57 protein-coding genes and 2 pseudogenes (1 of these 59 running past the window's edge) are annotated in these 51,871 nt (G+C 58.1%); 26 read left to right on the top strand and 33 right to left on the bottom strand.

The window, feature by feature from the left end; all coding sequences use genetic code 11:
* From ACFWW2_RS21950 to ACFWW2_RS21940, 3 genes and pseudogenes are all read right to left on the bottom strand, one after another.
* A pseudogene (locus ACFWW2_RS21950) lies at positions 1-202 on the bottom strand (flagellar motor protein MotB); the annotation flags it as partial.
* Positions 203-434: 232 nt separating this feature from the next.
* Positions 435-1,547, bottom strand: coding sequence for a LysR family transcriptional regulator (locus ACFWW2_RS21945; protein WP_393931862.1), 1,113 nt, complete (start codon positions 1,545-1,547; stop codon positions 435-437).
* A gap of 42 nt (positions 1,548-1,589) precedes the next feature.
* Entirely contained in the window at positions 1,590-1,916 is a 327-nt protein-coding gene (locus ACFWW2_RS21940; protein WP_393931860.1) for an alcohol dehydrogenase catalytic domain-containing protein, read from the bottom strand.
* A 104-nt stretch (positions 1,917-2,020) separates the two neighbouring features.
* Between ACFWW2_RS21940 and ACFWW2_RS21935 the strand changes: the two genes are divergently transcribed.
* The 5 genes from ACFWW2_RS21935 (at position 2,021) to ACFWW2_RS21915 (ending at position 5,724) form a co-directional block, all read left to right on the top strand.
* On the top strand, positions 2,021-2,887 hold the full coding sequence (locus ACFWW2_RS21935) for a LysR family transcriptional regulator (RefSeq protein ID WP_393931857.1): 867 nt from the start codon (positions 2,021-2,023) through the stop codon (positions 2,885-2,887).
* Positions 2,888-2,994: 107 nt separating this feature from the next.
* Entirely contained in the window at positions 2,995-3,939 is a 945-nt protein-coding gene (locus ACFWW2_RS21930; protein WP_393931855.1) for an alpha/beta fold hydrolase, read from the top strand.
* A gap of 31 nt (positions 3,940-3,970) precedes the next feature.
* The gene (locus ACFWW2_RS21925) at positions 3,971-4,972 is read left to right on the top strand and encodes a haloalkane dehalogenase (RefSeq protein ID WP_393931853.1); all 1,002 of its coding nucleotides are present in this window, start codon (positions 3,971-3,973) and stop codon (positions 4,970-4,972) included.
* An 11-nt stretch (positions 4,973-4,983) separates the two neighbouring features.
* The gene (locus ACFWW2_RS21920; protein ID WP_393931851.1) at positions 4,984-5,298 is read left to right on the top strand and encodes a DUF1330 domain-containing protein; all 315 of its coding nucleotides are present in this window, start codon (positions 4,984-4,986) and stop codon (positions 5,296-5,298) included.
* Positions 5,299-5,367: 69 nt separating this feature from the next.
* On the top strand, positions 5,368-5,724 hold the full coding sequence (locus ACFWW2_RS21915; protein WP_393931849.1) for an MAPEG family protein: 357 nt from the start codon (positions 5,368-5,370) through the stop codon (positions 5,722-5,724).
* Positions 5,725-5,908: 184 nt separating this feature from the next.
* Here the strand turns inward: ACFWW2_RS21915 and ACFWW2_RS21910 are convergent, their stop codons facing one another.
* Positions 5,909-6,802 carry a LysR family transcriptional regulator gene (locus ACFWW2_RS21910; protein WP_393931847.1) on the bottom strand — a complete coding sequence of 298 codons (894 nt, stop codon included), beginning with the start codon at positions 6,800-6,802 and terminating at the stop codon, positions 5,909-5,911.
* 78 nt (positions 6,803-6,880) lie between these two features.
* On the opposite strand from ACFWW2_RS21910, the gene ACFWW2_RS21905 reads away from it, so the two are divergent.
* From ACFWW2_RS21905 to ACFWW2_RS21885, 5 genes are read left to right on the top strand one after another with little or no spacing between them, the layout of a single operon-like run.
* A complete protein-coding gene (locus tag ACFWW2_RS21905; protein WP_393931845.1) occupies positions 6,881-7,078 on the top strand; it encodes a tautomerase family protein in 198 nt (65 codons plus the stop codon).
* A 3-nt stretch (positions 7,079-7,081) separates the two neighbouring features.
* On the top strand, positions 7,082-7,603 hold the full coding sequence (locus tag ACFWW2_RS21900) for an SRPBCC family protein (RefSeq protein WP_393931843.1): 522 nt from the start codon (positions 7,082-7,084) through the stop codon (positions 7,601-7,603).
* 56 nt (positions 7,604-7,659) lie between these two features.
* On the top strand, positions 7,660-8,307 hold the full coding sequence (locus ACFWW2_RS21895; RefSeq protein WP_393931841.1) for a hypothetical protein: 648 nt from the start codon (positions 7,660-7,662) through the stop codon (positions 8,305-8,307).
* 60 nt (positions 8,308-8,367) lie between these two features.
* Positions 8,368-8,880, top strand: coding sequence for a YceI family protein (locus ACFWW2_RS21890; RefSeq protein ID WP_393931839.1), 513 nt, complete (start codon positions 8,368-8,370; stop codon positions 8,878-8,880).
* A gap of 23 nt (positions 8,881-8,903) precedes the next feature.
* Positions 8,904-9,290, top strand: a complete 387-nt coding sequence (locus ACFWW2_RS21885) for a GFA family protein (protein ID WP_393931837.1) — start codon at positions 8,904-8,906, stop codon at positions 9,288-9,290.
* A gap of 141 nt (positions 9,291-9,431) precedes the next feature.
* On the opposite strand, the gene ACFWW2_RS21880 is transcribed toward ACFWW2_RS21885, so the two are convergent.
* Positions 9,432-9,800 carry a hypothetical protein gene (locus tag ACFWW2_RS21880; RefSeq protein ID WP_393931835.1) on the bottom strand — a complete coding sequence of 123 codons (369 nt, stop codon included), beginning with the start codon at positions 9,798-9,800 and terminating at the stop codon, positions 9,432-9,434.
* A gap of 429 nt (positions 9,801-10,229) precedes the next feature.
* Between ACFWW2_RS21880 and ACFWW2_RS21875 the strand changes: the two genes are divergently transcribed.
* Positions 10,230-11,387, top strand: a complete 1,158-nt coding sequence (locus ACFWW2_RS21875) for a hypothetical protein (protein ID WP_393931833.1) — start codon at positions 10,230-10,232, stop codon at positions 11,385-11,387.
* Between the two features lie 14 nt (positions 11,388-11,401).
* Here the strand turns inward: ACFWW2_RS21875 and ACFWW2_RS21870 are convergent, their stop codons facing one another.
* A complete protein-coding gene (locus tag ACFWW2_RS21870; protein ID WP_393931831.1) occupies positions 11,402-11,740 on the bottom strand; it encodes a hypothetical protein in 339 nt (112 codons plus the stop codon).
* Positions 11,737-12,435 carry a DUF599 domain-containing protein gene (locus ACFWW2_RS21865; RefSeq protein WP_393931829.1) on the bottom strand — a complete coding sequence of 233 codons (699 nt, stop codon included), beginning with the start codon at positions 12,433-12,435 and terminating at the stop codon, positions 11,737-11,739. Before ACFWW2_RS21865 ends, ACFWW2_RS21870 begins: the two co-directional genes overlap by 4 nt.
* Before the next feature lie 91 nt (positions 12,436-12,526).
* Here ACFWW2_RS21865 and ACFWW2_RS21860 point away from each other — a divergent pair, with 91 nt between their 5' ends.
* The 6 genes from ACFWW2_RS21860 (at position 12,527) to ACFWW2_RS21835 (ending at position 18,364) form a co-directional block, all read left to right on the top strand.
* Positions 12,527-13,960 carry an FAD-linked oxidase C-terminal domain-containing protein gene (locus ACFWW2_RS21860; RefSeq protein ID WP_393931827.1) on the top strand — a complete coding sequence of 478 codons (1,434 nt, stop codon included), beginning with the start codon at positions 12,527-12,529 and terminating at the stop codon, positions 13,958-13,960.
* A 9-nt stretch (positions 13,961-13,969) separates the two neighbouring features.
* Positions 13,970-15,115 carry an FAD-binding protein gene (locus ACFWW2_RS21855; RefSeq protein ID WP_393931824.1) on the top strand — a complete coding sequence of 382 codons (1,146 nt, stop codon included), beginning with the start codon at positions 13,970-13,972 and terminating at the stop codon, positions 15,113-15,115.
* A 2-nt stretch (positions 15,116-15,117) separates the two neighbouring features.
* The gene (locus tag ACFWW2_RS21850; protein WP_393931821.1) at positions 15,118-15,468 is read left to right on the top strand and encodes a hypothetical protein; all 351 of its coding nucleotides are present in this window, start codon (positions 15,118-15,120) and stop codon (positions 15,466-15,468) included.
* Between the two features lie 10 nt (positions 15,469-15,478).
* Entirely contained in the window at positions 15,479-16,879 is a 1,401-nt protein-coding gene (gene glcF / locus ACFWW2_RS21845) for a glycolate oxidase subunit GlcF (RefSeq protein WP_393931818.1), read from the top strand.
* A 57-nt stretch (positions 16,880-16,936) separates the two neighbouring features.
* A complete protein-coding gene (locus ACFWW2_RS21840) occupies positions 16,937-17,749 on the top strand; it encodes a trypsin-like serine peptidase (protein WP_393931816.1) in 813 nt (270 codons plus the stop codon).
* A 147-nt stretch (positions 17,750-17,896) separates the two neighbouring features.
* Entirely contained in the window at positions 17,897-18,364 is a 468-nt protein-coding gene (locus tag ACFWW2_RS21835) for an Hsp20 family protein (protein ID WP_393931814.1), read from the top strand.
* A 50-nt stretch (positions 18,365-18,414) separates the two neighbouring features.
* On the opposite strand, the gene ACFWW2_RS21830 is transcribed toward ACFWW2_RS21835, so the two are convergent.
* Together ACFWW2_RS21830 and polA are read right to left on the bottom strand one after the other, a co-directional pair.
* Entirely contained in the window at positions 18,415-18,774 is a 360-nt protein-coding gene (locus tag ACFWW2_RS21830; RefSeq protein WP_393931812.1) for a hypothetical protein, read from the bottom strand.
* An 11-nt stretch (positions 18,775-18,785) separates the two neighbouring features.
* Positions 18,786-21,602 carry a DNA polymerase I gene (polA, locus tag ACFWW2_RS21825; protein WP_393931809.1) on the bottom strand — a complete coding sequence of 939 codons (2,817 nt, stop codon included), beginning with the start codon at positions 21,600-21,602 and terminating at the stop codon, positions 18,786-18,788.
* Positions 21,603-21,638: 36 nt separating this feature from the next.
* Between polA and ACFWW2_RS21820 the strand changes: the two genes are divergently transcribed.
* On the top strand, positions 21,639-22,100 hold the full coding sequence (locus tag ACFWW2_RS21820; RefSeq protein ID WP_393931807.1) for a hypothetical protein: 462 nt from the start codon (positions 21,639-21,641) through the stop codon (positions 22,098-22,100).
* A 15-nt stretch (positions 22,101-22,115) separates the two neighbouring features.
* On the opposite strand, the gene ACFWW2_RS21815 is transcribed toward ACFWW2_RS21820, so the two are convergent.
* Positions 22,116-22,295, bottom strand: coding sequence for a zinc-finger domain-containing protein (locus tag ACFWW2_RS21815; RefSeq protein ID WP_393931805.1), 180 nt, complete (start codon positions 22,293-22,295; stop codon positions 22,116-22,118).
* An 87-nt stretch (positions 22,296-22,382) separates the two neighbouring features.
* Here ACFWW2_RS21815 and ACFWW2_RS21810 point away from each other — a divergent pair, with 87 nt between their 5' ends.
* Positions 22,383-23,315 carry an ABC transporter ATP-binding protein gene (locus ACFWW2_RS21810; protein ID WP_393931803.1) on the top strand — a complete coding sequence of 311 codons (933 nt, stop codon included), beginning with the start codon at positions 22,383-22,385 and terminating at the stop codon, positions 23,313-23,315.
* Between the two features lie 58 nt (positions 23,316-23,373).
* Here ACFWW2_RS21810 and ACFWW2_RS21805 read toward each other — a convergent pair whose 3' ends face one another.
* Both ACFWW2_RS21805 and ACFWW2_RS21800 read right to left on the bottom strand, forming a co-directional pair.
* Positions 23,374-23,736: an HIT domain-containing protein gene (locus tag ACFWW2_RS21805; RefSeq protein ID WP_393931801.1), complete on the bottom strand. Its 363-nt coding sequence runs from the start codon at positions 23,734-23,736 to the stop codon at positions 23,374-23,376.
* 8 nt (positions 23,737-23,744) lie between these two features.
* Entirely contained in the window at positions 23,745-25,322 is a 1,578-nt protein-coding gene (locus ACFWW2_RS21800) for a DUF5928 domain-containing protein (protein ID WP_393931799.1), read from the bottom strand.
* Between the two features lie 121 nt (positions 25,323-25,443).
* On the opposite strand from ACFWW2_RS21800, the gene ACFWW2_RS21795 reads away from it, so the two are divergent.
* Together ACFWW2_RS21795 and ACFWW2_RS21790 are read left to right on the top strand one after the other, a co-directional pair.
* Positions 25,444-26,262, top strand: coding sequence for a sulfotransferase family protein (locus ACFWW2_RS21795; protein WP_393931797.1), 819 nt, complete (start codon positions 25,444-25,446; stop codon positions 26,260-26,262).
* Between the two features lie 325 nt (positions 26,263-26,587).
* Positions 26,588-27,307, top strand: a complete 720-nt coding sequence (locus ACFWW2_RS21790) for a hypothetical protein (protein ID WP_393931795.1) — start codon at positions 26,588-26,590, stop codon at positions 27,305-27,307.
* Here the strand turns inward: ACFWW2_RS21790 and ACFWW2_RS21785 are convergent.
* A complete protein-coding gene (locus tag ACFWW2_RS21785) occupies positions 27,273-28,262 on the bottom strand; it encodes an adenosine kinase (RefSeq protein ID WP_393931793.1) in 990 nt (329 codons plus the stop codon). The genes ACFWW2_RS21790 and ACFWW2_RS21785 overlap by 35 nt on opposite strands.
* Positions 28,259-28,903, bottom strand: coding sequence for an endonuclease III (gene nth / locus ACFWW2_RS21780; protein ID WP_393931791.1), 645 nt, complete (start codon positions 28,901-28,903; stop codon positions 28,259-28,261). The genes ACFWW2_RS21785 and nth overlap by 4 nt, the downstream gene beginning before the upstream one ends.
* Positions 28,904-28,998: 95 nt before the next feature.
* On the opposite strand from nth, the gene ACFWW2_RS21775 reads away from it, so the two are divergent.
* The 3 genes from ACFWW2_RS21775 to ACFWW2_RS21765 all read left to right on the top strand — a co-directional run bounded on the left by ACFWW2_RS21775 (position 28,999) and on the right by ACFWW2_RS21765 (position 31,491).
* Positions 28,999-29,841 (top strand): methylated-DNA--[protein]-cysteine S-methyltransferase, encoded by an 843-nt coding sequence (locus tag ACFWW2_RS21775; RefSeq protein WP_393931789.1) that lies wholly within the window; start codon positions 28,999-29,001, stop codon positions 29,839-29,841.
* A 121-nt stretch (positions 29,842-29,962) separates the two neighbouring features.
* On the top strand, positions 29,963-30,619 hold the full coding sequence (locus ACFWW2_RS21770) for an OmpA family protein (protein ID WP_393931787.1): 657 nt from the start codon (positions 29,963-29,965) through the stop codon (positions 30,617-30,619).
* A gap of 104 nt (positions 30,620-30,723) precedes the next feature.
* Positions 30,724-31,491 (top strand): FadR/GntR family transcriptional regulator, encoded by a 768-nt coding sequence (locus tag ACFWW2_RS21765; RefSeq protein WP_393931784.1) that lies wholly within the window; start codon positions 30,724-30,726, stop codon positions 31,489-31,491.
* Here ACFWW2_RS21765 and ACFWW2_RS21760 read toward each other — a convergent pair.
* From ACFWW2_RS21760 to ACFWW2_RS21735, 6 genes are all read right to left on the bottom strand, one after another.
* Positions 31,488-32,219 (bottom strand): CPBP family intramembrane glutamic endopeptidase, encoded by a 732-nt coding sequence (locus tag ACFWW2_RS21760; protein ID WP_393931782.1) that lies wholly within the window; start codon positions 32,217-32,219, stop codon positions 31,488-31,490. The two genes, ACFWW2_RS21765 and ACFWW2_RS21760, sit on opposite strands and share 4 nt — an antisense overlap.
* Positions 32,220-32,349: 130 nt before the next feature.
* Positions 32,350-32,907 carry a F0F1 ATP synthase subunit B gene (locus tag ACFWW2_RS21755; protein ID WP_393931780.1) on the bottom strand — a complete coding sequence of 186 codons (558 nt, stop codon included), beginning with the start codon at positions 32,905-32,907 and terminating at the stop codon, positions 32,350-32,352.
* A gap of 3 nt (positions 32,908-32,910) precedes the next feature.
* Positions 32,911-33,456 (bottom strand): F0F1 ATP synthase subunit B', encoded by a 546-nt coding sequence (locus ACFWW2_RS21750; RefSeq protein WP_393931778.1) that lies wholly within the window; start codon positions 33,454-33,456, stop codon positions 32,911-32,913.
* 78 nt (positions 33,457-33,534) lie between these two features.
* Positions 33,535-33,759, bottom strand: a complete 225-nt coding sequence (locus ACFWW2_RS21745) for a F0F1 ATP synthase subunit C (protein ID WP_008233394.1) — start codon at positions 33,757-33,759, stop codon at positions 33,535-33,537.
* 58 nt (positions 33,760-33,817) lie between these two features.
* A complete protein-coding gene (locus tag ACFWW2_RS21740) occupies positions 33,818-34,570 on the bottom strand; it encodes a F0F1 ATP synthase subunit A (protein ID WP_393931775.1) in 753 nt (250 codons plus the stop codon).
* Entirely contained in the window at positions 34,560-34,895 is a 336-nt protein-coding gene (locus tag ACFWW2_RS21735) for an AtpZ/AtpI family protein (RefSeq protein ID WP_393931773.1), read from the bottom strand. Before ACFWW2_RS21735 ends, ACFWW2_RS21740 begins: the two co-directional genes overlap by 11 nt.
* Before the next feature lie 197 nt (positions 34,896-35,092).
* Here ACFWW2_RS21735 and ACFWW2_RS21730 point away from each other — a divergent pair, with 197 nt between their 5' ends.
* A complete protein-coding gene (locus ACFWW2_RS21730; protein WP_393931875.1) occupies positions 35,093-35,413 on the top strand; it encodes an ArsR/SmtB family transcription factor in 321 nt (106 codons plus the stop codon).
* Positions 35,367-35,639 (top strand): hypothetical protein, encoded by a 273-nt coding sequence (locus ACFWW2_RS21725; RefSeq protein ID WP_393931771.1) that lies wholly within the window; start codon positions 35,367-35,369, stop codon positions 35,637-35,639. The genes ACFWW2_RS21730 and ACFWW2_RS21725 overlap by 47 nt, the downstream gene beginning before the upstream one ends.
* Before the next feature lie 134 nt (positions 35,640-35,773).
* Here ACFWW2_RS21725 and ACFWW2_RS21720 read toward each other — a convergent pair whose 3' ends face one another.
* The 13 genes and pseudogenes from ACFWW2_RS21720 to ACFWW2_RS21660 all read right to left on the bottom strand — a co-directional run.
* Positions 35,774-36,580 (bottom strand): sterol desaturase family protein, encoded by an 807-nt coding sequence (locus ACFWW2_RS21720; RefSeq protein ID WP_393931769.1) that lies wholly within the window; start codon positions 36,578-36,580, stop codon positions 35,774-35,776.
* Positions 36,581-36,888: 308 nt separating this feature from the next.
* Positions 36,889-37,968 (bottom strand): annotated as a pseudogene (gene cysG, locus ACFWW2_RS21715) (siroheme synthase CysG); the annotation flags it as partial.
* Positions 37,965-38,900, bottom strand: a complete 936-nt coding sequence (locus ACFWW2_RS21710) for a glycosyl transferase family protein (RefSeq protein ID WP_393931767.1) — start codon at positions 38,898-38,900, stop codon at positions 37,965-37,967. The gene ACFWW2_RS21710 and the pseudogene cysG, both read right to left, overlap by 4 nt.
* Positions 38,897-41,473: a molybdopterin-dependent oxidoreductase gene (locus tag ACFWW2_RS21705; protein ID WP_393931765.1), complete on the bottom strand. Its 2,577-nt coding sequence runs from the start codon at positions 41,471-41,473 to the stop codon at positions 38,897-38,899. Before ACFWW2_RS21705 ends, ACFWW2_RS21710 begins: the two co-directional genes overlap by 4 nt.
* Positions 41,470-41,805: a nitrite reductase small subunit NirD gene (nirD, locus tag ACFWW2_RS21700; protein ID WP_393931763.1), complete on the bottom strand. Its 336-nt coding sequence runs from the start codon at positions 41,803-41,805 to the stop codon at positions 41,470-41,472. The genes ACFWW2_RS21705 and nirD overlap by 4 nt, the downstream gene beginning before the upstream one ends.
* Entirely contained in the window at positions 41,802-44,231 is a 2,430-nt protein-coding gene (nirB, locus tag ACFWW2_RS21695) for a nitrite reductase large subunit NirB (protein WP_393931761.1), read from the bottom strand. Before nirB ends, nirD begins: the two co-directional genes overlap by 4 nt.
* A 3-nt stretch (positions 44,232-44,234) precedes the next feature.
* Positions 44,235-45,938: an ABC transporter ATP-binding protein gene (locus ACFWW2_RS21690; protein WP_393931759.1), complete on the bottom strand. Its 1,704-nt coding sequence runs from the start codon at positions 45,936-45,938 to the stop codon at positions 44,235-44,237.
* Positions 45,939-45,943: 5 nt separating this feature from the next.
* Complete coding sequence (locus tag ACFWW2_RS21685) at positions 45,944-47,014, bottom strand: ABC transporter permease (RefSeq protein ID WP_393931757.1); 1,071 nt, start codon at positions 47,012-47,014, stop codon at positions 45,944-45,946.
* A gap of 75 nt (positions 47,015-47,089) precedes the next feature.
* On the bottom strand, positions 47,090-48,457 hold the full coding sequence (locus ACFWW2_RS21680; RefSeq protein ID WP_393931755.1) for a CmpA/NrtA family ABC transporter substrate-binding protein: 1,368 nt from the start codon (positions 48,455-48,457) through the stop codon (positions 47,090-47,092).
* A 261-nt stretch (positions 48,458-48,718) separates the two neighbouring features.
* On the bottom strand, positions 48,719-49,855 hold the full coding sequence (locus ACFWW2_RS21675) for a CmpA/NrtA family ABC transporter substrate-binding protein (RefSeq protein WP_393931753.1): 1,137 nt from the start codon (positions 49,853-49,855) through the stop codon (positions 48,719-48,721).
* A complete protein-coding gene (locus ACFWW2_RS21670; protein ID WP_393931751.1) occupies positions 49,852-50,436 on the bottom strand; it encodes an ANTAR domain-containing response regulator in 585 nt (194 codons plus the stop codon). The genes ACFWW2_RS21675 and ACFWW2_RS21670 overlap by 4 nt, the downstream gene beginning before the upstream one ends.
* A gap of 235 nt (positions 50,437-50,671) precedes the next feature.
* On the bottom strand, positions 50,672-51,547 hold the full coding sequence (locus ACFWW2_RS21665; protein WP_393931749.1) for a DMT family transporter: 876 nt from the start codon (positions 51,545-51,547) through the stop codon (positions 50,672-50,674).
* Positions 51,547-51,871, bottom strand: partial view of a LysR family transcriptional regulator gene (locus tag ACFWW2_RS21660; RefSeq protein ID WP_393931872.1) — the end only. The gene runs 554 nt beyond the window's last position; 325 of the gene's 879 nt are visible here — the last part of the coding sequence; its start codon lies beyond the right edge, outside the window; its stop codon occupies positions 51,547-51,549. Before ACFWW2_RS21660 ends, ACFWW2_RS21665 begins: the two co-directional genes overlap by 1 nt.

The following is a 51,871-nucleotide window of genomic DNA, read 5'->3' as shown; positions in this document are numbered from 1 at the left end:
ACCGCACCATGCTCGCATTCAACGTCAACTCACCCAGAACCGTGTTGATCCTATAGGTCTCACCATCAAACCCCAACAACTCACCCTCAATCGACATCTCAGCATTCAACGCCGTCAACGTCACAGTCTGTGCGAAGGCCGATGTTGCCAGAAGCGACATAGCCGTTCCCACGAAGAGGTTTTTCCTACTCGTCCAATACATTCTGCTGGCTCCTTACCAATTTCGGTTCGAGAATTGCGGCCGTATTCAGACCACAGGTTCAGCACTTCATTTTTCGGGAGATTTGGCTTTAATTGTGTCAGAAAGATTTAATATTCGGACATTACCTTGCAAAAAACGCAAGAGTTAATTCGGTTTTCTGAAGTCCGCTAAGCAGATCAAGAATCAATTGACTGTCGCAAAGACGGCTTGCGGAGTCTGAAAACCTCAAAGGTCATGTCGTATCTGCATCAACGATTTTCAGAGCAGAAAAAGCGTCCTTCATGCAATCGATAAAAGCCTCTGTCGCAGGTGATATCGCCGCGCCGAGCGGTGTGAGGATACCATAATCCAGCGTCAATCGGTCGACTAAGGGCCGCACCACGACAGGCCCGTTTGCGCACATCGCGGTAAACTCGTCAGTAATCGTGTATCCAAATCCCTGTGCCACCAGGTTGACCGCGATCAACGATGACGAGGTGTGCATGCCAATGCGCGGTTTCACGTTAGCGACCATAAAGGCTGCGGCGATCTGTTGTTGCAACAACGTATCAGGTGTCAGCGCCAACAAGTTTTCATCAATAAGATCGCTGATCAATACTTTCTTGCGTGCGCCAAGAAAGTGGTCCTTGGGCAGAACAACAACCGCCTGGGTACTGCCAAGTGGGCGGATATCAAGTTTAACATTTTCAATGGGCAATGGCCCAAACCCAACATCAAACTGGCGCCCCGTCAGCCACCGTTCCATTTCGCGACGGTGATGCGTTTCCAGGGTCAACGCGATGTCTGGATTGGCCTCACGAAACCGAATTGCTGCGCGCGGCAGCACGCTATTTGCCAGCCGGGACATCGCAACAACCCGCACCTGCTGACCAGTGCCCTTCCGAATGTCGCTGGCGATATCGGATAGCTGCTCAATACCGGCAAGAATGCGTTCCGCTTCCTGAAAAAAGCGCCGCGCCTCGTCTGTGGGTCTTAACGCCCGCCTGTCGCGGTGAAACAGGGTGAAGCCAAGTTCATGTTCAAGATTGGTGATCATGCGCGAAACGGCAGGCTGGCTAAGGTTCATATCGGTCGCAGCCCCGACCAATGAACCGCGACGCATGATCAGACAGAATGCATGAAGTGCCTTTGGAACCATCTCGCCATTTAGCGCGAACCAACGTCGGATCGCAAAAACAATTTGTTCGATGAATGTCGAGCGCTGCCTTTGCCTTGGAAGCCATCCATACGCTCCATTGCAGCAATCAGCCCGGATCGCTCCTCGGGTCGAAGACAAAGCCCTCATCTGCCGATCATAGGTATTGGATGTTAACGTTGCCTCCTTCAACTTGCGATGAATACCCACGCAGACAGTCCTTCCGAAGCCGAGGAATATACAAAGCGGCCATTAAAATAAAAGTGTTGAATGGCAGGAGCGTCCCGCACAACGGCCCTTCATCATCGGCAGAACACAAACCCTGTCGCCGATTGAGTAATCTGATACATCCTCCCCAATGGCGACAATTTCGCCCGCTCCTTCCGCGCCCAAAGGCGCCTCGGGAATAGGAGGCTGCACCAAGTAATGTCCGGCAATGTAGAGCAGTTCGGCGCGATTGAGGCCCGCCGCACGCATGCGTATCTGGACTTCACCCGCTGCTGGCGGCGTGACCTCCGTGTCGATCAGCTTGACGTTTTCCGGGCCCCCGAGCGTGTCGAATTGAGCGGTGATTGGCATCGCACTATCCTTCCCAAAAATTGATTTTGGACAGACTACTTGTGTTTTTTCGCACCAACACGTATCATATTGGCATAAAATCGGTGCAAAAATGCGAGGCTGATTTGGATTGGGAAGAGATCAAAACATTACGGGCCGTGGTCCAATACAAGACCGTTCGTGGCGCGGGAGACGCTCTCGGCGTGCACCACACCACTGTGGGTCGCAGGATCGAATCCCTTGAGGCCAGCCTTGGGACAAACCTCTTCAACCGCACACCGGACGGACTGTTGCTGACCGCGGCTGGAGAACGGCTTTTCGCAGTCGCCCAGACTTTTGATGAAGCCCTGATCGATGCAGAGCGCAGCATCGCGGGTCTGGATGATGAACTGTCCGGGCCTTTGACCGTCACGATGCCCGAACCTCTTCTGACCTCGCTTTTCATGCCGGAACTGCCGGCCTTCGTGGAGCAAAACCCATCCGTGGAATTGCGGTTTGACACATCGCTATCAATCCGGGACGTCGCGCGGCGCGAGGCGGATTTTGCGGTGAGGCTGGACAACAACCCACCGGAGACTTTGGTGGGAAAGCGGCTCTATGCATATACCGAAACGGCCTATGCGACGCCCGAGTATCTGTCGCGTAGCCCGAAAACCCATCGGTGGCTTGGTTGGGGGCAATCTATGCAAGGGGCACCGGAATGGGTGCAGTCGTCCGAGTTTCCAAACTGTCCGGTTTGGGGGGTCTTCCCGACCATCCCGGCGCAGCAGGCGGCGACCCGCGAGGGGCTGGGCCTTGCGATCCTGCCATGCCTGTTCGGAGACGCCGATCCGAGACTGCAGCGCGCAGGCAAAAAGCCGCCCGTTAAAAGTCGGGACATCTGGTTGCTGACACATAACGATCTTCGCAGAACCGCGCGCGTCCAGGCGTTCATGAGCTTTGCAGAAGATGTCCTGCGCAGGAACAAGCAGGCGCTGCTGGGCGAGACCTGACGCACACTTGCGAAATCGCACCAATGTGCTGCAAACACACTACGTGATGTTGCAAATTTGCGATGCTAAGTCTGAGCCGACGCAACACGGCTGGTTCGGAAATTCACATGCTCGACAGATCAAAGGACGTGCACCCGCGCATCGAAGAACTCGGGCTTGAGGGTGAATACCCGTTTGCGTCGTACTTCATTCAGACACCGATGGGGCAGATGCACTATCTTGATGAGGGACCGAAAAATGATCTGTCCCCTGTACTTGTGGTACATGGCAACCCATCGTGGTCCTTCCTGTATCGCTCCCTCGTAAAGGGGCTGTCTTCTGATCGCCGCGTCGTTGCGCCGGACCACATCGGTTTTGGCCTCTCGGACAAACCCGACGATGAAGCTGCATACACCCTGAATGCGCATATCGACCATCTTGAGGCTTTGATTCTCAAGCTCGATCTGACCAATATCACGCTCGTCATGCAGGACTGGGGTGGCCCGATTGGTCTGGGCGTTGCGGCCCGCCATCCCGACCGGATCAAGGCGCTTGTCGTGATGAACACGTTTGGTTTCTACCCTCCCGTCGATGGAATGAACCCCGAAAGGCTGAAGCTGCCGCCACCACTGTTGATGATGCGATCCCGAGGCCTGGGGGATTTCATGGTGCGCCGCCTCGGCTTTTTCGAACGGCAGATCATGTCCATGGCCACGGCGACCGAGCGCAAGGGTGCAGTTAAGCGGGCTTATCGCGATATCTTTCGCGGTCCCGAAGAGCGTGCAGGCGTCATGGCCTTCCCACGCATGATCCCAACCAACACGGCCCACCCCGCAGCTCAGATCCTTCTCGATGAGACAGGGCCGTTTGTCGAGCAATTCGAAGGACCCGCCCATATTTTCTGGGGCCTCAAAGATCCTCTCATCCCAATCGGCGCATTGGCAGCCTGGAAGAAGCGGCTGCCGCAGGCCGTTGTTACCGAATTCAAGAAGGCGCGGCACTATTTGCAGGACGATGAGCCTGAGGCGCTGGTGCGCGAGCTTCATGCATTTCTGACGACCAAGGTCGATTGATCCACCACTCACGAATAATAAGGAGACGACGATGACCCAGAAGATGTCCCGCCGCATATTGCTACAGGGTACCGCCGCGACCATTGCCGTTGCTGCCATGCTTCCCGCGCACGCAGAAGGCTTCACACCCTCCACCGATATGCCGTTTGAGAAAAAGTACGTCGACGTGAATGGCTCGAGGATGGCCTATGTTGACGAAGGCACCGGCCCTGTCGTGCTGTTCCTGCACGGAAACCCGACATCATCCTACCTGTGGCGAAACATCATTCCTTTCGTTCTGGACAACATCCCTGCGGTGACAACGCAGTACCGCGCCATTGCACCCGATCTGATTGGTATGGGTGACAGCGACAAACCAGATATCGACTACACATTCGCGGATCATGCGGCGTATCTGGATCGTTTCATCGAAACCCTCGGGCTCCAAAACATCACGCTAGTCATCCACGACTGGGGTTCGGTTCTGGGCATGCGTTATGCTCGTCTGAACGAGGACAACGTGAAAGCCGTCGCGTTTATGGAGGCCGGTATTCCACCTGCACTTCCTGCCCCCAGCCTAGAGGCGATGGGCGAGCCAAGCGCGCAGCTCTTTGGTATGCTACGCTCTCCCGCCGGGGAGGAAGCCGTTCTGCAGGGCAACTTCTTTGTCGAAGAAGTCCTGGGGAAAATGGCCGTGGCGACCCCGCTATCACAAGAAGTGCTGGATAACTACCGTGCGCCTTTCCCGACCCCGGACAGCCGGAAACCTACATTGGTCTGGCCACGTCAGGTGCCCATTGCCGGTGAGCCTGCGGATACGGCAGCCGTGATTACTGCGAACGGCGAATGGCTCTATTCGACAGACCTGCCAAAGCTGATGTTGCATGTCGCTCCTGGTGCGCTGATGCCGCCGCCGGTTGTCGAATACGTAAAGGCAAATGCGTCAAACCTCGAGGACGTCTTCCTCGGCGCAGGCGTGCATTTTGTCCAGGAAGATCACCCAGAAGCCATCGGTCGCGCCTTGCGCGATTGGATTGACCGACTGCCGGGTTAAGGAGAGCATAGATGACCGCACATTCATCAGTGCTTCTCCTTGCATCACTGCGCGTAGAAGACATGGCCAGCTTTCAGGCTGGCTATGCCGCGCCGCTGAAGGCCATCAACGAGCGGCATGGTGTAGAGACCATCGTCGCTACCCCGAAAATAAAGGCACTCGAAGGCCAACCATCGGCCAACGTGATAGCCGTCCTGCGCTTTCCATCGCAGGCCGCTTTGGATGCCTGGTACGCCGACCCGGATTATCAGCCACTCATCAAGGCGCGCCAGGAGGCAACGGACCCCGATGCCTCCCATCTCATTGCGCTGACACCGATGACGTAGACCAAACCGCAACAGAAAGATCACAGAAAAGACTTTTGAAACTGACTCTTGGGGTTCGCGCTTGTCACTATGACTGCGCTGACAATCGAAATTGCGTACGCCTATCTGAGCCAGGGGTTTGGCTATAGATTTTCATCCAACCGGCCAATGATCGAACGTGGCGCGCTTGGCCTCCGGATTCAGCGGGCCTACCAAAACCAGGTCGAATCAGCGGCCTACATCGTGCCGGTTCTGGTCGGTGTATCGCTTCTTGGCGTGACCGGCGAAGGGCCGGCTGTTGCCGCGGCCATCGTCGTCTTTGGACGCGCAGCATTTGTCCTTCTCTATTACACTGGTATCCCGTTCATCCGTATTCTCGGGTTCACCTGCGGTTCCCTCGGCTCCCTCTATCTCGCGGTCCAGTGCATCGCTCTGATTGTTGCATGAACGACCCCATTTTACCGCTGTCCAATTCTCCAGATGTGAGTTGAGGAAAGTCGTGAGGGCGCCAACGTAAGCGTCAGGCGCTTGCGCCCGCAGGAAATACCCGGCGTCGGTGATACCTGTGATCGCATCGTCCGGTGCGTCGAGTTTCGCGGCCAGATCGGTCAGGGTCATGACGGTTGCCGCGTTACGGAGCCGTTTTGTCGCCTGCGAACTTGTTCGCGATCGCGGTCATGACTTCGCGGATCCGAGGCACATGTCGCAGTTCTTCATGTGTGACGACCCAGGCCGGATATGACGGCCCATCCGCAATACGACGAAGTGCCGAATACTCGGGATGCGCGGTAACGTAGGTATCTGGCAAGATTGCGCATCCCATGCCGCGCGTGCTCAGGCGGGCCTGTGCCATCATGCTATCGACACGCGCCACGATACGGGCTTTCGGGTCGTGCTGCAGGATCAGTTCATCGATCTCGCTGACGCCGCGCGGCAAGGTCCAGGACAGCCAGGGCCTCCCATTTTCCTTGTCGATCAAGCCCGGAGGCGCGTAGACGCCAAGCGGTATCGGCGCCAAACGGCGACCGACAAGCCCGTCATGGGGGCTTTCGGCCTGTCGAATGGCCACATCGGTCTCGCGCCGGTCCAGGCTAAGATATGCGTTGGTCGGTTTCAGGTCGAGAACGAGCCCCGGAAACCGACGCTGAAGTTCGACAAAAACATCGGCGAGCAGGTCCAGCATAAAATCTGTCCCTGACAGCTTCACGGTGCCTGTCACCGGCGGGGCTTCTAGTGGGGCGGCCAGCGCATCGTCTACGCCGGTTTCAACGGCGCGGGCCACACGCACGAGATCATCAGCGGCCTGGGTCAGCACCACGCCACCCTTGATCCGCTCGATCAGCTTGAGATCGAGGCGCCGTTCCAATCGGCGGATACGACGCGGAATGGTGGTTGGATCAACACGCAATTTCTCGGCAGCGCGGTTTACATAGCCCGCTTCGGCGAGGGCAAGGATGAGTTTCAGATCATCCCAATCGAGGCGTTCACTTGGTCGCATATCCATACCCTGCATCTGTGCAGGCATACCTGCACAATCCTGCATTGAGACACTACCGATACAGGCGCACCCTGTCGACATCCGAAATCAACAAAGGAAAACGACATGCCAACCATTCGCGTCACCGTCCCCCAGTCCGCTTGGTCCAAGGACGAAAAGGCTCAAATCGTCGCTAGGCTGACTGACGGGCTCAACGATGTGGCCGCCACGTCCGGTAAGGGCGACATCAAGCAGTTCATCAACGTTCATATCGAAGAAACCGCCGAAGGCGGTTATGCGATGGGCGGTCAGGTGGTGGGCTGAACCATGGAACTGACCATCTCGAAACAAATCGATGCACCGCTCGAAAAGGTCTGGGACATCGTCGGCCCGAACTACACCTCCGCGGGCGACTGGGCCAGTTCGGTCTATGTCTCCGGGGCACGGCCCGGCACACCGAAGGTCGCGCAGGCACCGGCCGCAGGCCGCATCTGCGAAACCTCTCTTGGCCCTTTCACCGAAACGATCGAGGCCTATGACGAAGCCCGCCATGTGGTGTCCTACTCAGCCACCGGCGCAAAAATGCCGGGCTTCATGAAAGGTCTGCGCAACACTTGGACACTGACACCCAGCGGCACCGGCACCAAGGCCAGCATGACGCTGCGTGCCGACATCGCCTTTCCCATGAACATCCTCATGGGCTGGATGATGAAGATGCAGTTCAAAAAGGCACTGACCGAAACCATCGACGATCTGAAGGTCTACGCAGAAACAGGCCGCCCGTCACCCCGCAAGATAAAGGCCGACGCGTCCCAAAAGGCGATCACGGCACGCCAGGCAATGGCCTGATCGGTGCGGCCCGATGGGCCGCGCTTCCTCACCCTCAAACCCGAACGGAGAAGACCATGAAACATGTACTCACTCTCGCCTTGGCACTGACTGTCGCCACAGCGGCAAATGCACAGCAAATGCCCAAAATCGAAGCCGAACGGACCGCGACCTACGGCACGATGCCATCGGTCACGTCGACCGATGAACTCACCGACTACACCTACGACAGCGGTTACCTTGGCGCATATATCAACGCGCCGCTACAATCGGTTCAGATGCTCCTGCTGCCCATGACACCCGAAGAAGCGTTCCCGCTGGTCCACTCGGGCAATGCGGACTGGTCGCTTCAGATCGAAGAGCTGACCTGGGACCATTCGGCATCCGAGACACCGGGCGAGCTCGGCACGGGTTCGGTGCGCCGTTGCGATTTCGTCGGCGGTGCGGGCACTGCTTACGAACGCATCTTCGCGGTCGAGCAGAACCGCATGATCGCCTACGATCTCGACATGGAGCGCAGCACGGTGCCCCTGCCGATCAAGGACTTCTTCGTCATCTGGACGCTCGAGGACAAGGGTGCCGACGGTACCCTGATCACAACGCGTATCTACTACGACGAAGCGCAGGATATGGGCGGCAAGGCTGCGGCCGCCGTGGGTGAGGCGTTGGCCGTCGACTTCCGGAACTTTGCCAATATTCACGGCGGCACCTACGTCGAGATGTAAACCGCACGCACGAGGGCCTGTGTTCCGGCCCTCGTGCACGTCATCGAAAGGAGGAGTGTTTTGCGCCTTGTCGTTATGCTTCTTGCCTGCTGTCTCGCCGCTCCGGGTCTCGCCCTCGAAATCATTCAGGAACAAAGCACATTGGGTTTCAAGGTTCTGATTGGTTCGCGTAGCGTCTCAGGATCGTTCAAAAGTTGGTCCGTGGACGTCGATCTCGATGCGCGAACCGTTGCGGTCGCAGTGGAAACGGCATCAGCCACGACAGGCGACGCGCTGCTGGATGCGATCATGCACGGCGCGGCTTGGCTTGACAGCAGCACCTATCCGCAGGCGACATTCCAGTCCGATGACATCGTCACCGTCTCCGGTGGCATCCACCGTGCCACCGGAACCTTGAACCTGAAAGGCGTCGACGTGCCGCTGGTCGTCATGATCCGGGAGCCGGATCCATTCGTGCCGCTCGTCTACGCTGTGGATGCGGCAGTTGACCGACATGTCGTCGGGATGGACGGTTTTGCAGATAGCGTCGCGCCGACTGTCTTCATCAGCGGCGACATCGCCGTCCGCCCCTGATCAACCTTGCGAGGATACAGAGAATGACAATGCTATCGGGGCGCTGCCTCTGCGGCACCATCCGCTTCACCGTGCCCACTCCGTCACGTTTCGAGGTCTGTCACTGCGACGACTGCCGTCGCTGGCACGGGGCGTCGGCCATCGGCATCGACCTTACAATCGTCACCCTCACATCGGGTGAAACGGCCTTGCGCTGGTTCAACAGCTCGCCCCCTGTCGAGCGCGGCTTCTGCGGAACCTGTGGAAGCAGCCTCTTTTACCTCGCCAAGCGTGACCCCAGAAGATGGTCGGTGTTTCACGGCGCCCTGAAGGACGTTCCGAAAAGCATACCCTTGGGCCCGCAGCATTTCATCGGCCGACGACCAAGCCTCTATCGGATCGAAGGGTGGTCAGACCAAAGAGCCGTCTGAATCTTTGGGCGCACGCCATTGCTGCGATGACAAGCCGGTCAGGTGACTGCGCTGTGCTGCCAAGCAAGCGACGCCATGAATGCTGCACGGGCAAATGTCGGCTTTGTTCGCAAACCAGACCTGCAATCAAAAACCTAATACTCAGCAGATCGGGTTCCATTTGCAGTACCAGCGCGTCTCCGCTTCTGGCTCCACAGTTGGCGCGGGCTCCGTCGCCGCCTCCGCGCCCCACGGCCACCAGCTGCGCTTCTCTTCCACGACGACAACCTTTTCGCCTCGGTTGAACGGCCAGAAATCAAACCAGCTACTGAACCAGCCGGTGATACTGTCGATGATATAGGTCGCCACGATCAGCGCGATGATCCCGAGGATGACGTAGAAAACAACACGCCCGAATGACTTGCAGCCTTCACGCGCGGCATTGAAGGTAAACAGCTTCAACGACCGGCTCAGCACCTCGCTCCAGGGTTTTTTGGACACGCAATCTTCGTTCTGTTCTGTGCTGGCCATTATCTGCACCTTAACCTGATCCCTGCGCGCATGTTGCGGATGAATACGGCAACAATATGGGCAAGAATGGGTGATTGGCGCGCTGTCGGATCAAGGGCCAAACCTTAACGCGACGGTAAGATTTAGCCCGTCCGCCGCGTTAACCATGGAAATCTGCGCGAAAGGGTCCGACGCTTTGCCGACGCAAATCCGACGCGATGCCGACAGGACGAAATCGCCGGAACCCCTGTATTAACTGGCTATTCCGCGAATCACGCGCCCCCACCGAACGCCCCGCGTTGCAGCCCCCACCGCGCGTTGCGCGATCCATTTGTTCACGCGCGCCCCAAGCCGCCGGGGTCAGGATTGCCTGACATGGCTTTTTCGCCGTCTCTGGCCTAAGATCGGCGCATATTACATGACGGCCCTCAATTTTTACCGAGGCAGCAGATGGCATTGAATACCGGCGGACAGGGGTTTCTGTCCCAATTCGCACCGCTTAGCCCCCGGGCCAACCGGATCATCGTGGGCCTGACATGGCTCGCCATTCTTGTCGTCGCGATTTCGGAATTCATTGCCAACAACCCCACCTGCTATCTGCCTTCGCCTGACCCGGCCTGCAATCGCATCGATGCGGAAAACACCTATGATCCCGGATACTTAAGCAGGCCTGAAAACCTCTGGCACTGGGACTGGATGCTATTGTCGGGGCTGATGGTGTTTGCCCTGTCCATCGCCTTTGTGGATAGCATAAAACCCAAACTTCACCGCTGCATCGCCCGCCTGTTTGACCGGGGCGTGCTGCAGCCCGGTGCGATGTCGGAAGACGGGTTTCAGGCCAGTTTTGCGGCGGACGCCAAACGCTGGGCCTTGCGCGGCGCGCTTCTGACAGCAGCCGCCATGGCGCTTGCCTGGGCGTTTGTGCTGTGGACAAACCGGCAGCCCATGCAAGTGCCGCTGGCGCTTGTTCAGATCATTCTTGGTTTCATCGCAGGGGGTTACATCGGTGAAATGGCCTGTTTCGGTCGCCTGGGCCGCCGGATCCAGACTGGCGATGTGGCCTTGCATCTTGATCCGTGGCACGCCGACGGCACTGCAGGCCTCAGGCCGGTCGGCAGCTTCTTTTTCTATCAGGCGACCTTTGCCACGATACCCGCTGCGTTTCTGGCTATCTGGATCTGGATATTGCCACTTTGGGACAATTACGCCCATTGGTACCTGCCCTATCTGGCGCTTTTGATCATTGCGATCATCGTCCAGACGCTGGCCGTCTTTCTGCCGCTTGGCAGCTTTCATATTGAAATGATGCGACAAAAACGCGAATGGCGGCGCAAACTGGATGAGGAGTTTCGCCAGAACTCCGCCCAGCGTGCGGCCTTTCTGGACAGCGCCAATATCGACAAACAGAACGAGATCGAGGCGGTTCTCGACCTGCTGACCAAGCGCCATCAAGAGGTAGAGGCGATGCCGACATGGCCCATCGATCGCAACCTCTGGCGCAAGTTCACATTTCGCAACGCATTTCTGTTGGCGCCAATTCTGGTCGATTTCACACTGGGCGCGACGAACTGGAAATCGGTCCTGTCAGCCTTCATGGGTTTGAGCTGAAAGGAAAAACCAGCCTATTCCGTCAGCTTGACCTCATAAAGGTCATCCGACCACCCATCGACATTGCAGCGGGCACGGACAAAGACTGATGTGGCCCCATCAGGGATCTGAACGCCACCCAGCGACCGGGTAAAGGGCTGTTCTTCAACGTGCGGGTGAAAAAGCTCGCGAAACCCAAGGCTGTTGCCATCGGCATCCAGAACCTCCCAGCCATCGGCGTAATGGTCCCATCCAGTATCCGGATGCGACAAGGTCACATTGACCCGATCACCACTAATGGTCACGTCTTCGATCACGGGTCCATCAGCAAAGGCGGGGCCAGCGAACAGACCAAGAATAACAGCGTATTTCATACGTCTTCCTCTATCAGAATGCGGCGTGGGATCGATGCAAATTCGCGTGACCAGACGATCCAGACCACAATGGCGGTCGCAGCGATCAACGCCCAGCCCCCCATCAGCCAGGCCAGCGCACCAAGCGCGAAATACATGCTCCGCAATCCGCGATTGAAATTGATGGCGGCCCGGATGTTCAGCTCTGCCGCCTGTGCCGCACGCGGATAAGCCTTTGGATCGCCTGGATCATTCGGGACAGAGGCCATGATCACCGCACAATAGCCAAAGACCCGGTTCGCCCAGACAAATTTCAGGAATGCATTGGTCAGGAACAGCGCCACCAGCCCCAGTTTCAACTGCCAGATCAACACCGGAACCGGCATTTCCGATACCTCGGCCGCAACCCCCTGCAGCGGGGCCGTGTTACCCACCAGCGCCAGAACACCGCCGATGGCCAACAGGCAGGTCGACGCAAAAAAAGATGTCCCCTGTCGCAGGCTGGCCAGGATCTGACTGTCGAAAATGCGGGGGTCACGGGTGACAAAGACGCGCATCCATTCACGCCTGCGTTCCCCCATGAGTACGGTCACGGAGGGGTGCTTGGCCCCCGGATGCTCGATCCACCAACCAATTGTAAACCAAGACAGAATAATCAGGCCCGCAGCACACCAGTCCAGCGCCGTCAGCAGGGCCATATGATCCACCAATCGCATAAGCCATTGTGTAGCCTTTAGAGTTCAGACTTGCCATATCCTGAAATTGGTAATATATTTTTACCAATCATACGGATCAGGGAGTCGACCGATGGAAATGCCAGCCCCCAGCGCCAGCGTCCTGTCGCGCAAGGACAATATCGTCGAACGGCTGCGCGGCGTACTGCCACGCGACGCTGTGATTTCCGACATCTCGGAAACCCGCGCCTATGAATGCGACGCCCTGACCGCCTATAAATGCCCGCCCCTCTGCGCCGTGCTGCCAGCCAATACCGAAGAAGTCGCTGCGGTTCTGAAAATCTGCCACGAGATGGGCGTGCCTGTTGTTCCCCGCGGGTCCGGCACCTCGCTCGCCGGTGGGGCGCTGCCCACGGCAGACTCGGTCATTCTTGGCGTCGCCAAAATGAACGCCGTGATCGAAACCAATTACAACGACCGCTATATCCGCGTACAGACCGGGCGCACCAACCTGTCAGTGACCGGGGCCGTCGAACAGAACGGGTTTTTCTACGCCCCTGACCCGTCCAGCCAGTTGGCCTGCGCAATCGCTGGCAATATCGCGATGAATTCCGGCGGCGCGCATTGCCTGAAATACGGGGTGACGACCAACAACCTGATGGGCGTCACTATGGTGATGATGGACGGCACCGTTGTCGAAATCGGCGGTGCGCATCTGGACGCGGGCGGGCTGGACCTGCTGGGCCTGATCTGCGGGTCCGAAGGGCAGTTGGGCGTCGTGACCGAAGCGACGCTGCGCATCCTGCACAAACCCGAAGGCGCGCGGCCGGTTTTGATGGGCTATGACAGTTCCGAAGTGGCCGGTCAGGTCGTGACCGACATCATCAAGGCTGGCGTTCTGCCTGTCGCCATCGAATTCATGGATCGCCCTTGCATTGAGGCGACAGAAGCCTTCGCCAAGGCAGGATACCCGATGTGCGAGGCGCTGCTGATCGTTGAGGTCGAAGGGTCCGACGACGAAATCGACTACCAGCTTGACCTGATCATGAAAATCGCCGCCAGCCACAATCCGGTGGAACTGCGGCAGGCCAAGGACGCGGACGAGGCCGGTCGCATCTGGCTTGGCCGCAAATCCGCCTTTGGCGCGATGGGCCAGATCAACGATTACATGTGTCTGGACGGCACGATCCCGGTGTCCTCCCTGCCCTTCGTGCTGAAACGGATCGGCGAGATGTCCAAGGAATTCGGGTTGGATGTGGGCAACGTGTTCCACGCAGGCGACGGCAACATGCATCCGCTGATCCTGTTTGACGCCAACAAGCCCGGTGATCTGGAACTCTGCGAAGAATTCGGCGCCGAAATCCTGAAACTCTGTGTTGAGGTCGGCGGCTGCCTGACCGGCGAACATGGTGTCGGCATCGAAAAGCGCGACCTGATGAATGTGCAGTTCGATCCGCAGGATCTGGAGGCGCAGATGGCCATCAAGGACGTGTTTGATCCGGCATGGCTGCTGAACGCCGCCAAGGTGTTTCCGCTCGCAACCTCGCAATCGCGCCGCGCCGCGTAAGGAACTGACATGACACCACAATCCGAAGCCGAGCTTGCGGAGATCATCGCAGGCACGAACGGCCCCTTGCACATTACCGGCGGCGGCACGCGGCCTATCGGGCAGACCGAAGGCACGGGGCTCAGCACCTCAAAGATGTCGGGCATCACACTTTATGAACCCGGCGCGCTGACCATCGTGGCCAAGGCAGGCACACCTGTGGCAGAAATCGAAGCGGAACTGGCCAAAGAAAATCAACGCCTCGCATTTGAACCCATGGATCATCGCGGTCTGCTGGGTACGAAGGGCGAACCAACCATTGGTGGCGTCGTTGCGGCCAACGTGTCTGGCCCACGCCGCATTGCCGTGGGGGCCTGTCGCGACTTCGCGCTTGGGGTGCGGTTCGTGGACGGAGCTGGCACGATCATCAAGAATGGCGGGCGCGTGATGAAGAACGTCACCGGCTACGATCTGGTCAAGCTGATGTGCGGCTCCTACGGCACGCTGGGAGTGCTGACAGAGGTTTCGCTGAAGGTGTTGCCGGATGTGGAAACAACAGGCTGCGTTCTGTTGCATGGGCTGGACGATGCTACTGCGATAAGGGCAATGTCCGCCGCCCTCGGCTCACCATTCGAGGCGACAGGGGTGGCTCATTTCCCCAAAAGCATGCATGGCGACCCGGTGACCATGATCCGCATCGAAGGTTTCGAAAAATCAGTGACTTATCGGGCTGACAAGCTGCGCGATCTGTTGAGTTCTTTTGGTGAAACCAGCATTCAGATCGGTGACACCGACGATGGATATGGTAGCAAAAAGGGCTGGGCGTGGGTCCGCGATGTCACCGCCTTTGCCGATCAGCCGGGCGATGTCTGGCGCATCTCTGCCAAACCATCTGCGGCTGCTGCATTGACCGCCGGGCTGGGCGCAAATGCCGTGCAATATGACTGGGGCGGCGGGTTAATCTGGGCGCTGATGCCCGAAGGCACCGATTTGCGCGCCAAGCTAGGGCCTTTCGACGGTCACGCAACACTGATCCGAGGCAAGGTCAACGCGCCGACCTTCCATCCCGAACCCGCACCCTTGGCCGCCATCACTGCAGGCCTGCGGGCAAAATTCGATCCGCGCGGCGTCCTTAACCCGGGCCTGATGCAGGCAAAGCCTGCTGTTGTCGCCTGATGATGTATCTGCTGCTCATCGCCGGCTGTCTGCTGCTCTTGTTTCGCGGCCCGAAGCTGCGCAAACAGGCACGGCTAGTTCTGGGCCTTCTTTTTGTCGGGCTCTTGTTCCTTTGGGGATCCTATTTCGCATGGAGTAATCCCAGCGGCGACCCGCAAGGCGGCATGTTCCGCGGCATTGACCTGATGGCGCTTCTGATCATCACAGCGCTTTTTGGGCTGACCTGCCTGACCCAAATCCGCCGCAGCGGTGGGTCTGCCCACACTGCGCAATCCCGCCCCATCCTGCCGCTTGCCGCCATCGTTATCCTTGGCGCGGCATGTTTCTACTTCACCCTGGCCTATTTCCTTTAGGACGTTACCGATGCAAACCACTTTCACACCTGAACAACTCAAGGACCCCGGCATCGCCCGCTCGAACGAGATTCTGCGGTCCTGCGTGCATTGCGGGTTTTGCACCGCCACCTGCCCAACCTATCAGGTGCTGGGCGACGAATTGGACAGCCCGCGTGGCCGCATCTACCTGATCAAGGACATGCTGGAAAACGAGCGTAAGCCGGATGAGAAAACGGTCAAACATATCGACCGCTGCCTGTCCTGCCTTGCCTGTATGACGACCTGCCCGTCGGGCGTGCATTACATGCATCTTGTCGATCACGCCCGCGCCTATATCGAGAAAAACTACGACCGCCCGTGGTCCGATCGCGCCCTGCGCTGGCTGTTGGCGCGTATTCTGCCCTATCCAATGCGGTTTCGTGTGGCCCTGCTGGGCGCCAAGATCGGGCGGCCCTTTGCGCGACTGATGCCTGATGCGCGCCTACGTGCAATGCTGGAAATGGCCCCCAAGACGATCCCACCGGTCAGCCGCAATGACGATCCGCAAACCTTCCCGGCTAAAGACAAGAAGATGCGTGTCGCACTAATGACCGGCTGCGCGCAAAAGGCGCTGAACACGGACATCAACGATGCGACGATCCGGCTTCTGACCCGTCTGGGGGCCGAAGTGGTCGTCGCCGAAGGTGCCGGGTGCTGTGGCGCACTGACCCACCACATGGGCAAGGAAGATGAAAGCCACGCGACGGCAGCCAGGAATATCAAGGCATGGGCGCGCGAGATGGATGGTGAGGGGCTTGATGCCATTGTCATCAACACTTCCGGCTGCGGCACAACGGTCAAGGACTACGGACATATGTTCCGCAATGACCCGCTTGCCGATGATGCGGCGCGGATATCGGCCATCGCAAAAGATGTCAGCGAAGTATTGATTGATCTTCTGCCGGACGACGCACCGCAGTTACAGCCCAATGTCGCAAAGACCGCTATCGCTGGCACCGATGCTGACACCTCACCATCGCAACCGACGCAGACAGGCGATGGAACACTCAAGGTCGCCTATCACGCCGCCTGTTCGCTACAGCATGGGCAACAGATCAAGACCTATCCAAAGGATTTGCTGAAAAAGGCCGGGTTCACCGTGCTCGAACCCGCCGACAGCCATTTGTGCTGCGGTTCCGCCGGCACATATAACCTGATGCAGCCCGAGATTTCCAAGCAGCTCAAGGATCGCAAGGTGCAGACATTAGAGGCTTTGACACCGGATATCATCGCGGCCGGCAATATCGGCTGCATGATGCAGATCGGCGGCGGTACGGATGTGCCGATTGTCCATACGGTCGAATTACTCGACTGGGCCACAGGCGGTCCGCAGCCGCCTGCGCTGACTGCTGAAGGCAAACAGCATCCACAGGTGCCAATGCTAAAATGACGCCATAATCCTGCCGTAACTCTCTCTCATGCTCGTATCAACCAACGGGATGAAACGATGCGGCACCTCTTCTTTTCGGTTGTTCTTTTACTGGCCTCTGCCGGTGGACTTCAGGCGCAAGACGCAGAGCTTGTCACCCTGCAGACCCGTCAGGACAGCCAGGGCTGGGAAGGCGTCGGCCGGCTGGATATCCGCAACAAGGGGTTTTGCACCGCCGCCCTGATCCGTGATCGGCTGATTCTGACCGCAGCCCATTGCCTCTATGATACTGACGGGTCCCTGATTTCACCTGAAAGGTTCGAATTCCGGGCAGGCTTGCGCGATGGGCGGGCTGCCGCGACCCGGCGCATTTCACGCGCCTTTGCCCATCCCGACTATAATCACGACGGTGACCAAGGCGCTGACCCGGCAGAGGTGGCCCTTGATATCGCCGTGCTGGAACTGGCCCAACCGATCCGGTCAACACGCATCCGGCCCTATCTGATTGCGCCCCGCCCCCTGACGGGGGATCAGGTCGGCGTGGTGTCCTATGGGCGCGGACGTGAGGGGGCCGCCAGCCTGCAAGAGGTCTGCAGCGTGCTGGGCCGGCAAACCGGCGTGATCGTCATGACATGCGATGTGGAATATGGCTCCAGCGGCTCACCCGTTTTCATCATGCAGAATGGGGAAACGCGGATCGCCTCGGTCATTTCGGCCATGGCGCAGGTGGATGGCGAAAAGGTGTCACTTGGCACCTCCTTGAACGGCCCGTTGTCAGAACTGCTTGCGCATTTTGCGGCGTTTGGTCCCGCCAGACCGGGTGGCACCCAGCGACTGATGGGTTTCGGCGAACGCAATGATACTGGCGCAAAATTCGTACGCTCAAACTGAACGAGGCTCTTTGAAGGGTCTTGAAACCCTTGTTTCCCTTTCCCAAATATATGCTGTCGGATCGCCAATGATGGGGTCCGACGCAAACTGCCTGTCCCGTGACGGGAAGGCCAAACCACTGTTATCGCTTCATAAAGGATGACCACTATGCGTAGTTTTGATCTCACCCCACTGTACCGTGCCACCGTTGGTTTTGACCAGATTGCCGATCTGATGGATCGCGCGCTTGCCAGCGATGTCGGCCAGAACAGCTATCCTCCTTACAACATCGAAAAAACTTCAGATGACGCCTGGCGCATTTCGATTGCCGTCGCCGGCTTTTCCGAAGATGACCTTGCCATTGAGGTGAAGGACCGCTCACTGCATGTGACCGCGCGCAAAGCCGAAGACAATGCCGAACGGACATATTTGCACCGGGGCATCGCCACGCGGGCCTTTGAGCGCCGGTTCCATCTGGCAGATCATGTGCGCGTCACCGGCGCGAGCCACGAAAACGGCATGCTGCATATTGATCTGGTGCGCGAAGTGCCAGAAGCACTCAAGCCACGCCGCATCGAAATCGCGTCATCCGGCAAGACCGATGCCAACTTGGTCGAAGCCAAATCCGTAAACTAAGAGACGCTACATCGTAAGATGGGTTTAAACCCATCTTACCGGCGGCAACGTCACATCCGGCAGCGATCGCCGGATGTGATATCCATGTCCTGACCCGGAAACGCAAGCCGAACAGGGCCAAATTCCACCAGCACCCCATCCTCCGTCGCGTTCCATGTGCCATCCCCGAATTGGCGGGTGAATGCGTCACAGGACCGTCCCAGATACAACACCTCGCCCGGCCGAAATCGCGGGGTAGCGCCAGCACCTGCAAAGACGGATTGCGACTGCGGTTCAACAGATGTCAGCACAGCACCATGGCGGTTTCTTTCGAACTCAAACTCGCTACCGTCTGCTGACAGGAAAGTACCACCCTGCGCCGCACCGGGTCCTGCCAAGGCAAGACCCATAACAACCGTCAAATAGCGCATTCTTTTCCCCTTTAATGGGCCTCGGCCCAGTTCGTTCCTTGTCCCGCGTCGACAGCGAGCTTCACATCCAGCTTCACCGCCGGGTCGCTGGCATTTTCCATGACTTGCCGCGCCGCATCAATGAGCGCGTCTGTCGCACCGGCCTCAACTTCGAACAACAATTCGTCATGTACCTGCAAAAGCATCTTTGCAGGCAGGTCTGCTATGGCAGCAGGCATCCTGATCATCGCACGCCGGATCACATCCGCCGCCGTCCCCTGAATAGGCGCGTTGATGGCAGCACGTTTGGCGAAACCGGCATGTGGTCCCTTTGCGTTGATTTCCGGTGTGTTGATTCTACGGCCAAACAGCGTCTGGACGTAACCTGTCTCTTTGGCAAAGGCGATCGTGTCGTCCATGTATTTGCGGATGCCCGGGAAGCGTTCGAAATAGCGGTCGATGAACCCCTGCGCCTCGCCTCTGGGGATGCGCAGGTTGCGCGCCAGACCAAAGCCCGAGATGCCATAGATCACCCCGAAATTGATCGCCTTCGCCTGCCGTCTGATTTCCGGCGTCATGTCCTCCAGCGGAACATCGAACATTTCCGACGCGGTCATGGCGTGAATATCAATCCCATCCAGAAACGCCTGCTTCAGCGCATCAATACCCGCAATATGCGCCAGAATCCGCAGCTCGATCTGGCTGTAATCCAGACTGACGATAACCTTGCCCGGCTCTGCGACAAACGCCTCGCGGATACGCCGCCCTTCCTCGGTGCGCACCGGAATATTCTGAAGGTTCGGATCGGTCGAGGCGAGCCGCCCGGTATTGGCCCCGGCAATGGAATAGGACGTGTGCACCCGCCCTGTTTCGGCGTTGATATGTTCCTGCAGTGCATCGGTATAGGTCGATTTGAGCTTGCTCAATTGCCGCCAGTCCAGAATGCGCCGTGGTAGATCGTGGATTGTGGCAAGATCCTCCAGAACGTCAGCACCGGTGGAATAGGCCCCGGTCTTGCCTTTGGACGGCGTTTTCCCATCCGGCAATGTCAGCCCCATTTCATCAAACATGATCTCGCCCAGTTGCTTGGGTGAGCCCACATTGAAAGGACGCCCGGCCATCTGCTGGATTTCATCCTCCAGCCCGGCCATCTTCTGGGCAAAGGCATTCGACATCCGCGACAGCGTATCACGATCCACCTTGATCCCGTGCATTTCCATCTGTGCCAGCACCGGCACCAGCGGACGCTCCAGCGTTTCATAAACCGTGGTGACCCGTTTAACGTGCAGTTGCGGCTTGAACTGCTGCCACAGGCGCAAGGTGATATCAGCATCCTCCGCCGCATATTTCACCGCATCGTCAATCGGCACCCGGTCAAAGGTGATCGCGGATTTTCCTGTGCCCAACAGCGGCTTGATCGGGATCGGCGTATGGCCCAGATAGCGTTCCGACAACGCGTCCATGCCGTGATTATGTTCGCCCGCATGCATCGCATAGGACATCAGCATGGTGTCATCGATGGGGGCCACTGTGATGCCAAGACGGGCAAAGATCTTGGCATCGTATTTCATATTCTGCCCGATCTTGAGGATTGCATCATCCTCAAGCACCGGCTTGAGCAGCGCCAGACACTTTTCAAAATCCATCTGCCCTTCGGCCACGTCATCGGACCCGAACAAATCATCGGACGATGCAGCCTTATGCGTCAGCGGGATGTAGCAGGCCTTACCGGCATCGACGGATAAGGAAATGCCAACCAGATCGGCGATCATTTCATTCAGACCGGTCGTTTCGGTGTCAACAGCCACATAACCCCGTTCCCGAATACGGTCGATCCACTGCTGCAGCGCGGCCTCGTCACGGACGCATTCATAAGCGTCAGGATCAAAATCCACGACCTCCGGTGCCGCGATATCCTCGGACGGGGCGGACTTGACCTCGATCACGGGGGGCTCAACCCCCAGCTTTTCGGCAATCCGTTTGGTGACCGTCCGAAACTCCATCTCGGCCAGAAAACCCATCAGCACATCGGCGTCGGGTTCCTTCACCTCCAGATCATCAAGGCTGAATTCCAGCGTCATGTCGCAATCAAGCTGCACAAGCTTCTTGGACAGTTCGATCTGCTCGCGGTTGTCTATCAGCGTCTGGCGGCGCTTGGGCTGTTTGATCTCTTCCGCGTGGTCCAGCAGGCTCTCCAGATCGCCATATTCATTGATCAGCAATGCCGCGGTCTTGATCCCGATGCCCGGCGCACCCGGCACGTTATCCACGCTGTCACCGGCAAGAGCCTGCACATCGACCACCCGCTCTGGCCCGACCCCGAATTTTTCCAGCACACCGTCACGATCGATCCGCTTGTTCTTCATCGGGTCCAGCATCTCGACCCCGTCACCGACCAGCTGCATCAAATCCTTGTCAGACGACACAATCGTCACCCGCCCCCCCGCATCGCGCGCCTGATGCGACAGGGTCGCAATGATATCATCCGCCTCGAACCCTTCCATCTCCTCGCAGGCGATGTTGAAGGCCTTGGTCGCGGTCCGGGTCAGCGGGATCTGCGGGCGCAGATCTTCCGGCATCTCATCCCGGTTCGCCTTGTACTGATCATACATGTCATTGCGGAACGTATGACTGCCTTTGTCAAAGATCACCGCCACATGGGTCGCCGCATCGTCACCGGTATTTCCATCGACATAGCGCTGCAACATGTTCACGAAACCGCTGACAGCCCCCACCGGCAGCCCGTCAGACTTGCGTGTCAGCGGTGGAAGCGCATGATAGGCACGAAAGATAAAGGCCGAACCATCAATCAGATGCAGATGACAGCCTTTGCCAAATTTCGTTGTCATAGTGTCACCCCTGATTTGCTTGATTTAGGTTTTGCCATGATCCGCCTCATCCTTCCAGTGACCATCTGTATCACCCTTCCGTGGGGCGTCCATGCGGACACCACCTGCGAAAACATCCCCTACAGCGCCGAAAACTGCGTGCGAACGGTAGCCTGTGTCGGCGATCAGGGCCTCTATTTCGACGGGCAGGCACGCGGCTGGAACGAAGGTGCGGTCACCGGTCAGATATCGGACGGGGTCACTTGCACCGGCACATGGACATCCGATGGACCCATGGGGGCCGGCATTGCCAAGATGACCTGCGAAGATGGCACCGATATCCGCGTCCTCTATCACACACAGGACAACGAAACCGGCACCGTCATCGGGCGCGGTAATGACACGCGCGGGCGCAACATCCAGGTCTGGTCAGGCACCAATGTCCTGGCGTTCCTGACCAAAGACGGCGCCGTCGGCCCCGCACTTCCCTGCAACAGCGGCCCAATCCCGATGAGTTAGGATCGCGTCCCGGCCCTAAACCTTACCCTCAAATTCCTTGTGTATCAGCTTTGCATCGCAATAGGGGCATTCGACCCAGCCATGTTCCTGCGGGATCTGCAGCCAGACGCGCGGATGGCCCAGCGCGCCCTCACCCCCGTCACAGGCGACACGCCAGTCATGCACGATACGGATTTCCGGGGCGGGAGTTGTCATGAAACGTCCTGTCTGGTTGCCGCGGGGCACCGCCCGCCTTAGATCGGGTGATACATACCGCAGCCGCGGCCAAGGGAAAAGACCAGCATGACAGACAATGCCATAGAAATTTCGGGCCTGAAAAAGACCTACGCCGCCACCGGCCGCAGCCCGGCCAAGGAGGCGTTGAAAGGCATTGACCTGAACATCCCGCGCGGTTCCATCTTTGGCCTGCTTGGGCCGAACGGGGCGGGCAAATCGACACTGATCAACATTCTGGCCGGACTGGTCGTCAAATCCGCGGGATCGGTCAAAATCTGGGGGTTCGATCAGGACAAGAACCCGCGCCAGTCTCGCGCGGCCATCGGGATCATGCCGCAGGAACCGCATCTGGACCCGTTCTTTACCCCCGCCGGATCGCTGGACGTGCAGGCGGGGCTTTACGGCGTGCCCAAGGCCCAGCGCAAGACAGCCGAAATCCTCGACCTGATCGGGTTGACCGACAAGGCCGACGCCTATGCGCGATCACTGTCCGGGGGGATGCGGCGCAGGCTTTTGCTGGGCAAGGCGCTGGTCCACAGCCCACAAATCCTTGTGCTCGACGAACCGACCGCCGGGGTCGATATCGAGTTGCGCAACATGCTCTGGCAGAACGTGCGCAAGCTGAATGATGAAGGCATGACCATCATCCTGACCACCCACTACCTGGAAGAGGCCGAAGCGATGTGCGACGACATCGCCATCATCAACCACGGTGAGGTGATCATCCGCGACAGCACGGCGAACCTACTGGGGCGGCTGGACAGCAAGACATTGGTGATCACGCCGGAAACGGCTGCTGATCTGCCGGACCTGCCCGACACGATCACAGGCCAAAGGCACGACAACGGCACGCTGACCTTCACCTATCAAAGCACCAGCACCCCGGCTGACGTGGTGCTGAATATCGTGCGGAATGCCGGGATCACGATCAAGGACGTCAAAACGCAAGAGGCTGATCTGGAGGACGTTTTCCTGTCACTCACATCGCGCCGCACATGATCTTCTTTCTTCCTCAAATACTCCCGCCGGAGGCATGATCAAAATTCTGGAATTTTGATCAACCTTGAAGCATCCGGCCCAACTGACGCCCACCGATGATATGCATGTGATAATGCGGCACATCCTGCACCCCATGGGTGCGGGTGTTGCTGATCGCCCGGAAACCATCATCCACATTCGTCAACCGGCACACCTCGGCCACAGCCTGCATAAACCCGGCCTGTTCGTCGGGTGACGCATCGCGGGCGAAATGATCCAGACTGACATAAGGACCCTTAGGGATGATCAGCACATGCACCGGCGCCTGCGGCTGAATATCGTGAAAGGCCAGCGCGTGATCGTTTTCGTAAACCGTCTTGTTCAGGATTTCACCGCGCAGGATCTTGGCAAAGATATTCTGATCGTCGTAGTCGTATTCCATCGGGATCCTTAATCAACAAAAAGATATGGGGTTTCGGCCAGCGTGCGAGCGGTATCGCCATTCACGCTCAGAAACTGGGCCAGGGCGGCGGCATTTTCATCCGTACTGGCGCGTTCGCGCATGCGGGTCGTGTTGGGGAAATTCGCATCACGGATCGCATCCCGCTGATAGATCATGTCATGGCGGATCGTGGGCAGCAGGCGGGCCATGGTTTCATCACTGGTTTCCTGCCCGGCCAGACCGATCCGTCTGGCATGACCGGCCAGATAGACGTCATCAAAACTGCATTCGATTTCCAGCAGGCGCGTAATCGACCGGTCCGAAAAGAAATCATGCATGAGGTCGATATTGGCCGTGTCCAGACAGATCACCAGCCGGTCGCTTTCGTAATGGTCAAACAGCAGACGCATCAAGGCACGGCGGTGACGAGCGCGTTTTTCCAGCGTGTTTTCGATCCCGCCCAGATCAGGCAGCGGCGTGTCATCTTCGTTGAACAGATATTCCATGGCCGGCACATTCGTATGATGACGGATCGCGGCAACCAGCCGTTTCGCCACATGCCATTTCTTGCACACCACAATCAGCAACTCCCGGTCACGGCCAAGCGATGCGCCATCTTCCCAGAACCGCGGGGCATAGCGGCGCCCGATCCGTCCGCGCCCGGTCAGAAAGGCAAACAGGTTGCGGCCTTCGTTGGATATCACGAAATCCTTCTGGTCGCTGGCATAAAGCTGGCCTAGCCGGTCGCGCAGTTCCTGCGCCTCGCCACTGATCTTGCGAGCGAACAGCGCATCCTGCCCCAGCAACAGATCGTAATGATCGTTATAAAACGTCACCGGCATCCCGTAATCGGAAAACATCAGGAATGTCAGGGTGCGATTTTCGATCTCGCGGCCCGGCACCAGATGGCGGGTCAGGGTCTGGAAAAACGTCTCATCCGGGATCCATGTGGTGCGAAAGAACCGCATCACATCGCGACGCGCGGCGGCGAATTCAAGGATCATCTCGATCGTGCGGCGGCGCAGGCACCACCATTGGCTGCCGATCATCATCTGCAGATCATCCGGCACGCTGCGGGTGATACGGAACTGGCGCTGCAACTCGAAACTTTTGTAAAACAGCCATTTCTGGGTACGTTCATTGAACAGATGACGATAGATCAGCCGCTCTTCCTTGAAGCCGGTCTTGATCCAATTGCTGTCGAAATAATCATAGCTTTCGATGAAATCGCTATCGTGGTCGTCCAGAAACTGATGCGTATACTGGGCCGATTTGATCGCCATGCAATCGCCGGACACCATGTAGAAATGGCTGGCGCGGGGAAAGGCATCCACCGCAGCCTCGACCGCATGCAGGGTGGCCTGCACAAGGCTCCATTCACCCCAACCGCATTTCACCCGTTTCCTGGCAAAAACAACATTCGGGTTGTCCGCCAGCGCCGTCTGGATCGTGGTAAAATCAGTCGCCGACGATGAGGCATCGAAATGAATCGCGATATAATCACCAACAGCCGTCAACTGCTGGGCCTGCTGCACGATGGCTTCAGGGTTCTTATGGCAGAGAAGGATAAAGGCAATTCTGGCCATTGATCGTGGTTCTGTCCCGGTGGTTCATCGCGTTTTACCTGTCATAACGTGAAGACCCGTTGAATATACAGGGTTTCTTTGCTCTTTAGTGGCATAAGGGCCGAGCACAAGGTGGATCAAGATGGGTTTTCCCGGCACATGGATGACGACAAGCGAAAGCGTAGTGTACCGCGTAGTGCCCAAATGCGCCTGCTCAACCATTGGCCAAATCATGTATTACTCTGACCACGGCACATTCTTCGACGGTGATATTCACGACGCCAAATCGGGGATCCACAAATGGGCGCTGGAAGACAGCCAGCAGGCAATCAGCCGGAATGTCAAAGACCACAAAAGCTATGCGTTCACCTGTGTGCGCAACCCCTACACCCGCATCCTGTCATCCTTCTTTGACAAGATCTGCGGCATCCAGCGCAACGGCAAACGCTACCGGGGCAATCTTGTCCCCTTGCTGATCCAGAAATACGGGATCGAGGTGGGCGATCCCGATACCGGCTTCGAATTTGACCAGATCAAAAGCTTCCGGCGCTTCCTTCTGTTCGCCCGCGACACGATCCGCTGGCGTCGCCCGATGGAACCCGACATTCACTGGTCGGCCATGTCCGGCCATATCAGCACGTTCATCGTGAATGGCGGGCGCTATGATAAAATCTTCTGGACGGAAAAGTTCAACGACGGCATGCAGGATGTCCTGAACGGTATCAAAACGGCGCATCCCATCAGCCTGTCCGACATTCCCCGTTTCAACGAAAGCGAAGGGCACGGCCCCAAACGCGCCCACCCGGTCGAGGATTACTTCGACGATCTGTCGATGCATCTGGTCTATGAAATCTACAAGAAGGATTTCCAGATCTTCAAATACGATTTCGAAAACCCCGCCAACAAGATGCCCATTGGCGAGATTGATCTGGACGAGGTGCACGCGAAACTGGGCCAGTAGTTGCGGCTTTGCCGCCACAAAAAGGGGACTGTCTGCCCCCTCGGCCTGCGGCCTCACCCCCGAGGATATTTATGCTCGGAAGAAGAGCAGATTTACCGAAAATTAGCAGAGTCCGCTTCTTATGGTCATACGGTACAGGCAGGGATGCCGATGGCCGCCGACGAAGAAGCCGCTGTTGTGCCTTCGGGTGACAACAGCGGTGGATTCCCTCTTCTTCCGAGCGTAAATATCCCCGCCGGAGGCATGAAAGTTTATCGCGTCCGCCTCGACAGTCGCCAAGCCTGCATTAAGTACCTGAGCGCGTAGCTGGAGGGAGAAAACCGGGGTGACTGTCGTTCTGATTCTGGGCAGTGGCCCTAACGTGGTGAATTGCCGATCCTGGTCCAAGGCGCCCTTTGACCGCATCGTGGCGATCAACAATGCCTGGGCGGTCCGCCCGGACTGGGATGATCTGATCCATCCGGATGATTTTCCGCCGGAACGCCAGCCCGCTGATCTGGCAGCCCATCAACGTATCATCCGTGCCTCGGACTATGTGCCATTGCAAAATGACTATGGCGGGTTTGTCTATGCGGGCGGAACCATGGCCTTTACCGCATCCTACTGGGCGTTGGCAGCGCTCAAGCCGAGGGTCATCGCCCTGCTGGGCTGCGATATGGTTTATGCCCAGACGTCCAACACCCATTTCTACGGCACAGGCACCGCCGACCCGCTGCGCGCGGATGTCACCCTGCGGTCGCTTGAGGCGAAATCGGCCCGGCTGATGGTCATGGCCGCCCGGCAGGGATGCGCCATGGTCAACCTGTCAACGGACCAAAGCCGGCTAGTTTTCCCCCGCAGCACGCCGGACGCGGCGGCGAGTGCTGTGCCATTGGCCTATGACAACGGCGTCGCGCAGGCCGCCCTGACCGAGGAAGACCGTCTCGACTATTATGTCCCGTCCGGCAAATACTGGAAGGAAGAGGAGAGGTTCGACCCTGCCACCATCGACGCGCTTGACGCGCTCTGGCTCAGATCAGTCCCTGCGCCGCAAACATCGCCTTGAGGTCGGCCTTGGGGCGCGGGCCGACATGGCCGATCACCTCAGCCGCCGCTGTCACACCCATCCGTCCGCAAATCTCAAGCGACTGTCCTGTGGCATAACCATAAAGGAACCCGGCGGCAAACTGGTCACCCGCACCGGTCGCATCAACCGGCACGACCTTTTTCACCGGCACCTCGACCCGTTCATTACCGCGCCGCAGTAGGACCGGGTCACCAGAACAGGTGCACACCACGGTTTCGCAATGGCCAATCGCCTGATCCAAGGCGGCGTTGAGGTCTTTGGTCTGATAAAGCGTTGTCCATTCATCGATATTGCCAATCACGAAATCCATCTCTTCGGCAATCAGCCGCTGGAAATCGGCACGATGCCTGTCCGCGCAAAACGGATCGCTGAGCGTAATGCCTGATTTGCCCCCGACAGTTTTCATCTGCTGGGCAGCCTCGGCAAAGGCCGTTTTACCGTCGGGCTTGTCGAACAAATACCCTTCGAGGAACAAGATCTTGCCGCCTGCGAACATATCATGCGGCACGTCGCCCTGCCCCAGATCAGCGCCCGCGCCCAGATAGGTATTCATTGACCGCTCGCCATCAGGCGAGACAAAGATCATCGACCGCGATGTCGGTGCATCCGCCGCTGGTGCTGGCGGGTTGGGAAAGGCGGTACCCGCATCCTCCATCCCCTTGGCATAGAACCGACCTAGCGCGTCATCTTTGACCTTGCCGATGAACGCCGTCGACAGGCCAAGGCTGCCAAGCCCCGCAATCGTATTGGCCACCGATCCGCCCGGCGTTTCCGTCCGATCGCGCATCGCGGCATAAAGCACCTCGGCCCGGTCCCGTTCGACCAGTTGCATGATCCCCTTCTCGATCCCCATGTGATCAAGAAACGTATCCTCGGCATGGCTGATCACATCGACAATCGCGTTGCCGATACCAATCACATCGTAATTGCTCATAAATTCTTGTCCTCGAATTGACACAGGTCGCGGATCAGGCACGCCGCGCATTTGGGTTTGCGCGCCACACAGACATAACGCCCGTGCAATATCATCCAATGGTGTGCATGAAGTTGATAGTCGGCGGGAATATGATCCTCGATGGCGCGTTCGACCGCGTTGACATCCCTGCCCACGGCAACACCACTGCGATTGCCAAACCGAAAGATATGGGTATCGACCGCCTGCGCGGGCTGTTTCCACCACATATTCAGCACCACATTGGCCGTCTTGCGGCCCACCCCCGGCAGCGATTGCAGGGCCGCGCGTGAATTAGGAACCTCGCCATCATAGTCATCGACCAGAATCTGGCTCATCTTGATGACGTTCTTGGCCTTTTGGCGAAACAGACCGATGGTCTTGATATGCTCCGTCAGTCCGTCCAGCCCTAGATCCAGCATCTTTTGCGGCGTATCGGCGATCTGGAACAGCTTGCGCGTGGCCTTGTTCACCCCTGCATCGGTGGCCTGCGCTGACAGGGCCACGGCCACCACCAGCGTATAGACATTCACATGCTCCAGCTCACCCTTGGGTTCAGGCTCGGCATAGTGGAACCGTTCAAAGATCTCGCGGATCGTGTGATAATCAAGCTGTTTTGGCATTCCGCCCCATATGCCTGCAGGGACCGGAACGAGCAAGCAAAAGATGCGCAATTTCCGGGTCGCAAGACGCGGGCCACATCCCTAGTTTGGACAGTATGGAACAGACAGACACATATCATTATCAGGTCATGCGCCGCGCCATCGAAGCCATCGATGCGGCAGGCGACCAGCCCCTTTCACTGGCCAATCTGGCATCGGACATGAACATGAGTCCGGCGCATTTCCAGCGACTCTTTTCCACATGGGTCGGCGTATCGCCCAAGCGCTATCAACAGTACCTGACGCTGGCGCATGCGAAATCCCTGCTCCAGGAACGGTTCACAACGCTAGAAACCGCCCATGCGGTGGGCCTGTCCGGGTCGGGCCGCCTGCACGACCTTTTTGTGCGGTGGGAGGCGATGAGCCCGGGCGACTACGCCCGGGACGGGGCCGACCTGACAATCTATTGGGGCTGGTTTGAAAGCCCATTCGGACCTGCGCTGGTGATGGGCACCGACCGCGGAATTTGCGGGCTGGCCTTTGCCGCTGAAGCAGGGCCGGAACCGGCCATGGCCGACCTCAAATCACGCTGGCCCAAAGCCAAATTCGTCGAAGACCCCACGTTCCTACGGCCATGGGCGACAGCCGCCCTTGGCATGACCGGAGAAACCAAGCTGCATATGATCGGGGGCCCCTTTCAATTGAAGGTGTGGGAGGCGCTGCTGGCGATCCCATCGGGACATGTCACCACCTATTCAGAAATCGCTCAGTCCATCGGCAATCCAAAGGCGGTGCGCGCCGTCGGCACCGCTGTCGGGCGCAACCCGGTCAGCTGGCTGATTCCCTGTCACAGAGCACTGCGAAAATCGGGTGGTCTGGGTGGATATCACTGGGGTCTGCCGGTCAAGCGCGCCATGCTGGCCTGGGAATCCGCACGGGCAGATGTTTCAGCCGCGTGATCACAAACCGGCAAAATCCGGCCAATTGAGTCTGCGTTATTGGATATCATCTGAAAGATGGGCATAAGCTCACATATTCACCCGCGCTTTTCAGCGCACCCATTCAGATGGAACAAAGACAATGATGTTTTCAAAACTCCCACTCGTATTTGCCGCCTCAGCGATGACGCTGGTCGCCGCATGTGATCCAACAGGTCCAAACGCCAACCAGAACACGCAGCAAGGCGCAGCAATTGGCGCACTTGGCGGTGCTGTTGTCGGCGCGTTGGCCAATAACGATGGCACCGTCCGCGAACGCAACCAATCTGCCCTGATCGGGGCCGCGCTTGGTGCAGGTGTGGGTGCTGCCGTGGGCAACAACCTTGACCGCCAGGCAGAAGAGTTGCGCCGCCAGTTGCGCAATGATGTGGGCGTGTCCAACAACGGGCGCAACCTTGTGGTTGTCCTGTCTCAGGATCTGCTGTTCGCCACTAACAGCACTTCAGTTTCGGCCGTCTCGCAACGCGAATTGCGGATCGTTGCCAACTCCCTGAACAAATATCCCAACACGACCGTCAACGTGATCGGCCACACGGACAACACCGGTTCGGCTGAGTTCAACCAGGATCTGTCGCAGCGCCGCGCGCAGGCTGTGTCTGCTGTGCTGCTCAACGGTGGTGTTTCCGCCACGCGCATCCGGTCGCTTGGCGCTGGTGAAAACCAGCCCGTTGCGTCCAACCTCAATGCAGCCGGTCGTCAGCAGAACCGCCGGGTTGAGATCATCATCACACCGAACTGATCCTGCCTCGCGGGATTACGAAGGGGTCACCTATGGCGGCCCCTTTTTTGTTGTGAAACTCCCGCAATCGGTCATATAATCTGACCAATAGCAGGGGTATGCAGATGCCGTTCGAACCCGTTCTACAGGAAAAACTGTCCCATGGCGTCATCCGCCAGATCGAAGGATTGATCCTGCGCGGCATTCTGCGCCCCGGCGAACGCCTGCCATCGGAGCGCGAACTCAGCGAACGTATGGGCGTATCGCGGCCTTCCCTGCGTGAGGCGCTGGCGGACCTACAGGATCGCGGCCTGTTATCATCGAAGGCCGGTGCAGGGGTCTACGTGGCCGACGTTCTGGGATCAGCCTTTGCCCCCGCCCTGATCAAGCTGTTTGCCACCCATGACGAGGCGGTGTTCGACTACCTCAGTTTCCGCCGCGACATGGAAGGGTTGGCGGCAGAGCGCGCGGCCCGGCTGGCCAGCGACACTGACCTGAAGGTCATCGACACGATCTTTCAGAAGATGGAAACCGCGCATCAAAAGCGCAATCCGGCGGACGAAGCGAACCTGGACGCTGATTTCCACCTGTCCATCATCGAGGCGAGTCACAACATCATCATGCTGCACATGATGCGGTCAATGTATGAATTGCTGCGCGAAGGCGTGTTCTACAATCGGTCCATCATGTTCAAACAGCGGACGACACGGGACACATTGCTGGACCAGCACCGGGCCATCAACACCGCCCTGCAGGCGCGCGACCCACACGCCGCCCGAGCCGCGATCGAGGCGCATCTGGATTTTGTGGAAACCGCCCTGTCTGATCAGCAAAAGGCCGATCGGAACGAGGTGTTCGCCCAGAAACGCTATGAACACGAAGCGCGGCGCTAGCTTTTCTGCATCACGTCGCGCCATAGCCAAAGGCTGATCACCGCCTGAAACAGCAGACCCAGAAATGCAAAAGGCTGGAACCCCCCCAGCACATCGGTGGAAAACAGCACCAGATCCCACAACCAGTGCCAGATGATCAGCGGCCAGAGATTGCCGATCTTCAGCGCAATCGGGGCCAGAAAGAACCCGACCAGAAATGTGAACGCCAGCTGTTGGACCGTGTTCTCAAACGGTTGTCCGGCCAGCACATTCACCGCATGCATCAGCGCGAACAAAGCGGCGCTAAGCACCATGGCCTGCACCACCGAGAGCCGGGTCAGCGCCCCGCGCAACAGTATCCCGCGAAACATCACCTCTTCGGAAAATCCGATCATGAATGTAGTCAGGGTCAGCCAGCCCAGCAACGACCACTCTGCTGCGGTCAGGCTGCCGTCCATCAGCTTGGGCACCTGCACCAGTAACATCGCGCCCAATACCACATAAGCAGGCAGCATCCACACCGTGGCCCGCCAGTTGATGCGTCCAAAACCGACGCCAGACCAGCCAAAATAGCGGATGATGTAGTACAGGACGATCCCGCAAAGGATCAGTTCGACCACCCAGAAGTGGCTGACCATCAGCGCCGTGCCATAGGGTTCTGCCCGGATCACATAGACATAGATCATGCCAAGCGCCACAACCGCGATATAGATGGCGGTTGCCTGCAATCCGATCTTCAGGCTTGGCATGCGGCGTTCCCCGGCAAAGCCCCCGACAGCACCGTCCTCGGGCGCCACGGCACTGTCAACGAAAAAGCCCGAACGCTTACGCAGCGTTCGGGCCTGATCATGAACATGGGGTGGGGGAAACCCACGCGGCTTAGTGCAGCTTCTCAGCCACTGTCGCGATGGCGTCGTCAATCAGCGCCCCGGCCGATTTCGCGTCCATCTGCTTGGCCATGACATCCTTGGCTGCACCCACGGCAACCACAATAGCTTCATCGCGGACCGCTTTGATCGCGCCGGCCTGCGCACTGGCAATCTGCTCTTCTGCGGCAGCCAGACGGCGGGTGATTGACTTGGCGATATCATCCTTGGCGGTGGCAGCGGCGTTTGTCGCCTCCTCCTTGGCAGAGGCCACGATACGGTTCGCCTGCTCCTGCACTTCCTTTTGCTTGCGCTCGTAAGACGCCAGCAGAGACTGGGCTTCTTCGCGCAGGGCCTTGGCCTGATCCAGCTCGGATTTGATGCCTTCGGCGCGCTTGTCCAGCATACCGCCGACCAACGCAGGAACCTTGTAGTAAAGCAGGATACCGATAAAGATCAGGAACGCGATCGACACGACAAAGTCGGTATTCGACAGCGAAAAGAACGGGCCTTTGGCCGCGAAGGCTGGCGTCGCACTCAGGGCGAATAGCGATGTGATCATCAAACGCATGATTTACCCTTTCATCCGTGCATTCACGGCGGCGGTGATCGCCTTGGCATCTGCTGAACCACCCATGACGGAGACCAGTTCCTTGGCTGTGTCCTTGGCAACTTCGGCCACGCTTTTGACAGCACCGTCGCGAATTTCGGCAATCGCCTTTTCGCTTTCGGCCGTCTTGGCTGCGATTTCGGCGTCTGCTTTCTGCAATTCCACATCAAGCTCGGCCTGAATTTCGGCCTTTGCCTCGGCCACGATCTTCTGGGCTTCGGCGCGCGCATCGACAAGGGCCTTTTCGTAGGCCGCTTCGGCCTCTGCCGCTTTGTTCTTCAGCTCTTCGGCTGCAGCGATGTCGTTGGTGATGGTGCCTGACCGCTCTGCCAGAACCGCGCCAATGCGGGGCAATGCGATGCGTGACATCACGAAATAAATCGCCGCCAGCGTGATGATTAGCCAGAAAATCTGGTTGGGCATCCAATCCGCGCAAAGCTGCGGCATACCAAGGGCGCTGCCCCCTGCATCAACGCAAACACCTGCGGCTTCTGTTGTTTCTGTTGCCATAATGGCCCCCGAATACCTTGAAAGTTTATCTGGTGGTCACAAAAGCGACCACCAGACCGTAAGGATATGGGTGTGTTCTTAGACGGCGAACATCAGCAGAAGCGACACGAGGAACGCAAAGATCCCCAGGGCTTCAGCAAAGGCCAGACCGATGAACAATGTTGCTGTTTGACCAGCAGCGGCAGATGGGTTGCGCAGGGCGCCTGCGAGGTAGTTACCAGCCACGGTGCCAACACCGATAGCAGCGGCACCAGAACCGATTGCAGCCAGACCAGCGCCGATATGTGCGAGTTCGCCTTCCATGTGAATTCTCCTTACGATTGGAAGTTGAGATGTAGGGTGGGGTTCGACCCCACCAACATTAGTGATGCGGGTGCAATGCGTCTTTCAGATAGACACATGTCAAAATAGTGAAAACGTAAGCCTGAATACCGGCCACAAGGACCTCCAGACCGTAGATGGCGACAATGCCAAAGATCGCGACCGGGCTGACCAGCGTCAGGGCAGCAAAGCCTGCAAACACCTTCAGAACAGCGTGACCCGCCATGATGTTACCGGCCAGACGAATGGAATGGCTGACAGGGCGGACAAAGTAGGAAATCACCTCGATCACCGCGATGATGGGGCGCAGGATTGCCGGGGCGTCCGACATCCAGAACAGGCTCAAGAACGACGCGCCGTTCTTGACGAACCCAAGGATCGTCACGCAGATGAAAACGCCGAAACCCAGAACCGCAGTGACCGCAATCATCGATGTCGGGCTATAGGACATCGGGATCAAGGCGAGGTAGTTGGCAAACAGGATGAACAGGAACAGCGTCATGATATAAGGGAAATACTTGACCCCGTCCTTGCCTGTCACGTCCTCTACCATCTTGTAAATAAAGCCATAAATCAGCTCACCGATGGATTGGATACGGCTTGGCACGATGGCGCGCCCCCGGCTGCCCAGAACGAAAACCCCGACGATCGCCAACAGGGAAATGCCCATCCAGATCGTCACATTGGTGACGGTGTACCACTGCACAGGGCCGTCGCCGAAAAACGGCTTGACGATAAACTGGTCCAGCGGATGGAAAACCAGACCACCTTCGGCTTTGTCTTCAGTCGCCACGTGCGTCACCCTCTTCGTTCGCAGCCTTTTGCTGCTTCATCTGCACCTCTTTGGCGGATCGCATCATGGTCAGAACACCGGCTGCGAGGCCAAAGAATATAAACAGCACCAGAAAAATCGGCATGGTCCCAAACAGGGTATCCAGCCCGTATCCGATGCCAAAGCCGATCCCAAGACCGGCCACAAGCTCTATCACCATCCGCCAGGCCAACTGTGCCTGAGAATAATGTTCTTCCGCGTGGTCCTTGACCGTTTCCGGCTCTTTGAGCTGCGCAATCTTCGCCTCTAGCGCCTTGAGGCGGTCAGCGTCGTCGCGTTCAGACATTGGTCCCAAACCCTTCGAAAGGTTGTGCTTGGTCTAGGGTGGTGGTGCGGCGGAGTCAAGCGGGTGCAGATACTGATTAACCTTCTGTTTTTGTTGTGAATTTATGGCACAATAATACTTGGATCGTCCCCTTTGGATGGCATTTGATATTCAACCGGATGGTTGACGTTTTGCCTCGATACCCCTTAATCGCGGTCATGGCCCAACCGCTCGACATCATCTTTTCGGCCCTTGCCGACCCGACCCGCCGCGCGATCCTTGCCATGCTGCTTGAGGATGACATGGCCGTCACCGATGTGGCGGAACCGTTTGCGATGTCGCTGGCGGCAATATCCAAGCATCTGGGGGTTCTGACGGCGGCTGGTCTGATTTCACAGGAAAAGCGTGGCCGGGTAAAATGGTGCAAACTGGAACCCGATGCGCTGCGCGAGGCATCGGTCTGGATGCAGGCGTTTGGACAGATGGAGGCGATTGATCTGGACGCGTTCGAGGCATTTCTGGAGCGCGAGTTGGAATAGTCGAGCAGCCTTCAAAATCGCGCATATACCTGCGATCGTCTGGATCACTAAAATCCACACCGCGATCTTTGCCAACGCGAGCAAGTTCACCCTGCTGCAATTCGCCACGCAGGTCCTGCCAAGCTCCAAGGCCATGGCCTATACCTACCTGACACCTGAAGCGTTTCGAGAAAAACCTGAATCGGGCACTTCCTATATAGGTCAGTTTGTGATCCGACCTGTTTGAAAGGATGGATCATGTCAGCATCTTGGCCATCAGCGCTTCTGGCATGGTTGCCGCGAGGTGGGCGTTCTCGATCCGACGGGTTGCCGACTGATCGGTCAATGTCTGAAAAGTGTTGTGGCAGCACCCAGCGCGAATTAGCCGCGTTCTTTGACCTGTTTTGGCGTTGGAACAGAACGTGATTTGGACGGTCGGGCCGCCCATCTACTCTTTTCGATGGTTATCAACCGCGCCCATTCGCGCAATGGATATGTGAAGATATGGATGGGGTTCTTGTCCTCCACGCCGCTGCTGAGCGCACCCATCTTTTCCTTGCAAGGTCCGGGATTGTAGTAGGTGCCAAAAACCAGATCAAAGATAGGAAAAACGCCAGCGAGGTTCTTGCCATATGCTTCGGGCACATCTGCGTGGTGCCAGCGATGGAAGACCGGTGAGGCGATAACGTATTTGAAAGGACCATGGTCGAAATCCAAATCCATATGTACATACATGCCGTGCAGGGTTTGAAGCAGCATCACGACGGGAATGGCTTGTGGCATCTGCAACCACGTCAACAAGACGATATAGTTCAGATGCATCATCAACCATTCAAGGATGTGCACACGATAAAGGGAAAGAGCGTTAACATGTGTGTCGGAATGATGGGCCGCATGGGTCGGCCAGCCCCATCGCGTGTGCATTATTCTGTGGATAACATAGTCGGCAAAATCCTTCGCGGCGAGGCCGAATAAGCATACCACCACGATCGGCACGTTATCCCACGTTGCGGGATCTATCGTGGGAATACCCAATGCTGCATAGGCCGATTGAGCGAACGAACCGATGTCCTTGACGAACCAGGCGAGCAGCAACACGTTGCCGAACATCACAGCTGCAGTGGCAAAGGTGTTTTCAGCCGCATGCCTGCTAAGCTCTTCTTTCTTGCCGAACAGGAAATACAGCACGTAGCTGGAAAAAAGCCCTATAAGAAGAATATGAGTTATTGTTAGTTCAGGGACCCAATTCACAGCCACACACCCAGTTCATGTTTCGCGAAAGCATTGCAACCAACTCGTGGCTCGATTCAGTTAGGCATTAAAGACCAAGAAAGAGTGCACAAATTGGCCAAAATATGACCAAATCTAGCTCGCCTCTTTCAACTACGCCGGTTCGGAATGTCATTTTGCGCCGCGACAACCATTATATAGAGGGCAGTAGAGTCGCCCGTTTTCATTTGCCTGGTGGCGTTAGACTCTGCAAACCCTTATGCTCAGTTTCCAGTCATAAAAACTGATGAGTTCATCTCGCCGCGTTCTGTGAGGCCTTGAACCATGCTCGCAGCAGCCGCACAAGCCGCAGTGACGCCCGGGACAACTTCAAAAGGGATGCCGTTTGCTTTGATCGCGTCGGTCTCCTCGGTGGTCCGGCCGAAGATACCCGGGTCACCACATTTCAAACGAACCACACGATGCCCGCGTTTGGCCGTGGCGACGAGGGTTTGTATGATCTTTTCCTGTGGCCAACTGGGACAGCCTGGAGCTTTACCAACATAAATGCGTTCCGCATCCCGGCGGGCCAGTTCAAGGATTTCAGGATCAAGCAACCTGTCATAGTAAATGACATCCGCTTCTTGCAGCCGCTGTACCCCGCGCAGGGTGATCAGGTCTTTGGCACCGGGGCCAGCACCGACAATACTGACGCTGCCACCAGTTTTCTGGCCGAACTCGCCAGTCTCAATAGCGGTTTTGATAAGTCTGGCGGCGTCACGTTCTGCACCGCTTGCAAACAGACGACGCGGACTATCATTGAACACCCATCGCCACAGATCACGACGGGTCCGCGGGGCCAGCCGCATTGATGCGGCGTTTCGCAAACGTCCTGCAAGTGCTGCAAGATCACCCAGTCGCGGCTCAAGCATCTCTTCCAGTTTGGTCTTGATCTGACGGGCCAGGACAGGTGCTGTCCCTTCGGTTCCGATCGCTACAACAACCGGATCACGATCCACGATCGATGGTGTGATAGCGTCGCAAAGCAGTGGCTGGTCGACGACATTCACAGTCGCACCCGCATCCTTGGCCAGGGCATGTAAAGCCATGTCGATGCCGGGGCAACCGGTGGCAATGAAAACCAGCGCGCTATCGGCAAAACTATGACCCGAAATGCGACCGGTCTGGTGCATGATGCGGTCCGCAGCGGCAAGATCGGCGAGTTCAGCCTCGAGGACCGGTGCCAGAACAATCACCTTGGCCTCTGTTTTCAGGATTAGGCGTGCCTTTTGCGCGGCTTGCTCGCCTCCGCCAACGATGACAACGCGGCGACCGGTCATCCGAAGAAACATGGGAAAGGTTTTCATGCCGACATGCTTTCATGTTGGTGGCGGGCATCCCACAGACCTTTGGCCATGTGATGCGCATCAACCAGCGTTGGTGCGGCTTTGAGCGTCCAAAGCGCCACCGCGGCGGTACCAGTGACAGTGGCGATGGCGAATGGATCATGCTCCGTCCCATACCAGAGCGCTCGCAGATCAATGCTACGGCCCGCTTCGTGCAAGCGACGGGTATCCTGCAGAATGGGCGCGGCGATTTCCTGGATATGCGCACCATCGCGCAAGCCAAAGACGGTGATCGCCTTGGACGGATGCCGCTCGAACTCACCGCCGCCCCCTTTGATGATACTCAGATCACGCTGGCCCAGTAACTCTGCGGCCTGTGCTTGTAAGCCCCGATAGGACGGATGGAAAACGCCCTGCACTGTTGCAGGTGCTTGTGCAGGGTTCCACATGCGAAGCACGGTATTGATACAGGACCGAAGCCCAAGGCTGTCCCGCAAATTCAGCAGCGTATGGGCTGCGGAGCTGAGTGTTTCCAAAGCATGGTAGGTGACCGAAGGTCCCGCGATATCCAGCGCCTCGCGGATGCTGCCCCCCGGCGATTGATGCGCATTCTGGCCATGCATCGCAACGCGGTAACCTGCCTGGCCCACCAACCGGGCGGCCAGCAGGAAAAGCGGGGCACCCCGACTGCGGCCCGCCGCATATGAGGGCCAGTCGAGGTCGGCAGATGGAAGTTTCCCATGGACATGGTCCCGCAAAGCAGCCGTGAAGCCCGCGATTTCCGCAGGTGTCTCGCCCCGCAATCGCATGACCATCAAAAGGGCACCGATCGCTTCGGGGGCCGCTTCACCGTTGAGGATCAGGGTCATCGCCTCTTGCGCCTCTGCCATGGTCATGGCGCGCGCGCGGCCTTTTCCCCGAGCGACGATACGGACAAACGGTGCGAGGCTCATTCCGCAGCCATCGGAATCGATGCCTCTGCCAAAAGCGCGGTAAGTTCGGGCTTGCAGGAACCGCAGTTGGTTCCTGCGCATGTAGCCTCGCCCAGGGCGGCGACACTGCGCGCCCCATTTGCCACCGCGGCAAGAAGCGTGTTGCGACCAACATTGAAACATGCGCAGACGGTCGCGCCCACATCGGGCATATCAGCCGCGCTGCGACCGGCGAGCGCGATCAAAGGCGGTGTGCTGGTGCCGATAAAACCGATTATGGCCGAACGCGACAGGACCACCGGGGTAGCGGCCACGAACAAAAGGGCAGTGATCCGATCGTTTTCCGCGATGGCAACACGTACCATCGCTGCAGTGGGGTCAATCTGGATCGATACATCACCAATCGCCTGTCCTGAAAGCCTACGCGCTTCAGCTTCCCAGCATGTCGGCGTTTGGCTGCCGGCCAGTTCGACCTGCCATCCAGTTTGCGTGCGGGCGATGGCCGCATAAGGGGTCTGCGGCTTTGGCTGGTTCGCACAGGCAAGAAAGCCATACCATTTGGGTTTATAAAGCGTTGCTGTGACTGCACAGGATTTCAGCGCGGGCTGGCCGGAGATAGGATCAGTTACAGGTGCCGTCAGGCTGTTGACCATGCCAGAGGTCGTGCGCTGACGGGTCCAGTGCATCGGGGCGAATAGCTGGCCCGGTGCTACGCGCGGTGTGACCAGCGCACGCAGGATTGCGCCGCCATAAATGCTTTCGACGCGGACAAGGGCACCGGCACCCACCTCAAGCGATGCGGCGTCTTGTGGGTGCATCTCAACATATGGTTCAGCTAGATGCGCCCCCAGCCGCGCGGATTTTCCCGTGCGCGTCATTGTGTGCCACTGGTCGCGATTGCGGCCCGTGTTCAGCGCAAACCCTTGGTGCTTCCGCTGCGGTGCCTTGACCGGGATCATGCGCGCCTTGCCATCAGGGTGGTAAAACCGCCCATCCGAAAAGAACCGGTGGTCATTCTGTGGCCATTGGGTCGGTACCAGACGGGTATAGTCGACATCGGCAAAGATGCTCAGATCCAGGTCGCGCGGAAACTGCGATGTGGCCGCATCAAGGGCAATATACTCGGCAAAGACATCGGCCGGTGTCTTGTAAGCAAACGCATGCCCGAAACCCATGCGCGTCGCCACATCGCTGATAATCGCCCAGTCAGGGCGGGCTGATCCGGGCGCTGGCAAAAAGGCCCGTTGGCGTGAAAGGCGACGTTCGGAATTGGTGACTGTGCCATCCTTTTCGCCCCAGCCCGTCGCAGGCAGGCAGACATGGGACAAATCCGTGGTGTCGGTGTTTTCCATAATTTCAGAGGTGACAACAAAGGGCACATTTGCGATTGCCGCAGCAACACCCTCGGAATCGGGCAGGGATACCGCCGGGTTGGTGGATATCACCCAAAGCGCCTTGATATCGCCATTGGCGCACGCCTTGAATAGATCAACGGCCTTCAGCCCAGGCTTTGTACATATGGTGGGGCTGTTCCAAAAATCTCGCACCGCCTGCCGGTGATCCGGATTATCCAGTTCCAGATGGTTGGCGAGCATGTTGGCCAGCCCACCCACCTCACGGCCGCCCATAGCATTTGGTTGGCCGGTGACGGAAAACGGCCCCATGCCGGGTTTGCCAATGCGCCCTGTGGCCAGATGACAGTTGAGGATCGCATTCACCTTATCCGTACCGCACGCGGATTGGTTGACACCCTGCGAATAGACAGTGACGACCTTTGGTGTGGCGGCCCAAAGCCTGTAGAATGCCGCACGATCCTGCGCGCTCAGGCCGGTGTTGATAAGGTCAGTGTGGTGGGCTGCGGTCAACGCCTCTTGTAGCCCGTTAACGTGATGCCTGATGAATTCATGGTCCAGGTGTCCGCCAGCGGCCAAATGCGCCATAAGCCCGTTGAACAGGGCGACATCCCCATCAGGGGCAATCTGCAAATGCAGATCGGCAAGGTCGGTCGTCGCGGTGCGGCGCGGATCGATATTGACGACACGCATCTCTGGCCGCGCGTCTTTCGCTGCGGCAATCCGCTGAAACAGGACAGGATGACACCAGGCCAGGTTGGATCCGACCAGCACGATCAGGTCCGCCTCTTCAAGGTCCGCATAAGTGCCGGGAACCGTATCGGTGCCAAAGGCACGCTTGTGCCCGGCGACAGATGACGCCATGCAAAGCCTTGAATTCGTGTCGATATTCGCCGCGCCGATAAAGCCTTTCATCAGCTTATTGGCGACATAATAATCCTCAGTCAACAACTGACCCGAGGCATAGAATGCCACGCTGTCAGGGCCGTGTTCGGCAATCGCGGCACTGAACTTGTCCGCTACGAGATCAAGCGCTTCATCCCAACGGGCCTGCTGGCCGTCAATCTTGGGATGCAAAAGACGTCCATCAAGGTCAATCGTTTCACCCAACGCGGCCCCCTTCGAACAGAGCCGCCCAAAGTTTGCCGGATGATCAGGGTCACCCTTGATCGTGCCGTCAGCCCCGGCAAGGACGCCGCAGCCAACGCCGCAATAGGGGCAGGTGGTGCGGGTCAGGTTCATGCCGCCGCCCGTGCGCTCAAAAACGACCGGTCCAGCAAAATACGCCCGTTTTCAACGCGCGCTGGATAGGTGGTAACCTGGCCATCATCTTCGCCCTGCGCCTGCCCGGTTTCGAGCGAGATCACCCAGTTATGCAGCGGGCAGGTGACCGATTTGCCATGCACGATCCCTTCTGCCAAAGGGCCTGCCTTATGCGGACAGGCGTTATTCAGCGCAAAGATTTCGTCGTCGGCAGTGCGAAAGACCGCAACACAGCCGTCGGACGTTTTGACTACTCGCGCGCCCCGCTGCGGGATGTCATCAAGGGCCGCAATATCAATCCAATTGGTCATTCCGCCGCCTCCAGCGCAAGGTTTGCAAGCGGCTGATAGCTTTCCGACTTATCCGCGGCATGTTCCGCCCAGGGGTCCTTGCGATAGATCGACTGGCTCAGCTCAAAGCGGTCAACCAAGGCCTGTCGCGTCTGCGGGTTGTCGATTTGCTCTTTGATCCACTCAAGCCCGACCTTGGCCATCCATTTGTAGATCCGGTCGAGATATTTGGCGTTTTCGCGGTAAAGCTGCGTGACCGCTTTGATCACGGCGATTACGTCATCCTCGGTCGCGACCTGCACCAGAAGCTCGGTTTCCTTGACATCCATGCCAGCGGCCCCGCCGATACTGACCTGATATCCGGAATCCACACAAACGACGCCGATATCCTTGCAAGTCGCCTCTGCACAATTGCGCGGGCAGCCCGAGACGGCGAGCTTCAGCTTGTGCGGTGTCCAGGACCCCCAAAGCGTCTTTTCCAGCTTGATACCCAGACCGGTGCTGTCCTGCGTGCCAAAGCGACAATGATCAGTGCCGACGCAGGTTTTGACCGTCCGCAACCCCTTGGAATAGGCATGACCCGATACCATGCCCGCCGCGTTCAGATCAGCCCAGATATGGGGCAGGTCCTCACTCCGGACGCCCAGCAGGTCAATGCGCTGACCGCCCGTGACCTTGACCGTAGGCACGGCGTATTTGTCCGCCGCATCTGCAATCGCGCGCAATTCATCCGGCGTGGTGATCCCACCCCACATGCGCGGCACCACGCTGAATGTGCCGTCCTTTTGAATATTCGCATGCTTACGTTCGTTGACAAAGCGGCTTTGGGGGTCGTCGGCATAGTCCAACGGCCAATCCGCCAACAGATAGAAATTCAAGGCCGGTCGGCACACGTGACAGCCGCAGGATGTTTTCCACCCACATTCCTGCCAGACAGCAGGCATTGATTTCAGCGCGCGCGACTTGATCATGCGCCGCACGTCTTCATGGGTCATATCGGTACAGGCGCAGATGGATTGCGCGGCAGGCATGACAAAATCATCGCCCAGTGTTACCGCCAGCACCTGTTCGACCAGCCCGGTACATGTCCCGCAGGACCCCGATGCCTTGGTGGTTGCCCGCACGGCGCCCAGATCAGTGGCGCCCGCCGCGATGGCGTCTTCGATTTGCCCTTTGCAGATACCGTTGCAGCCACAGATCTCCGCATCACGCGGTAAGGCTGCAACAGCTGCTAAAGGGTCCAGGGGGGTCCCCCCCTGATAGGCTGGGCCAAAGATCAGCGTGTCGCGCATATCCGAAATATCGGTCTTATCTTTGATCAGCCCGAAGAACCAGTTGCTGTCGGCAGTATCGCCATACATCACCGCCCCAATCAGCACGTCATCATCAATGACAAGCCTGCGGTAGACGCCGCGCGCCGGATCGCGGAAAACGATATCCTCGCGCCCGTCCCCATCCGCGAAATCGCCCGCGCTGAACAGGTCGCAGCCAGTGACCTTCAGCTTGGTGGCCAGTTCCTTGACCACAAAGGCATTCGGTTCATCCATCAGACTGTCAGCCACGACCCTGGCCTGATCGTAAAGAGGTGCGACCAGTCCAAAGAGATGACCGTCAAACTCGACGCATTCGCCCACGGCATATATATCCGGATCAGAGGTCTGCATCTGTGCGTTCACCTCGATGCCGCGCGCAACCTCCAACCCAGCATCGGTGGCCAGACGGGTTTCAGGGCGGATGCCCACGGCCATGACAACCAGGTCGGCCTCAAGCCCGGTATTGTCTTCCAGCATCACACCTTCGACATGGGTTTCACCCAAAATCGCCGCTGTAGAAGCCTGGCAGATGATCCTGACGCCCTTGTTTTGCAGGTCACGGCGCAACAGGAACCCGGCACTTTCATCAAGCTGCCGCTCCATCAGATGGCTCATCAGGTGCAGCACGGTCACCTCCATGCCGCGTTCGGCGAGGCCTGCAGCCGCTTCCAACCCCAGAAGACCGCCGCCAATAACCACGGCCTTGCCTCCTTTGGCGGCGGCATCAATCATCGCATTGGTGTCATCCAGATCGCGATAGGTGATCACACCGGGCAGGTCTTTACCCTGCACCGGAATGATAAAGGGGGCAGAGCCGGTGGCGATCAAGAGCTTGTCATAGGCAACGGTGCCGTTCTGACCGGTGACAGTTTTGGCCTCCCGATCAATCGCCGTCACATGCTCGCCAAACCGGCAGGTCACGCCGTTTGCTTCGTACCAATCGGCGTCATGGGTCACGATCTCTTCATAGGTCTTTTCGCCCGACAGAACCGGCGACAGCATGATGCGGTTGTAGTTCCCGCGTGCTTCGGCGTTGAACAGGGTCACGTCATAGCCGGCGTTCGCTTCGAACAGATGTTCGAGCACACGGCCCGAAGCCATGCCAGCGCCAATGACAACAAGTTTCTGGGTCATGTCCTACTCCGCTGCAATCGCGTTGGGTTTCGGCTTCGGTGTCCTGCCAGAGGTGGGCGATTTAGGCGCATTGCCGTGTTCGTACTCCTCAAGGAAATCCAGGACTTCTTGCCGGTATGCATAATAGTCAGGATGTTCGAGCAGCGCCTTGCGGGTGCGGGGTCGCGGCAGGTCGACATCTGTGATCTTGCCGATGGTCGCCTGTGGGCCGTTGGTCATCATGACAACGCGATCGGCCAGCAAAATCGCCTCGTCCACATCATGCGTGACGCAGATGGCGGTCACTTTAGTCCGCGACCAGACCTCCATCAGAACTTCCTGCAGTTCCCACCGGGTGAGGCTGTCGAGCATGCCAAAGGGTTCATCCAGCAAAAGCAGTTTCGGCGACAGGGCAAAGGCCCGCGCGATGCCGACGCGCTGTTTCATACCGTTGGACAGGTCCGCTGCACTCTTGTCCATCGCGTCGGCCAAACCGACGCGTTCTAGATAGTATTCAACCACATCCTGCCGTTCGGCGCGGGACGCTCGGGGGTAAACCTTGTCTACCCCGATCGCCACGTTTTCCTTGGCCGTCAGCCACGGGAACAGATTGGGCGACTGGAAAACTACGGCACGTTCGGGATCAGCCCCTTCTACATGGCGGCCGTCGAGTTTAATCGCACCTTTGCTGATTTCATTCAGGCCCGCAGCCATAGTCAGAACCGTGGATTTGCCGCAGCCGGAATGGCCTATCAGGCTGATAAATTCGCACTTGTTGATCTTCAGATCGAAGTTTTCGACCACTGTCAGCGGCCCTTTGGGCGTTGGATACACTTTGTCGAGCTGTGAAAAATCAAGGAAGCGGTTTTCGATCATCCCTTCCTGCGATTTGGCGACAGCGGCAGGCACCCCGTGGATCGGTGTCACATCCGGCAGCAGGCGCGTCCCTTCGACTTTCGCCTCGATCCCCACATCCATCAGATAAGTGGTCACATCCGCACGCAAACGCTTGAATGTCTCATTATGGTTCATCGCAATGCGGTCACGCGGACGCGGGATGCTGACCTTGAATTCCTCACCCAGCGTCCCGTCCGGGTTCAGTGCGATGATGCGGTCAGCAAGGATGATCGCCTCGTCCACATCGTTGGTGATCAGCACACAGGTTTTCTTGTCAGCCTCCCAGATATGCTCGATCTCATCGGCCAAATTGGCGCGGGTCAGCGCATCCAGCGCGGAAAGCGGTTCATCCAGCAGCAGGACTTCTGGGTTCATCGCCAACGCGCGCGCGACGTTAACACGTTGGCGCATACCGCCCGAAAGCTCTGCAGGGCGGCGTGTCGCGGCGTGGCTGAGGCCCACCATCTTGACGTAATGGGCGACCTTCTCTGCCCGCTCCGCTTTGGTCAGTTTGGGAAAGACCGTATCAACCGCCAGCCCCACATTGCCGCTGACCGTGAGCCACGGCATCAGCGAATAGCTTTGAAAGATCACTCCCCGCTCCGGCCCCGGTGCGGTGATCGGCGTGCCTTTGAACGTGGCCCGACCTTTGCTGGGCGTATCGAGCCCGGCGAGCATGTTGATGAGGGTCGTTTTGCCGGTGCCAGAGAAGCCAAGCAGAACAAGAAACTCCCCTTCTGCCACTTCAAGGTTGATGTCCTTGAGGACGGCGGTGGCATGGATGCCTTCACCGAAGCTCTTGGAAACGTTCTCAAGTTTCAGGATACTCATGCCGCTCACCGGTTATTCGTGAAGGTGAAAAGCGACTGGAGCGCGTACATGATCCGGTCGAGGATGAAGCCGATGATCCCGATGGTCAGCACGGCCACCATGATCCGGGCCAATGACTGCGACGATCCGTTCTGGAATTCATCCCAGACAAATTTGCCAAGGCCCGGGTTCTGGGCCAGCATCTCGGCCGCGATCAGGACCATCCAACCGACCCCGAGCGAGAGGCGCAGCCCGGTGAAGATCAAGGGCAGCGCCGATGGTAGGACCAGTTTCGTGATCTTGGTATAGGTGTTCATTTTCAATACCTTGGAGACATTCACGAGGTCTTTGTCGATACTGGCAACACCCAGCGCAGTGTTGATTAATGTGGGCCAAAGCGAACACAGAGTGACCGTGATTGCAGAAACGAGAAAGGATTTCGCAAAGAACCCGTCGCTGGCATAGGTGGCCGACACGATCATGGTCACAATGGGCAGCCAGGCCAGTGGCGAGACGGGTTTGAAAATCTGGATCAGCGGGTTCAACGCGGCGTTGGCCGTCGCACTTAGACCCGCCATGATGCCCAGTGGGATGGCGATGATTGAGGCGAGCAGGAAGCCGAAGAAGACGGTCTGAATGCTGGTCCAGATTTGATCGTAATAAGTTGGTTTTCCGGTATACACCCGGTCGCGCACCCGGTCGGTATCGCCATTGGCAATGTGTTCGGCGTTGCGGGCATCCTGACGTTCGTAGAACGCGACCTCTTTTTCAGCCTCGCGCAGGGCATCGGCATGCAGCGCTCCAACCTGTTCCCAGACCTGAACCGGGCCGGGGACGGCGCCAAGCGATGTCTGCACCTTGGGTGCCAGCGTGCCCCATGCCAAAAGGAAAAGCCCGATGGCCAGAACAGGCACCCCCAAAAGGCGCCAGATTTCGCCAGCCTGCGCCTTGGGGTTGTCACCAGCCGCGGCTTTCAGGATCGGGGTCAGCCAGGCAAGGCCGAGGACCTGAAACCATGCATCAGCCTTGTTGATCCGGGTGAAGCGCCGGGCGCGGCGGGCTTCGGTGTCGAGTGTATCTGGGTCGATTGCGGTCATCGGATGCCTCGGTTTTTCGCGTACAGGATGCGTATGCACGGCCTAATAATGCCGTACATACGTTATGCGGTTGGGTTAGCCTTGGATCTCGCTACCCACGACGATCTGCTCACCCTTCAGGCCGATTGGCAGACTGTCGATATAGGCGTTGGGCTGACGACCATCGTAAGGAATACCGTCGATGATATCGCTAGCCGGTGTCGGATCCTTGAAGCCGTCACTATTCCATGGGAAGTCGGCTTCATTCGCGATGCCTTCGTCCACCAGAATCCGCGCGGCTTCCAGATAGATATCGGGGCGATAAACCTCGGCAGCGGTTTCAAAGAACCATTCGTCAGATTTCGGTTCTGCGATCTGGCCCCAGCGGCGCATCTGGGTCAGATACCAGATCGCGTCTGAATAGAATGGGTAAGTCGCGTTGTAGCGAAAGAAGACGTTGAAATCTGGGGCCGGGCGCACATCGCCCTTCTCGAATTCAAAGAACCCCGTCATCGAATTGGCGATTACCTCGTAATCCGCCCCCACATATTCAGAGCGGGCGAGGATTTCGACCGCCTCGGGACGGTTGGCGTTGTCGTTTTCATCCAACCACATCGCGGCACGGATCAGCGCCTTGGTCAGGGCCAGCGTGGTGTTGGGGTTTTCCTCAGCGAACTCTGCGGTGATCCCGAACACCTTTTCGGGGTTGTTTTTCCACATGTCGTAATCGGTGATGACCGGCACGCCGATGCCTTTGAACACGGCCTGCTGGTTCCACGGCTCACCCACCGCGTAGCCAAAGATCGTACCGGCTTCCATCGTGGCGGGCATCTGAGGGGGCGGGGTCACGGACAGCAGCACATCAGCACCAATCTGGCCGGAGATGTCCTGTGGGCTGTAATAGCCGGGTTCCAGCCCGCCAGCCGCCAGCCAGTAACGGATTTCGTAGTTATGGGTGGAGACGGGAAAGACCATGCCCATGTTGAACGGGATGCCCTGATCTTTGTAATCCTCAACCACAGGGACCAACGCGCTGGCGCTGATCGGATGTTGCGGGCGGCCATCGTCCATCAACGGCACATTCGGCTTCATCTCCTCCCAGATTTCATTGGAAACCGTGATCGCATTGCCATTCAGGTCCATCGAAAACGGTGTGATGATATGCGCCTCGGTGCCATACCCGATGGTCGCGGCCAAGGGCTGACCGGCCAACATATGCGCCCCGTCAAGCTGACCACTGATCACCCCGTCAAGCAGCACTTTCCAGTTGGCTTGCGCTTCGAGCGTGACAAACAACCCTTCATCCTCGAAATACCCCAGCTCATAGGCAACCGCCAATGGGGCCATGTCTGTCAGCTTGATAAATCCAAGGGTCAGATCCTCCTTTTCAAGCTCCAGCATCTCGGCAGAGGCTGCGTTCGCCAGAAGGCTGGACGTCGCCAACAAAATCGAAAGTGTCTTCATTATCATAGGTCCCTTTCAAAGCCCGGCAGGGCAAAAACAAAAAAAGCCGCACGTTAGGTCCACGGGGGAGGAGATCCGTGTTCCAAACGAGCGGCTTTGCTCTTGAGTAGAGCGCTGCCAGCTTTGGTCAGCGCGAATTGGCGGGCATCGTTGCCCCTTGTAGCAAGGGTGCATTGCGAGCGTCAGGGCAAGCAATGGGTTTTTCTGCGTTGCCGCAAGAATTATGCGGCAATGCAGAAACTGCCCAAGAATTCATCGCGGTCACTGGGCAAAATCAAAGGTTCTGCCGTCAAAGAAGGCATCTGGGGCAAGAATCATATGACCCCGCGATGAGGCGACAGCGGTTTCAAACCGCAAGGAGCCTTCCTCCTTCTCGGATGCGCCGGGCATGTCAGCCCCGATATCGGCGAGGTTCTGACGGTAAAGATCGGAGCGAAAACTGGCCTTGGCCGTTTCCACACCGGCGGCATCTGCCCCCAGTTGATGGGCGATCCAGGCGGCTTGACTGCGCCAGGGAAAGCTGGCCGCGTGCTTATGGAACTGCAAAAAGCGTTCGACGGCCACAGGCGGGGCGTCATGTTTAGGAACAATATGCCCGGTCAGAGCGGGGTCAATCAGATCGGATGACATGCTCAGATGTTCGCTGCGTCCCAGGATTTCGACAGCCAGCGGCTTGTTTCTGGGCGCATCAAGCCAGGCAGAGGCGTGAAACACCGCGCGCATCAGCCTGCGCGCCATATCTTCGTTCCGCTCAACCCATTCGTGGCGCACGGCAAGGACCTTTTCAGGTGCAAACTGCCAGACATCGCGACCAGTCATCATCAATTGCGCAACATCATGCTGCACTGCCACACTGCCCCAGGGTTCACCCACCCAGAACGCATCCACAAACCCGTCCGCCACCGCATCAGCCATACGCGGGGGTGGCACGGTAACCTCCTCAATCGTCAGGATCGGCGCAGCAGAGGTCCAGTAGGACAACAGCAGCCGGTGCATGGAGTAATGGAATGGCACGCCGATCCGCAATGGCTTACCACCACGCGCGGCAAGAGCGGTCAAAATGGCGCGGGCATCGCCAAACGGAAGGGTGCCCAACTCCTTGGCGACTGCGTTGGAAAGGCCAAAGACAGTGCCGTTCACCGACAACACCATCAGCGCATCAATACGGGCGGGCAGTCCACCAAGCCCAATCGACATCGCCACCGCCATCGGCGACAACATTTGCGCCGCATCAAGATGCCCCAGCGCCAGCATATCCCGCAATGCCGACCATGATGGTTGCCGGACAAGATTCAATGCCAGACCCTGTTCTGCCGCGAAACCCAATTCCTTTGCAATGACAAGCGGCCCGCAATCGACAAGCGGCACATAGCCGCAATTCAGGACGGTACCGGTCATGATAGCAGATCCGCCGCGGTGACAAGCGCTTGGGCTACGTCAATCACCTTGCGGCTTTTGTCCATCGCAGCCTTGCGCAACAGCCGATATGCTTCGTCCTCTGACACCTGCCGCTGGCGCATCAGGATACCTTTTGCACGATCAATCGTCTTGCGATCCTCCAGCGCCTGTTTGGCCGCATCCAGTTCCGACTGCAGCTGCCGCATCACCTTGAAACGGGCGATAGCTGTTTCAAGGACCGGCTTGATCCGCTCCATCTTCAGGCCATCAACAACATAGGCGCTGACGCCCGCATTCAGGGCGGCCTTGGTCAGGTTGTGATCCGTATGATCGACAAAAAGCGCCACAGCGCGTTTGCTGGTTTCGGTCGCATGAGAGATATGTTCAAGCGTGTCACGGTCAGGATTTGCCAGATCTATCAACACGATATCAGGCACGTACTCCCGGACCGTGCGATCCAGCGCCGCGATTTGAGCCAACGCTTTGACATCCGTCCAACCGGCGGCATTCAGCGCCGACATGATGTCGCGCGCGCGCTCCGGCACGGATTCGACAACAAGGATACGCAGATCACTATTCATCGGACCGTCTTGATCGCGACCGGGCCCAGCGTCCATGCATGTGCACGCATTTCAAAAATCAGGGACAACGTATTCGCCCATTATTTGTGCCGATGGTGGTGGACCTGCTGAATGTCAGTGCAGTGCGTCAATGGCTTATCTGCCGCAGTATCTGACCGATCAGCCAAGCGAAGCAAAACGTTGGACCTCAAACGAGATCACTGCGCTATATCCTCAAAAAACACCGCGCCACCACCTAGTCCCGCAACAACATCGCCAGCGCCACCACTGTCAGGACCAGCCCAGCCAGGACCAGTGCGGGCGGTGCCGTGCCGCCAAGGGCAAGGTCCCATACGATCACCCAGCTTGGCGTCAGGTAGGTGTAGGCCATCACCTTGGAGCTTGGCAGTCGCAGGGTGGCAAATTGCAGCAGGGTGAACGTGGCCGCGCTGGCAAAGATCGCCGTGTAGCCGATTGTCACCCAGACGATAGGCGACAAGGCTGTCCAGTCTGTCGCCCGGATGTCGCCCCATCCCCATGCCGTCAGCATCACCGCCCCTGCCAGCAAGGTGCCGAAGGTGAAGACCACTGCGGGCTCTCCCCGGTTCAGTTTGCGCACCAGCGGCGTATAGATCGCGTGGGCCATGCAGCCCCAGAAATAGATGACTTCACCCTGCCCGACCTTGAACCGCAGGATCGCCTGAATATCGGCCCGGAAAATCACCCAGAGCGCGCCCAGCGCCCCGATGGTCAGCGCCCGTGCCATGCGCGGGGTCAGAACCTGCCGCAGAAGGATATAGCCGAACCCGGCGGATAGGATCGGCGTAAGTGTAAAAACGGCAGCGGCACTGACCGGGGCTGCGGTTTTCAGCCCTTCGAACATCAGCACAAAATAGGTGGTAAAGAACCCCGCCAGCACCACATAACGCCAAGGGGCCGCTGCCGCGCTGCGCGGTAGCCCAGTCGTGGCCAGCGCCGCGACCCCGATGATGACCACGGCAATCCAGAACCGCACGGCGTTCAGCGCTGTCGGGCTGATCTGGTTGGCCGCCTGCGCCCCCAGCGCAAAGGATCCCGCCACAAGAAGCGAGAACAGCAGCATAGCCAGATGGCCCGCACGGGCCGGGGCCATCAGGTTTCCATGCTTTTCATGCGGGCCTTGAGGAATTTCAGGAAGGCCTGCACCTTGGTCGTCCGGTGCAGATCCACATGGGTCACCAGCCAGAGTGGGGCCGCCCATTCCTCTTGCTGGGGGATTACCTCGGTCAGGTCGGGATGCCGCGCCAGTTCCTGGGCCAACACAAAGCCGACTCCTGCCCCGGCCAGAATCGCATCCAGCATGTTGCGGTTATCAGTGGCGCGATAGGTAAACCGATCATCCGACACCATGCCGCGCAGCCAGCGCGCAAAGGGGGCCCGGCTGTTATCATTGTCATGGACGACGAAATGATGGTTC

It is taken from the genome of Yoonia sp. R2-816, from assembly GCF_046762905.1.
In the GTDB taxonomy this organism is placed as follows: Bacteria; Pseudomonadota; Alphaproteobacteria; order Rhodobacterales; family Rhodobacteraceae; genus Yoonia.
Note: the sequence above shows the minus strand (reverse complement) of the source record. Positions and strands in the feature narration are given on the sequence as shown.

Coding starts and splice junctions, on each gene's coding strand:
- ACFWW2_RS21805 (WP_393931801.1), bottom strand. CDS start 23,736: ATGGAATACGACTACGACGATCAGAATATCTTTGCCAAGATCCTGCGC.
- glcF (WP_393931818.1), top strand. CDS start 15,479: ATGCAAACCACTTTCACACCTGAACAACTCAAGGACCCCGGCATCGCC.
- ACFWW2_RS21905 (WP_393931845.1), top strand. CDS start 6,881: ATGCCAACCATTCGCGTCACCGTCCCCCAGTCCGCTTGGTCCAAGGAC.
- ACFWW2_RS21685 (WP_393931757.1), bottom strand. CDS start 47,014: ATGACCGCAATCGACCCAGATACACTCGACACCGAAGCCCGCCGCGCC.
- ACFWW2_RS21795 (WP_393931797.1), top strand. CDS start 25,444: ATGGGTTTTCCCGGCACATGGATGACGACAAGCGAAAGCGTAGTGTAC.
- ACFWW2_RS21900 (WP_393931843.1), top strand. CDS start 7,082: ATGGAACTGACCATCTCGAAACAAATCGATGCACCGCTCGAAAAGGTC.
- ACFWW2_RS21865 (WP_393931829.1), bottom strand. CDS start 12,435: ATGCGATTGGTGGATCATATGGCCCTGCTGACGGCGCTGGACTGGTGT.
- ACFWW2_RS21775 (WP_393931789.1), top strand. CDS start 28,999: ATGGAACAGACAGACACATATCATTATCAGGTCATGCGCCGCGCCATC.
- ACFWW2_RS21855 (WP_393931824.1), top strand. CDS start 13,970: ATGACACCACAATCCGAAGCCGAGCTTGCGGAGATCATCGCAGGCACG.
- ACFWW2_RS21745 (WP_008233394.1), bottom strand. CDS start 33,759: ATGGAAGGCGAACTCGCACATATCGGCGCTGGTCTGGCTGCAATCGGT.
- ACFWW2_RS21765 (WP_393931784.1), top strand. CDS start 30,724: ATGCCGTTCGAACCCGTTCTACAGGAAAAACTGTCCCATGGCGTCATC.
- ACFWW2_RS21875 (WP_393931833.1), top strand. CDS start 10,230: ATGGCATTGAATACCGGCGGACAGGGGTTTCTGTCCCAATTCGCACCG.
- ACFWW2_RS21750 (WP_393931778.1), bottom strand. CDS start 33,456: ATGGCAACAGAAACAACAGAAGCCGCAGGTGTTTGCGTTGATGCAGGG.
- ACFWW2_RS21755 (WP_393931780.1), bottom strand. CDS start 32,907: ATGCGTTTGATGATCACATCGCTATTCGCCCTGAGTGCGACGCCAGCC.
- ACFWW2_RS21835 (WP_393931814.1), top strand. CDS start 17,897: ATGCGTAGTTTTGATCTCACCCCACTGTACCGTGCCACCGTTGGTTTT.
- ACFWW2_RS21925 (WP_393931853.1), top strand. CDS start 3,971: ATGACCCAGAAGATGTCCCGCCGCATATTGCTACAGGGTACCGCCGCG.
- nirB (WP_393931761.1), bottom strand. CDS start 44,231: ATGACCCAGAAACTTGTTGTCATTGGCGCTGGCATGGCTTCGGGCCGT.
- ACFWW2_RS21850 (WP_393931821.1), top strand. CDS start 15,118: ATGTATCTGCTGCTCATCGCCGGCTGTCTGCTGCTCTTGTTTCGCGGC.
- ACFWW2_RS21680 (WP_393931755.1), bottom strand. CDS start 48,457: ATGAAGACACTTTCGATTTTGTTGGCGACGTCCAGCCTTCTGGCGAAC.
- ACFWW2_RS21895 (WP_393931841.1), top strand. CDS start 7,660: ATGAAACATGTACTCACTCTCGCCTTGGCACTGACTGTCGCCACAGCG.
- ACFWW2_RS21860 (WP_393931827.1), top strand. CDS start 12,527: ATGGAAATGCCAGCCCCCAGCGCCAGCGTCCTGTCGCGCAAGGACAAT.
- ACFWW2_RS21670 (WP_393931751.1), bottom strand. CDS start 50,436: ATGAATAGTGATCTGCGTATCCTTGTTGTCGAATCCGTGCCGGAGCGC.
- ACFWW2_RS21735 (WP_393931773.1), bottom strand. CDS start 34,895: ATGTCTGAACGCGACGACGCTGACCGCCTCAAGGCGCTAGAGGCGAAG.
- ACFWW2_RS21675 (WP_393931753.1), bottom strand. CDS start 49,855: ATGACCGGTACCGTCCTGAATTGCGGCTATGTGCCGCTTGTCGATTGC.
- ACFWW2_RS21920 (WP_393931851.1), top strand. CDS start 4,984: ATGACCGCACATTCATCAGTGCTTCTCCTTGCATCACTGCGCGTAGAA.
- ACFWW2_RS21810 (WP_393931803.1), top strand. CDS start 22,383: ATGACAGACAATGCCATAGAAATTTCGGGCCTGAAAAAGACCTACGCC.
- ACFWW2_RS21930 (WP_393931855.1), top strand. CDS start 2,995: ATGCTCGACAGATCAAAGGACGTGCACCCGCGCATCGAAGAACTCGGG.
- ACFWW2_RS21940 (WP_393931860.1), bottom strand. CDS start 1,916: ATGCCAATCACCGCTCAATTCGACACGCTCGGGGGCCCGGAAAACGTC.
- ACFWW2_RS21770 (WP_393931787.1), top strand. CDS start 29,963: ATGATGTTTTCAAAACTCCCACTCGTATTTGCCGCCTCAGCGATGACG.
- ACFWW2_RS21710 (WP_393931767.1), bottom strand. CDS start 38,900: ATGAGCCTCGCACCGTTTGTCCGTATCGTCGCTCGGGGAAAAGGCCGC.
- ACFWW2_RS21910 (WP_393931847.1), bottom strand. CDS start 6,802: ATGCCTGCACAGATGCAGGGTATGGATATGCGACCAAGTGAACGCCTC.
- ACFWW2_RS21885 (WP_393931837.1), top strand. CDS start 8,904: ATGACAATGCTATCGGGGCGCTGCCTCTGCGGCACCATCCGCTTCACC.
- ACFWW2_RS21870 (WP_393931831.1), bottom strand. CDS start 11,740: ATGAAATACGCTGTTATTCTTGGTCTGTTCGCTGGCCCCGCCTTTGCT.
- polA (WP_393931809.1), bottom strand. CDS start 21,602: ATGACAACGAAATTTGGCAAAGGCTGTCATCTGCATCTGATTGATGGT.
- nirD (WP_393931763.1), bottom strand. CDS start 41,805: ATGACCAATTGGATTGATATTGCGGCCCTTGATGACATCCCGCAGCGG.
- ACFWW2_RS21830 (WP_393931812.1), bottom strand. CDS start 18,774: ATGCGCTATTTGACGGTTGTTATGGGTCTTGCCTTGGCAGGACCCGGT.
- ACFWW2_RS21785 (WP_393931793.1), bottom strand. CDS start 28,262: ATGAGCAATTACGATGTGATTGGTATCGGCAACGCGATTGTCGATGTG.
- ACFWW2_RS21815 (WP_393931805.1), bottom strand. CDS start 22,295: ATGACAACTCCCGCCCCGGAAATCCGTATCGTGCATGACTGGCGTGTC.
- ACFWW2_RS21665 (WP_393931749.1), bottom strand. CDS start 51,547: ATGGCCCCGGCCCGTGCGGGCCATCTGGCTATGCTGCTGTTCTCGCTT.
- ACFWW2_RS21730 (WP_393931875.1), top strand. CDS start 35,093: ATGGCCCAACCGCTCGACATCATCTTTTCGGCCCTTGCCGACCCGACC.
- ACFWW2_RS21705 (WP_393931765.1), bottom strand. CDS start 41,473: ATGAACCTGACCCGCACCACCTGCCCCTATTGCGGCGTTGGCTGCGGC.
- ACFWW2_RS21760 (WP_393931782.1), bottom strand. CDS start 32,219: ATGCCAAGCCTGAAGATCGGATTGCAGGCAACCGCCATCTATATCGCG.
- ACFWW2_RS21800 (WP_393931799.1), bottom strand. CDS start 25,322: ATGGCCAGAATTGCCTTTATCCTTCTCTGCCATAAGAACCCTGAAGCC.
- ACFWW2_RS21915 (WP_393931849.1), top strand. CDS start 5,368: ATGACTGCGCTGACAATCGAAATTGCGTACGCCTATCTGAGCCAGGGG.
- ACFWW2_RS21840 (WP_393931816.1), top strand. CDS start 16,937: ATGCGGCACCTCTTCTTTTCGGTTGTTCTTTTACTGGCCTCTGCCGGT.
- ACFWW2_RS21880 (WP_393931835.1), bottom strand. CDS start 9,800: ATGGCCAGCACAGAACAGAACGAAGATTGCGTGTCCAAAAAACCCTGG.
- ACFWW2_RS21820 (WP_393931807.1), top strand. CDS start 21,639: ATGATCCGCCTCATCCTTCCAGTGACCATCTGTATCACCCTTCCGTGG.
- nth (WP_393931791.1), bottom strand. CDS start 28,903: ATGCCAAAACAGCTTGATTATCACACGATCCGCGAGATCTTTGAACGG.
- ACFWW2_RS21690 (WP_393931759.1), bottom strand. CDS start 45,938: ATGAGTATCCTGAAACTTGAGAACGTTTCCAAGAGCTTCGGTGAAGGC.